The 57671-nt window shown below is 54.2% G+C and carries 53 protein-coding genes (2 of these 53 cut by a window edge); 26 read left to right on the top strand and 27 right to left on the bottom strand.

Annotation, left to right across the window (positions count from 1 at the left end; genetic code table 11):
* Window positions 1–27, top strand: the 3' end of a protein-coding gene (locus ABK821_RS14130) for an OFA family MFS transporter (RefSeq protein WP_343178399.1). Its footprint begins 1641 nt before the window's first position; 27 of the gene's 1668 nt are visible here — the last part of the coding sequence; its start codon lies off the left edge, out of view; the stop codon is at window positions 25–27.
* Window positions 28–113: 86 nt separating this feature from the next.
* On the opposite strand, the gene ABK821_RS14125 is transcribed toward ABK821_RS14130, so the two are convergent.
* Window positions 114–1526: a PLP-dependent aminotransferase family protein gene (locus ABK821_RS14125; RefSeq protein WP_138362227.1), complete on the bottom strand. Its 1413-nt coding sequence runs from the start codon at window positions 1524–1526 to the stop codon at window positions 114–116.
* A 162-nt stretch (window positions 1527–1688) separates the two neighbouring features.
* On the opposite strand from ABK821_RS14125, the gene ABK821_RS14120 reads away from it, so the two are divergent.
* From ABK821_RS14120 to ABK821_RS14100, 5 genes are all read left to right on the top strand, one after another.
* Window positions 1689–3086, top strand: a complete 1398-nt coding sequence (locus ABK821_RS14120; RefSeq protein WP_308563376.1) for a cytochrome ubiquinol oxidase subunit I — start codon at window positions 1689–1691, stop codon at window positions 3084–3086.
* Complete coding sequence (gene cydB, locus ABK821_RS14115) at window positions 3087–4097, top strand: cytochrome d ubiquinol oxidase subunit II (RefSeq protein ID WP_343178400.1); 1011 nt, start codon at window positions 3087–3089, stop codon at window positions 4095–4097. It abuts the gene before it with no gap.
* The gene (locus ABK821_RS14110; RefSeq protein ID WP_138362224.1) at window positions 4097–4222 is read left to right on the top strand and encodes a DUF2474 domain-containing protein; all 126 of its coding nucleotides are present in this window, start codon (window positions 4097–4099) and stop codon (window positions 4220–4222) included. The genes cydB and ABK821_RS14110 overlap by 1 nt, the downstream gene beginning before the upstream one ends.
* 97 nt (window positions 4223–4319) lie before the next feature.
* The gene (locus tag ABK821_RS14105; protein ID WP_343178401.1) at window positions 4320–4604 is read left to right on the top strand and encodes a hypothetical protein; all 285 of its coding nucleotides are present in this window, start codon (window positions 4320–4322) and stop codon (window positions 4602–4604) included.
* A gap of 156 nt (window positions 4605–4760) precedes the next feature.
* Entirely contained in the window at window positions 4761–4994 is a 234-nt protein-coding gene (locus ABK821_RS14100; protein ID WP_138362222.1) for a DUF2554 family protein, read from the top strand.
* Between the two features lie 13 nt (window positions 4995–5007).
* Here ABK821_RS14100 and ABK821_RS14095 read toward each other — a convergent pair whose 3' ends face one another.
* The 3 genes from ABK821_RS14095 to ABK821_RS14085 all read right to left on the bottom strand — a co-directional run bounded on the left by ABK821_RS14095 (window position 5008) and on the right by ABK821_RS14085 (window position 8886).
* Entirely contained in the window at window positions 5008–6969 is a 1962-nt protein-coding gene (locus ABK821_RS14095) for a U32 family peptidase (RefSeq protein ID WP_343178402.1), read from the bottom strand.
* A 207-nt stretch (window positions 6970–7176) separates the two neighbouring features.
* The gene (locus tag ABK821_RS14090) at window positions 7177–7737 is read right to left on the bottom strand and encodes a helix-turn-helix domain-containing protein (protein WP_138362220.1); all 561 of its coding nucleotides are present in this window, start codon (window positions 7735–7737) and stop codon (window positions 7177–7179) included.
* Window positions 7738–7872: 135 nt separating this feature from the next.
* The gene (locus tag ABK821_RS14085; RefSeq protein WP_343178403.1) at window positions 7873–8886 is read right to left on the bottom strand and encodes a LacI family DNA-binding transcriptional regulator; all 1014 of its coding nucleotides are present in this window, start codon (window positions 8884–8886) and stop codon (window positions 7873–7875) included.
* A 112-nt stretch (window positions 8887–8998) separates the two neighbouring features.
* Between ABK821_RS14085 and ABK821_RS14080 the strand changes: the two genes are divergently transcribed.
* The 4 genes from ABK821_RS14080 (at window position 8999) to ABK821_RS14065 (ending at window position 13074) form a co-directional block, all read left to right on the top strand.
* Window positions 8999–9829, top strand: coding sequence for an SDR family oxidoreductase (locus ABK821_RS14080; protein ID WP_142501903.1), 831 nt, complete (start codon window positions 8999–9001; stop codon window positions 9827–9829).
* Window positions 9830–9837: 8 nt separating this feature from the next.
* Entirely contained in the window at window positions 9838–10980 is a 1143-nt protein-coding gene (locus tag ABK821_RS14075; protein ID WP_142501902.1) for a phytanoyl-CoA dioxygenase family protein, read from the top strand.
* A 280-nt stretch (window positions 10981–11260) separates the two neighbouring features.
* Window positions 11261–11689, top strand: a complete 429-nt coding sequence (locus tag ABK821_RS14070; RefSeq protein WP_142501901.1) for a bifunctional diaminohydroxyphosphoribosylaminopyrimidine deaminase/5-amino-6-(5-phosphoribosylamino)uracil reductase RibD — start codon at window positions 11261–11263, stop codon at window positions 11687–11689.
* A gap of 218 nt (window positions 11690–11907) precedes the next feature.
* Window positions 11908–13074, top strand: coding sequence for a benzoate/H(+) symporter BenE family transporter (locus ABK821_RS14065; RefSeq protein ID WP_395033970.1), 1167 nt, complete (start codon window positions 11908–11910; stop codon window positions 13072–13074).
* Here ABK821_RS14065 and ABK821_RS14060 read toward each other — a convergent pair.
* Window positions 13054–13920 carry a helix-turn-helix domain-containing protein gene (locus tag ABK821_RS14060; protein ID WP_142501899.1) on the bottom strand — a complete coding sequence of 289 codons (867 nt, stop codon included), beginning with the start codon at window positions 13918–13920 and terminating at the stop codon, window positions 13054–13056. The genes ABK821_RS14065 and ABK821_RS14060 overlap by 21 nt on opposite strands.
* Window positions 13921–14101: 181 nt before the next feature.
* Here ABK821_RS14060 and ABK821_RS14055 point away from each other — a divergent pair, with 181 nt between their 5' ends.
* Entirely contained in the window at window positions 14102–14998 is an 897-nt protein-coding gene (locus tag ABK821_RS14055; RefSeq protein WP_138362216.1) for a DMT family transporter, read from the top strand.
* A 100-nt stretch (window positions 14999–15098) separates the two neighbouring features.
* Here the strand turns inward: ABK821_RS14055 and ABK821_RS14050 are convergent, their stop codons facing one another.
* Window positions 15099–16691: an ABC transporter substrate-binding protein gene (locus ABK821_RS14050; protein WP_142501897.1), complete on the bottom strand. Its 1593-nt coding sequence runs from the start codon at window positions 16689–16691 to the stop codon at window positions 15099–15101.
* 113 nt (window positions 16692–16804) lie between these two features.
* On the opposite strand from ABK821_RS14050, the gene pepT reads away from it, so the two are divergent.
* Window positions 16805–18034 carry a peptidase T gene (pepT, locus tag ABK821_RS14045; protein ID WP_142501896.1) on the top strand — a complete coding sequence of 410 codons (1230 nt, stop codon included), beginning with the start codon at window positions 16805–16807 and terminating at the stop codon, window positions 18032–18034.
* Here pepT and tehB read toward each other — a convergent pair.
* Window positions 18031–18627, bottom strand: coding sequence for a tellurite resistance methyltransferase TehB (gene tehB / locus ABK821_RS14040; RefSeq protein WP_138362213.1), 597 nt, complete (start codon window positions 18625–18627; stop codon window positions 18031–18033). The genes pepT and tehB overlap by 4 nt on opposite strands.
* Before the next feature lie 228 nt (window positions 18628–18855).
* Between tehB and ydcK the strand changes: the two genes are divergently transcribed.
* Window positions 18856–19836, top strand: coding sequence for a YdcK family protein (ydcK, locus tag ABK821_RS14035; RefSeq protein WP_308563358.1), 981 nt, complete (start codon window positions 18856–18858; stop codon window positions 19834–19836).
* 53 nt (window positions 19837–19889) lie between these two features.
* Here the strand turns inward: ydcK and rimL are convergent, their stop codons facing one another.
* From rimL to ABK821_RS14015, 4 genes are all read right to left on the bottom strand, one after another.
* Complete coding sequence (gene rimL, locus ABK821_RS14030) at window positions 19890–20456, bottom strand: 50S ribosomal protein L7/L12-serine acetyltransferase (RefSeq protein ID WP_138362211.1); 567 nt, start codon at window positions 20454–20456, stop codon at window positions 19890–19892.
* 60 nt (window positions 20457–20516) lie between these two features.
* Complete coding sequence (locus ABK821_RS14025) at window positions 20517–22172, bottom strand: glucan biosynthesis protein D (RefSeq protein WP_138362210.1); 1656 nt, start codon at window positions 22170–22172, stop codon at window positions 20517–20519.
* Window positions 22173–22416: 244 nt separating this feature from the next.
* Window positions 22417–23925, bottom strand: a complete 1509-nt coding sequence (locus ABK821_RS14020; protein ID WP_343178405.1) for a carboxylesterase/lipase family protein — start codon at window positions 23923–23925, stop codon at window positions 22417–22419.
* Between the two features lie 46 nt (window positions 23926–23971).
* Complete coding sequence (locus ABK821_RS14015) at window positions 23972–25315, bottom strand: VOC family protein (protein ID WP_343178406.1); 1344 nt, start codon at window positions 25313–25315, stop codon at window positions 23972–23974.
* Window positions 25316–25552: 237 nt separating this feature from the next.
* Here ABK821_RS14015 and pcaH point away from each other — a divergent pair, with 237 nt between their 5' ends.
* The 4 genes from pcaH to ABK821_RS13995 all read left to right on the top strand — a co-directional run bounded on the left by pcaH (window position 25553) and on the right by ABK821_RS13995 (window position 30855).
* Window positions 25553–26293, top strand: coding sequence for a protocatechuate 3,4-dioxygenase subunit beta (gene pcaH, locus ABK821_RS14010; RefSeq protein ID WP_138362207.1), 741 nt, complete (start codon window positions 25553–25555; stop codon window positions 26291–26293).
* Entirely contained in the window at window positions 26290–26910 is a 621-nt protein-coding gene (gene pcaG / locus ABK821_RS14005; RefSeq protein WP_138362206.1) for a protocatechuate 3,4-dioxygenase subunit alpha, read from the top strand. The genes pcaH and pcaG overlap by 4 nt, the downstream gene beginning before the upstream one ends.
* Before the next feature lie 169 nt (window positions 26911–27079).
* On the top strand, window positions 27080–28003 hold the full coding sequence (locus ABK821_RS14000) for a LysR substrate-binding domain-containing protein (RefSeq protein WP_138362205.1): 924 nt from the start codon (window positions 27080–27082) through the stop codon (window positions 28001–28003).
* A 479-nt stretch (window positions 28004–28482) separates the two neighbouring features.
* Window positions 28483–30855 (top strand): glucose/quinate/shikimate family membrane-bound PQQ-dependent dehydrogenase, encoded by a 2373-nt coding sequence (locus ABK821_RS13995; protein WP_308563350.1) that lies wholly within the window; start codon window positions 28483–28485, stop codon window positions 30853–30855.
* Between the two features lie 50 nt (window positions 30856–30905).
* Here ABK821_RS13995 and ABK821_RS13990 read toward each other — a convergent pair whose 3' ends face one another.
* The 3 genes from ABK821_RS13990 to cybB form a co-directional block, all read right to left on the bottom strand.
* Window positions 30906–32024, bottom strand: a complete 1119-nt coding sequence (locus tag ABK821_RS13990; protein WP_343178407.1) for an S-(hydroxymethyl)glutathione dehydrogenase/class III alcohol dehydrogenase — start codon at window positions 32022–32024, stop codon at window positions 30906–30908.
* 22 nt (window positions 32025–32046) lie between these two features.
* Window positions 32047–32322, bottom strand: a complete 276-nt coding sequence (locus ABK821_RS13985; protein WP_138362202.1) for a metal/formaldehyde-sensitive transcriptional repressor — start codon at window positions 32320–32322, stop codon at window positions 32047–32049.
* 295 nt (window positions 32323–32617) lie between these two features.
* Complete coding sequence (cybB, locus tag ABK821_RS13980; protein WP_138362201.1) at window positions 32618–33145, bottom strand: cytochrome b561; 528 nt, start codon at window positions 33143–33145, stop codon at window positions 32618–32620.
* A gap of 322 nt (window positions 33146–33467) precedes the next feature.
* Between cybB and ydfZ the strand changes: the two genes are divergently transcribed.
* Window positions 33468–33671, top strand: coding sequence for a putative selenium delivery protein YdfZ (gene ydfZ / locus ABK821_RS13975; RefSeq protein WP_138362200.1), 204 nt, complete (start codon window positions 33468–33470; stop codon window positions 33669–33671).
* A gap of 140 nt (window positions 33672–33811) precedes the next feature.
* Here the strand turns inward: ydfZ and ABK821_RS13970 are convergent, their stop codons facing one another.
* From ABK821_RS13970 to ABK821_RS13960, 3 genes are all read right to left on the bottom strand, one after another.
* Window positions 33812–34843: a methionine synthase gene (locus tag ABK821_RS13970; protein ID WP_138362199.1), complete on the bottom strand. Its 1032-nt coding sequence runs from the start codon at window positions 34841–34843 to the stop codon at window positions 33812–33814.
* Window positions 34844–34870: 27 nt separating this feature from the next.
* Entirely contained in the window at window positions 34871–35854 is a 984-nt protein-coding gene (locus ABK821_RS13965; protein WP_138362198.1) for a DUF1852 domain-containing protein, read from the bottom strand.
* A 603-nt stretch (window positions 35855–36457) separates the two neighbouring features.
* A complete protein-coding gene (locus ABK821_RS13960; protein WP_343178408.1) occupies window positions 36458–37528 on the bottom strand; it encodes a LacI family DNA-binding transcriptional regulator in 1071 nt (356 codons plus the stop codon).
* 208 nt (window positions 37529–37736) lie between these two features.
* Between ABK821_RS13960 and ABK821_RS13955 the strand changes: the two genes are divergently transcribed.
* Together ABK821_RS13955 and ABK821_RS13950 are read left to right on the top strand one after the other, a co-directional pair.
* Window positions 37737–40844, top strand: coding sequence for a beta-galactosidase (locus ABK821_RS13955; protein ID WP_343178409.1), 3108 nt, complete (start codon window positions 37737–37739; stop codon window positions 40842–40844).
* Window positions 40845–41185: 341 nt separating this feature from the next.
* On the top strand, window positions 41186–42436 hold the full coding sequence (locus ABK821_RS13950) for an MFS transporter (protein ID WP_142501887.1): 1251 nt from the start codon (window positions 41186–41188) through the stop codon (window positions 42434–42436).
* Window positions 42437–42592: 156 nt separating this feature from the next.
* Here the strand turns inward: ABK821_RS13950 and ABK821_RS13945 are convergent, their stop codons facing one another.
* Together ABK821_RS13945 and ABK821_RS13940 are read right to left on the bottom strand one after the other, a co-directional pair.
* Entirely contained in the window at window positions 42593–42853 is a 261-nt protein-coding gene (locus ABK821_RS13945) for a hypothetical protein (RefSeq protein ID WP_171034922.1), read from the bottom strand.
* A gap of 28 nt (window positions 42854–42881) precedes the next feature.
* Complete coding sequence (locus ABK821_RS13940) at window positions 42882–43136, bottom strand: hypothetical protein (protein ID WP_138362194.1); 255 nt, start codon at window positions 43134–43136, stop codon at window positions 42882–42884.
* 437 nt (window positions 43137–43573) lie between these two features.
* On the opposite strand from ABK821_RS13940, the gene ABK821_RS13935 reads away from it, so the two are divergent.
* From ABK821_RS13935 to ABK821_RS13925, 3 genes are all read left to right on the top strand, one after another.
* Window positions 43574–43846 carry a YqjD family protein gene (locus ABK821_RS13935; RefSeq protein WP_138362193.1) on the top strand — a complete coding sequence of 91 codons (273 nt, stop codon included), beginning with the start codon at window positions 43574–43576 and terminating at the stop codon, window positions 43844–43846.
* Window positions 43847–44726: 880 nt separating this feature from the next.
* Window positions 44727–45266 (top strand): DUF2058 domain-containing protein, encoded by a 540-nt coding sequence (locus tag ABK821_RS13930; RefSeq protein WP_138362192.1) that lies wholly within the window; start codon window positions 44727–44729, stop codon window positions 45264–45266.
* A gap of 115 nt (window positions 45267–45381) precedes the next feature.
* Window positions 45382–45864, top strand: coding sequence for a cold shock domain-containing protein (locus ABK821_RS13925; protein ID WP_343178754.1), 483 nt, complete (start codon window positions 45382–45384; stop codon window positions 45862–45864).
* Between the two features lie 53 nt (window positions 45865–45917).
* Here ABK821_RS13925 and ABK821_RS13920 read toward each other — a convergent pair whose 3' ends face one another.
* Together ABK821_RS13920 and tctD are read right to left on the bottom strand one after the other, a co-directional pair.
* On the bottom strand, window positions 45918–47387 hold the full coding sequence (locus ABK821_RS13920) for a sensor histidine kinase (protein ID WP_138362191.1): 1470 nt from the start codon (window positions 47385–47387) through the stop codon (window positions 45918–45920).
* Window positions 47374–48048, bottom strand: a complete 675-nt coding sequence (gene tctD / locus ABK821_RS13915; RefSeq protein ID WP_138362190.1) for a transcriptional regulator TctD — start codon at window positions 48046–48048, stop codon at window positions 47374–47376. The genes ABK821_RS13920 and tctD overlap by 14 nt, the downstream gene beginning before the upstream one ends.
* A gap of 152 nt (window positions 48049–48200) precedes the next feature.
* On the opposite strand from tctD, the gene ABK821_RS13910 reads away from it, so the two are divergent.
* The 3 genes from ABK821_RS13910 to ABK821_RS13900 are packed head-to-tail and all read left to right on the top strand — an operon-like array spanning window position 48201 to window position 51149.
* The gene (locus ABK821_RS13910; protein WP_138362189.1) at window positions 48201–49178 is read left to right on the top strand and encodes a tripartite tricarboxylate transporter substrate binding protein; all 978 of its coding nucleotides are present in this window, start codon (window positions 48201–48203) and stop codon (window positions 49176–49178) included.
* A gap of 14 nt (window positions 49179–49192) precedes the next feature.
* Window positions 49193–49624 carry a tripartite tricarboxylate transporter TctB family protein gene (locus tag ABK821_RS13905; protein WP_142501322.1) on the top strand — a complete coding sequence of 144 codons (432 nt, stop codon included), beginning with the start codon at window positions 49193–49195 and terminating at the stop codon, window positions 49622–49624.
* A gap of 10 nt (window positions 49625–49634) precedes the next feature.
* Complete coding sequence (locus ABK821_RS13900; protein ID WP_138362187.1) at window positions 49635–51149, top strand: tripartite tricarboxylate transporter permease; 1515 nt, start codon at window positions 49635–49637, stop codon at window positions 51147–51149.
* A gap of 205 nt (window positions 51150–51354) precedes the next feature.
* On the opposite strand, the gene xdhC is transcribed toward ABK821_RS13900, so the two are convergent.
* The 6 genes in view from xdhC to ABK821_RS13870 are tightly spaced (at most 29 nt apart) and all read right to left on the bottom strand, a layout consistent with a single transcriptional unit that may run on beyond the window.
* Window positions 51355–52365 (bottom strand): xanthine dehydrogenase accessory protein XdhC, encoded by a 1011-nt coding sequence (gene xdhC / locus ABK821_RS13895; RefSeq protein WP_395033969.1) that lies wholly within the window; start codon window positions 52363–52365, stop codon window positions 51355–51357.
* A gap of 29 nt (window positions 52366–52394) precedes the next feature.
* On the bottom strand, window positions 52395–53468 hold the full coding sequence (locus ABK821_RS13890; RefSeq protein WP_138362185.1) for a histidine phosphatase family protein: 1074 nt from the start codon (window positions 53466–53468) through the stop codon (window positions 52395–52397).
* A 10-nt stretch (window positions 53469–53478) separates the two neighbouring features.
* Window positions 53479–54327 carry a TylF/MycF/NovP-related O-methyltransferase gene (locus tag ABK821_RS13885; protein ID WP_343178738.1) on the bottom strand — a complete coding sequence of 283 codons (849 nt, stop codon included), beginning with the start codon at window positions 54325–54327 and terminating at the stop codon, window positions 53479–53481.
* Window positions 54324–54995: a nucleotidyltransferase family protein gene (locus ABK821_RS13880; RefSeq protein WP_343178739.1), complete on the bottom strand. Its 672-nt coding sequence runs from the start codon at window positions 54993–54995 to the stop codon at window positions 54324–54326. The genes ABK821_RS13885 and ABK821_RS13880 overlap by 4 nt, the downstream gene beginning before the upstream one ends.
* Before the next feature lie 26 nt (window positions 54996–55021).
* Window positions 55022–57412 carry an FAD-dependent oxidoreductase gene (locus ABK821_RS13875; RefSeq protein ID WP_343178740.1) on the bottom strand — a complete coding sequence of 797 codons (2391 nt, stop codon included), beginning with the start codon at window positions 57410–57412 and terminating at the stop codon, window positions 55022–55024.
* Between the two features lie 9 nt (window positions 57413–57421).
* Window positions 57422–57671 carry the final stretch of a xanthine dehydrogenase family protein molybdopterin-binding subunit gene (locus ABK821_RS13870; RefSeq protein ID WP_343178741.1) on the bottom strand. It continues 2066 nt past the right edge of the window, so only the last 250 of its 2316 coding nucleotides appear in the window; the start codon falls outside the window, past its right edge; its stop codon occupies window positions 57422–57424.

The raw sequence follows: 57671 nt of genomic DNA, 5'->3' as shown, positions 1-57671 counted from the left end.
CAACAGACGGCCGCATTGTTCCATTAGAGGCGTTTTTAACGAAAATGGCTCTGTTGCGGATACAGCGCCATTTTTATGTTTATCGTCAGATAAACGTCCGGGAAAAGACAACGCTACACCAGCATCTCGCGGATCAATTCACCCAATCGTTTCACTCCCTGCTCTTCTCTTTCGCCCCAGCCCCATGCGGTATTAAAGCGGAAAAATGAGGTCCAGCTTGCGGTGGTGGAAAACATTTTACCCGGCGCGATGCTGATGTTATGAGTCAGTGCGCGGGCGCTAAGTTCTCCAGCATCGACGCCAGCCGGGAGCTCAAGCCAGAGGAAATAGCCGCTATCGCTATGATGAATTTTCACCTCCGCAGGGAGATGACGCAACAATGCCTGCCAGGCCTGCTGTTTGCGTTCGGCGAGCTGACGACGTAAACGCCGCAAATGCGCGTCGTAACGCTTGGTGGCAAGATAGTCCACCAGCGCCAGTTGCATTGGCGAACTGGTGGAAAGCGTGCTCATCAACTGTAGCTGCTGGATTCGCCGGGCGTGCCTGCCCGCCGCCACCCAGCCGATGCGAAACCCTGGCACCAGACACTTGGAGAAAGAGCTACAGTGTAGCGTCATGTCATCGCGATCCCAGAACTTCGCTGGTAACGGTTTTTCGCGGCCAAAATAGAGCTCGCTATAGACATCATCTTCAATCAGCATCACGTTGTAGCGTGCCAGCAGCGCCACCAGCCGGGATTTTTTCTCTGCGCTAAGGGTAAAGCCGAGCGGATTTTGCCCGTTGGTCATCAGCCAGCAGGCTTTGACCGGGTAGTTCTGTAACGCCTGTTCCAGCGCGGCAAGGTCGATCCCCTCTCTGACATCCGTCGCCACCGACAAGGCCTTGAGACGCAGCCTTTCCAGCGCCTGTAGCGCCCCGTAGAAGCAGGGATTTTCCACCACGACCCAGTCGCCGGGTTCAGTGACCGCCTGCAGGCTAAGGTTGAGCGCTTCCAGCGCTCCGGCGGTAATAACGATATCGTCCGGGGAGATATTCATCCCCTGAAGCGCATAGCGTCGGGCAATCGCATGCCGCAATTTATCGCTGCCCGGCGGCAGGTTTTCAATCACGCTCATGGCCGTCGCGGTTTTGCTCACCTGCGCCAGCGAGCGGTTGAGTTGCGGTAAGGGAAACAGACGCGGATCGGGGAAAGCGGAGGCAAACGGCAGCATCGACGCCTGACGACTGGCCTGCAGCACCTCAAAAATGTAGGTATTAATGTCAACCGATTCATCGCGGGTCACCTGCGCGGGCGGCTCAGCCTGGCGCTGTTTGCTCGGTTGCGGGGCAACATAATAGCCCGACTGTGGACGCGCGATAACCCGTCCCTGACTTTCCAGCAGTTGATAGGCGTGGCTGACGGTCATAAAGCTCATCCCGCTGCTTACCACTTGTTCACGCAGTGAGGGTAGCCGATCCCCGGGTAGCCACACCCCAAGCGTAATCTGTTCGCTAATCTGCTGCGCCAACTGCTGATACTTTTTCATTACGCATTCCGCTTCGCCATTCTCAGGAACAATAATATATCAGATGAAAAATAATAGTCGGTTATAAAAACTGTTATAGGAAAAAACCCCTTTTCTGTTCCTGCAACGCATTTATAACCCGGCTTAGAATTGCGCTGAATCAATTTTATTGCGGAGTTTTGCATGTTCGGCCTCGACGCATTCCACCTGGCGCGGATCCAGTTCGCCTTCACCGTGTCATTTCATATTATCTTCCCCGCCATCACCATCGGGTTAGCCAGCTACCTGGCCGTGCTGGAAGGCTTATGGTTAAAAACCCAAAATCCGACCTGGCGCTCGCTTTACCACTTCTGGTCGAAAATCTTCGCCGTCAACTTTGGTATGGGCGTGGTTTCCGGACTGGTGATGGCCTGGCAGTTCGGAACAAACTGGAGCGGATTCTCCGGGTTCGCCGGGAGCATTACCGGCCCTCTGCTGACCTATGAAGTCCTGAGCGCCTTCTTCCTTGAAGCCGGATTCCTCGGGGTGATGTTGTTTGGCTGGAATCGTGTCGGCCCCGGCCTTCACTTCTTTGCCACCTGTATGGTGGCGCTGGGGACGATTATCTCCACGTTCTGGATCCTCGCCTCCAATAGCTGGATGCAAACGCCGCAGGGGTTTGAGATCGTCAACGGCCAGGTGGTGCCGGTGGACTGGTTCGCGGTTATTTTTAATCCATCGTTCCCTTACCGTCTGCTGCATATGTCGCTGGCGGCCTTTCTCAGCAGCGCGCTATTCGTCGGCGCCTCAGCGGCATGGCACCTGTTGCGCGGCAACAATACCCCCGCCGTTCGTGCGATGTTCTCCATGGCGCTATGGATGACGCTGATTGTCGCCCCTATTCAGGCAACGATCGGCGATATGCACGGGCTGAATACGCTCAAGTACCAGCCCGCCAAGATCGCCGCCATTGAAGGCCACTGGGAGAATATCCCCGGAGAACCCACCCCGCTGCTGCTATTCGGCTGGCCGGATATGCAACGGGAACGTACTCGCTATGGTCTGGAAATTCCTGCCCTCGGTAGCCTGATTCTCACCCATAGTCTGGATAAACAGGTTCCCGCGCTGAAGGCGTTCGCCCCGCAAGATCGTCCTGATTCCACCATCGTTTTCTGGTCTTTCCGCCTGATGGCCGGGCTAGGCATGCTGATGCTCCTGCTCGGCGCGCTGGGCCTGTGGCTGCGTTATCGCGGCCGACTGTATCATTGCCGCCCCTTTTTACGCTTTGCGCTGTGGATGGGCCCCTCGGGGCTGATTGCCATCCTTGCGGGCTGGGTCACGACAGAAGTGGGCCGTCAGCCCTGGGTCGTTTACGGCGTACTGCGTACCGCTGATGCCGTTTCCGCGCACGGTACCCTGCATATGTCGATCAGTCTTTTGACCTTTATTGTGGTCTATAGCGCGGTATTCGGTATCGGCTATAGCTACATGCTACGTCTGATTCGTAAAGGACCACAGGAAGCGCAGCCAGCGACCTCAGGCACGCCAGCACGCCCACTCTCTGCCGCAATGGACGATTTTAAATCTAAGGAGTCTCGTTAAATGGGTATCGACTTATCCGTCATTTGGTTTGTCATTATCGTTTTCGCCATCCTGATGTATATCGTGATGGATGGCTTCGATCTGGGCATTGGCATGTTATTCAGCGTCACGCGGGATGTCGCCGATCGTGACGTCATGGTGAATAGCGTCGCCCCGGTCTGGGACGGCAACGAAACCTGGCTGGTGCTTGGCGGTGCTGGCCTGTTTGGCGCGTTTCCGTTGGCCTACGCGGTGATTATTGATGCCCTCACGATCCCACTCACTCTGATGCTGATCGGCCTTATTTTTCGCGGCGTCGCTTTTGAATTTCGTTTTAACGCTACCCCATCACACCGCCCGTTTTGGGATATCGCCTTTATGGGGGGCTCGATTCTCGCGACGTTCACCCAGGGAATGGTGGTTGGCGCGGTAATCAACGGCTTCGCGGTAAGCGACCGCCATTTTAGCGGCGAAATGTTTGACTGGCTCACGCCGTTTACTCTGTTCTGCGGTTTGGGGTTGTGTATTGCCTATGCACTGCTGGGCGCCAGTTGGCTGGTGATGAAAAGCGAAAATTCGCTACACAGAAATATGCGAGTCATCGCACGCGGTTTGCTGCTGGCTCTGCTGATCGTTATTGCCGGCATCAGCATCTGGACTCCGTTAACCCAACCGGCCATTGCCGAACGCTGGTTCAGTTTGCCTGACCTCTTCTTCCTGCTACCGGTACCGTTGCTGGTCGCGTCCCTAAGCGCCTGGTTATGGCGCACGCTGCATAACAGCACCAGCCACCTGCTGCCTTTTGTCCTCACGCTGGGACTGATCTTTCTCGGTTTTGGCGGTCTGGGCATCAGTATATGGCCGCATATTATTCCACCGGGCATTACTCTCTGGCAGGCTGCCGCGCCCCCGCAAAGTCAGGGTTTTATGCTGGTCGGCGCGTTGCTTATTTTGCCGGTAATCCTCGGCTACACCTTCTGGAGTTACTACGTATTTCGCGGCAAAGTTCAACATGGAGAGGGATACCACTGATGCAACAATTATGGCTCAAGAGAATATTATGGATGCTCGCCCTGTGGGGAGCCAGCGTACTCGCGCTGGCGGCAATAAGTCTGGGATTCAGGCTATTAATGACCGCGGCAGGACTAAAGGCCTAAGACATCCTGCGGCAATGAAACTGATTGCCGTATCTCCATCTTGTCTCCATTTTTATTTGCTGAAATCGCTAAGCACATAAAAATAAAGGATGTCGTGATGAAAAAGATTTTTTTGTTATCCGCAGTGATGACGCTTGGGCTGTCGTCGTTCGTTTTTGCAGCAGATAACCCGCCCCCGCCGCCAGAAAAAACTTCCGCGACGCAGCACAATAACGATCGCCAGCAGAAAGCGCGTCAGCACGACGGCAGGCAAGCGGCGAAAGGCAAGAAGCATGACGGTAAACACCAGCCGAAAGGTGTGCGCAAGGATGGCAAACAGTCGCCAAAAGGTGAGCATAAAGACGGTAAGCAGAACAATAAGCCGTTACCGCCGAAAAACTAAATTGCCCCTCCGCCCGATAGCGAACCTGTCGGGCTTTTTTTCGCCCTCTGTCAGGCGACGCTGACAAAGGATTTTCCCTTCTTTGATAACCGCAGAAATAAGCTCAACAAATCCCTGGCATAGTGAGCCACAGTTAGCGACAGAACGGAAAAAAGTATGTTTAAGAGATACATCGCGACGTTACTGCTAATGTGTGCGCTGTTTTCCGGGCACGTGCTGGCCCGCAAACAAGGGCACGATTTCTTCCCGATTCAAAGTCTCGAACAACAATTGCGACATGAAGCAGACAGCGATGAACTGCGCAGTCGGAGCGAGGAAGCCGCATCCGACCTGCGCGAACATCATCACTGGCAGAATGCACGGAAACCCAAAATGCATGACGACCGGTAGCAACTCTCGGCGCTCAGATGCCCTTACGTTTCGGCAGCGTTTTCAACAGATCATCCGGACTGACAGAAGCCACGATACTGCCAGGCAGCGGCATTTTCAGGATATGGTTTTTTATCTTGCCGATCACATGCATTTCGCAAGGACGGCAATCAAATTTCAGCGTGAGCACTTCATCGCCATGAATCAGCTGCATTGGCGTGGCTTTCCAGCTCTTAATAGAGCCTTTCGCCTGTTTTGGGCACAGATTAAAGGCAAAGCGCAGGCAGTGCTTAGTGATCATTACCGGCACGTCTCCCTTCTCTTCATGTGCTTCATAGGCGGCATCAATTAACTGCACGCCGTAACGCTGATAAAACTCGCGCGCCTTATGGTTATAAACGTTCGCCAGAAACGACAGATGGGTTTCCGGATAAACAGGCGGCGGTACGCAAACCGGTTTACGGCGGCCGCGCACTACTGCCCTGAGACGCGCATCGTCCAGTATTTCAGCCGTTTCACGGCGCAACTGGTTTAACAGGCTATTGGGTACGAACAGCGCCGGGAGCGTAATCTGTACATCACGCGCGTAGTAAATTGTCTGGCCTAACCTGGCCACGCCGTCACGTAAGCTGGCCCTCGCTTTCTCCGCCTGGGTCGCCTCGACAAACTCACCGTCCAGAGTATGCGTAACGCTCACCCCCTCTTCGCTGGTCATGGTCAGAACCAGTTGTTCCTGCCATCCGCTTAGTTCGATATCTACTGCGATTCGACGCTCGCTGGACGTTTTCAACAGCGCCTGCTGCCAGTTATGATCGAGGTTACGGTTTAACGGCTGATGCGGTCGCGCTTTATATAAATCGGCAGGCATTTCGTTTGGCCAGACGCGATAACGGTTTTCGCCGGTTTTTTCTACCGTGTTGGCGCGAAAGCCGACAATTTCACGTTTAATCATTACGTTAAGCCCGTCACCGTTGGCCAGCGCTTCGCTCACTTCAACATCAAGAAAATCTTTGCCGACTTTCAGAACCTCCCCCACCGGCAGGCCAATAAACTTCGGCGAGTCAAACGCGCCAATGTCGCCCTTGCGCGCATGAACAAAATAGTCGGTGCTGCCGCGATGAAAAGTTTTATCCGTGGATGGGACAAAGAAATGTTCGGTCCGGCCCGCAGAGGAACGGGCAAGGTCGCCGCGATCGTCGATGATCGCGTCGAGCATCTGGCGATAATGCGCGGTGATATTCTTCACGTAGCTCATATCCTTATACCGGCCTTCGATCTTAAACGAGCGTACGCCCGCATCAATCAGCGCGGCCAGGTTGGCGGTCTGATCGTTATCTTTCATCGACAGCAGGTGTTTTTCGTAGGCCACCACGCGCCCCTGATCGTCTTTCAGGGTATAAGGGAGACGACAAGCCTGGGAGCAGTCGCCGCGATTGGCGCTGCGGCCGGTCTGCGCGTGAGAAATATTGCACTGCCCGGAATAGGCCACGCATAAAGCGCCATGAATAAAGAATTCAATGGTCGCATCGGTGTTATCGTAAATCGCTTTGATCTGCTGCAGATTCAGCTCACGCGCCAGAACGATCTGGCTGAAACCGACATCGGAGAGGAATTTTGCTTTCTCAACGCTGCGAATGTCGCACTGGGTGCTGGCATGCAGCTCAATTGGCGGAATGTCCAGCTCCATGACCCCCATATCCTGGACAATCAGCGCATCCACGCCGGTTTCATACAGGTCAGTAATCAGGCGCCGGGCGGGTTCCAGTTCATCATCATGCAGAATGGTATTCAGGGTCACAAACACTTTGGCGCCGTAGCGATGGGCAAACGGTACCAGATTTGCGATATCGCTCAGGCTGTTGCTGGCATTGTGGCGCGCGCCAAATCCCGGTCCGCCGATATAGACCGCGTCCGCGCCGTGCAAAATCGCTTCACGGGCAATCCCGGCATCGCGGGCAGGACTCAGTAGTTCAAGATGATGGTTTTGCAGGCGCATACGTTCGTCGTTATCCATTATAGGGGGCGAAATGGCGGCTATTGTAGTCAGAACGCCACGCAGACCAAAATGTTTTCCGCTACCGCCGCAGCGGGAATTTTTACTTTTCAGCAACGCATTGAAGAAAAATGTGTTTCTCTGGAAAAATGTCCGCGGATACCGTTATCACGTATTGCGGATTTTCCACGTCATGGTGTGATTATTATCTTAGTCATTTGCCAGGCCGCGGCTTTTGTTTTCTTTCGGATAATGAATCAGCGAATGGAAATGGGCTGTCTGCACGCCGTTATTGCGATAGGCATGGGCGACATCACCGGCGAAACGTCGCCCTTCGCCGGGCCGTAGTGACTGCCATTCCCCCTGCAAACAGAGTTCCAGTTCACCGCTAATCACCACCACATGCTCGATAACGCCTTTCTCATGGGGTGCGGATTCGCTCAGCGCGCCGGGAGCCAGCGTAACGGATAAATGATCGAATCGCAGCACCGGATCCCAGGGAAAAATGGGCGTCACCACCATGGCCTGCTGCTGGGGATCAAACACCGTCGGCCCGGCGGCGTTATCGGCAACGATAAAGGCAGAAAACGGCACGTTGAGGCCGGTGGCGATTTTCCACAGCGTGGCAACCGTCGGGCTGGATTCGTTACGTTCAATCTGGCCAAGCATCGCTTTCGATACGCTGGTTTCTTCCGCCAGTCGCGACAGGCTCCAGCCACGCTGTTGACGTAGTGTTTTTAACGTTGTCGACAGATGTTGCGCAATATTCATTCCACCTCCCGTTATATCTGAAGGAATTATACGCATATTCAATGGATTCCACAGAACGTTTAGCGGTAAACGCGATTGCGCACCGTGTCAGCCTGACGCAATAGCGCAGGAGCGGGCATCTATACATAAAATATTTTAGATATTATAAGGCGTTACAACAATTGCGCGTGATAACGCTATTTCATCCGTTGTTTCCGGCAAAAAGCCATGGAAACGCAGGATTGAGCTAAACGCTGAACGCGCGTCTTCATTCAGGTCATGATCGATCACCGCATCCAATTTTTCAGCCGCCAGCAGCCTACGGTTCTCCTCATCCAGATCGTGGCCAATAAAGACGTTTATGTCTCGTTTCATCGCTGAAAAAGCCTGCAAAATCGCGCTATTTCCCCCGCCCACGCTGTAAACAGACCGGATTGAATGGTCCTGTTCCAGCGCCTTGCACATCTGCGTAAAAGTCAGTGAATCTATACCATATCCTTCACTAACAGCGATGGTTTTCAAATACGGAGTCCGTTGATTTAGCGCCTCAACGAAGCCTGCCATACGCTGTTCTTCTCCGCGAAAATCAGTACTGCTGATCACGACCGCGACCGTCTGCTCCGCCTTCTGAAGCCACCGCGACAGGAGCCATGCAGCTGTTCGCCCCGCCCCGGCATTGTCCATACCCACATAGCGAATACGCCTGCTGTGCGGCAGGTCAGTGACCAGCGTGACCACCGGCACCTTGAGCGCCGCCAGTTCCGCAATAGTGCCCTCAAGCAACGGATTGTCGCTGGCTTTTAGCAATACGCCGTAACTGTCATTGCCGCAGCGACGCAGCTCGTGTTGCAACTCCTCAGGCGTGACCTCTTCAAAAATGTGGCAGCGTAGCGTCAGCCGGAAAGGCGCAAAGTTTTTAATTTGGCCGAGCAGCGCCACCACCGTTAATGAGCTGAAGCGTTCCGGCGCATGCATTACCAGGTCGATCGGCAACGTGCGGCCGCTTGCAAGGCTGGCGCGCTGTTGTAATTCCAAATCGCGGATGGCCTGAGCAACGCGACGAGCAGTACGCGGACTCACACTGCCGCGCTGGTGCAACGCTCTGTCTACCGTGGCTTTACTGACGCCAGACTGAGCCGCGATTTGTTTAATGGAGAATGACCTTGCCATAAGTTGAGGTCTTTTTGAGGTTATGTAGACGTATTGTTAATCGAATGTAATTGCTAAGGTCAGAGTAAGCAAGCGGATAAACCTGACTCTACTCAATAAGAAAGGACAACATATGAATCTCAGTGAAAGCGGTAGTTTTAACAATAAAGTGTTCGTCGTTACCGGCGGAACCCAGGGATTAGGCGCAGCTGTTGCCCATCTGCTGGTAAAACGTGGGGCGCGGGGTATTGTGATTTGCGGGCGTAACGCAAAAGCCGGCCGCGAACAGGCCAAAACCCTCAGCCACACCGGGTGTGAAGTGATATTTGTTGAAGCGGATATCAGTTCGCCAGAAGCCTGCGGAAAAGTGGTTGACGCAGCAGAATCGGCGTTTGGCACACTGCACGGACTGGTGAACTGTGCAGGTATGTCCGACCGCGGCACCATCCTTGACACTTCTCCGGAATTATTTGACGCAATTATGGCAGTCAACATTCGCGCGCCTTTTTTTCTGATGCAGGCGGCGATCAAACTGATGATTGCCAGAGGCGTAGAAGGCAGCATCGTCAATATCATCACCATGACTTCCCACGGCGGCCAGAGCTTTCTGAGCGCATACGCTGCATCAAAAGGCGCACTGGTCACGCTAACCAAAAACGTGGCCTTCAGCGCCATGCGCAATCGTATCAGGGTAAACGGCCTGAACATTGGCTGGATGGACACGCCGCATGAGCACGACATTCAACGGCAATATCATGGTGCTGAGGAAAACTGGCTGAGTAGCGCTGAGCAGGCACAACCTTTTGGCCGTCTGCTGAAGCCCGCGGAGGTTGCGCGTGGCGTCGCGTTTCTCCTGTCCGGGGAGTCGGGAATGATGACCGGTGCGGTGATCGATTTTGATCAAAGTGTGGTGGGTTGTGGGGACAATGGTGGCTTTCAGCCATCGCATGCTCTGACTCTGTGAGGTAAAAAATGAAGACTCTCTATATTGATGATAGCCATATTTCTCTCGATCAGTTCGCAACGCTATGCGCGCAAAGGTTGCGTAAAGAAGACTTCCCGCTGGCGCGTTCCGCCGATAAAAATGTCCTGTTCTATCATCATGATGATCTGATGGCAGCAGCCAAAACAGATCGTCAAACCCTGCTGGGTGAACTGCATCATGCATTGTCTGGCGGACCAGGCGTGTTCGTGGTTCAGGGCTTATACAGCGATGTCTCCGCCATAGATAGCAGCAATAAAGTGTTTGAGGATATTCTCGCCAGTGAAGCGGCAAACGGCTGCGGCGGCGACCATTTTGCCAAAGCTGGCAGCAATGGCCGTATCTGGAATGCGCTGCAAAAAGTCGCGGAGCGTGATGCCAGTGTCTTCGTCGAATACTACAGTAATCCTTTGCTGGCACTGATTTGCGAAGCGTGGGTCGGCCCCGGCTATGAAATTACGGCTCAGGTGAATCAGGTCCGTCCGGGCGGCAAAGCACAACAGCCGCATCGGGATTATCATCTTGGTTTTCAGCCTAATGAGGTCGTCGCCTGCTTCCCGCTGCCGCTGCAGATTCTGTCACAATACCTGACGCTTCAGGGGGCGGTCGCGCACAGCGATATGCCGATAGAATCAGGGCCGACGCAACTTTTACCGTGGTCGCAGCAATATGCAGCGGGATATCTGGCCTGGCGCGATTCGCGTTTTATAGAATTTTTCCAGCACCATGCCATTCAGTTGCCACTGAAAAAAGGCGACGGGCTGTTCTTCAATCCGGCGCTGTTTCATGCCGCGGGAAATAACGTCACACAGGATCATGTGCGCACGGCTAATTTGCTGCAGGTCTCATCCGCCTTTGGCAAAACAATGGAAAAAGTTAATCACGTCAAAGTAATGGAGGCGATTTACCCCACTCTGCTAAGTAAGCCATTGAGCGATGAGCAGTTACTGGCAATTGTGGCAGCAAGCGGTGAAGGCTATTCCTTCCCGACGAATCTTGATACCGATCCGCCGCTAAATGGACTTGTGCCAGAAACTCAACAGCATCTGTTGCTTGCGGCATTAAAACAGGGTTGTTCGCCTGAAGAGTTTATCCGGCTACTGGCAAATCACGAGAACAAGAGAAAAGCATAGCTATATGTATGTGAGCATGGCATAGCTCACTGACATGGAGGGTGTCATGCCGATGGAACCAGGCGTCGCTTTATTGCTTTAATGTCTGCTGTTCGCTCGGAGTAGATATTCGCAGCGGTCAGTTAAGTGCCAGGGACGGACGTTTCTAATGTCAATCCGTATTAATCAACGTTGGAGTGGCTGATAGTTGTTATGTAGTTCATTTTAATTATAGACATTCATGCCATATGCCTTAAAAATCGTAAACCTATAACCTGCAAACTCAGGCAGAAAATAAAAGATGAGAGAAAAACTGGACTTCATGCTGTTAGCGCTTGAATACTCACGTCAGGCATTGCCCGAATGCAAACCAAATCCACCGGTAGGATGCGTGATCGTCCATAAGGGTAATGTGGTTTCCAAAGGTTTCACACAATCTCCAGGCTATCACCACGCAGAGATTGACGCTATTTCAAAACTTGCGTTTCCTATTGGTGAATGTGAAATTTTTGTCACGCTTGAACCCTGTTCGTATCAAGGCAGAACTCCATCTTGTGCTTTAACACTTGCTGAATTGCAGCCGCGGCATATCTATGTAGCTATGGAAGACCCGCATCCTAGAAACAGGGGAGAAGGACTCAAAATTTTAAAAACTGCAGGAATCAGCTTAACCCTGGGGCTCGGAAGACAAGAAGTAGAAAATTTTCTGTCACCTTATTTAGTCAAGTAATCTTAGGCAGCGTAGGAAAAATGTCTTCCTGACCCGTAAGCGTATACTCTGGATCACCTAATAGCGTAATTTTCAGGGGATGAAAGTCTCTATCTCGCTTATAGCGCCCCTCCCTCTTCGGTCCGCCTCGTGCCATCAGGCGACGTTAATAAGTTTATTGTACGCTATAACGTACAATGTTAAAGTGCAACGACCGTTATAACGCACAAGGTGTTATCATGCGCGCTTTCTCTCTTCCTTTCCCGACGCTACTCGCCGGCTTTGTCGCCGTACTGGTAGGCTACGCCAGTTCCGCCGCCATTATCTGGCAGGCCGCCGCCGCTGCGGGCGCGGATGCTACGCAAATCGCCGGCTGGATGACGGCGTTAGGTCTCGGGATGGGCGTCAGCACGCTGGCGTTAACGTTATGGCGCAAGGCGCCTGTTCTCACCGCCTGGTCAACGCCAGGCGCTGCGCTACTGGTCAGCGGCCTGCAAGGTGTCACCCTGGCACAGGCGGTAGGTGTCTTTATTTTTGCCAACGTCTTAATCGTGCTTTGCGGTCTCACCGGTATATTCGCGCGGTTGATGAAAATCATTCCCCATTCGCTGGCGGCGGCTATGCTGGCAGGCATTCTGCTGCGTTTCGGTATGCAGGCTTTCGCCGCTCTGCAGAGCAATCTGCTGCTGTGCGGCAGTATGTTAGCCGCATGGCTGCTATGTAAAGCCTGGTTTCCCCGCTTTGCCGTAGTGGCCGCCCTGCTGGTCGGCGGCATGGTTGCCGGATTAAACGGAGAGGTGACGGCGTCACAAATAGACTTTGATTTTGTCGCGCCTGCGTATATTGCCCCTGTTTTTTCCCCGACGCTGCTGCTCAGCGTCGGTTTGCCCTTTTTCCTTGTCACGATGGCTTCGCAAAACGCTCCCGGCTTCGCCACCCTTCAGGCCTCCGGCTACCGCGTTCCCGCCTCACCGTTAATCGTTGCGACCGGGGGGCTGGCGCTGCTGCTGTCGCCGTTTGGCGTCTACTCCATCTGTATCGCGGCAATTACCGCCGCCATTTGCCAAAGCCCGGAAGCCCACCCGGAACCACAAAAGCGCTGGCTTGCGGCTGCGGCGGCTGGCGTTTTTTATCTTCTGGCGGGAATTTTCGGCGGTTCGATCACCGCTCTGATGTCGGCGTTACCCATCGCCTGGATACAGATGCTTGCCGGGCTGGCGCTCCTCAGTACCATTGGCGGCAGTCTGTTTCAGGCGCTGAATCATGAGAATGAGCGTGATGCGGCAGTAATCACGTTTCTGATCACCGCCAGCGGCGTCACGCTGGCAGGTATTGGTTCCGCATTCTGGGGGCTGGTGCTGGGCGGCGTCAGCTATACTCTGCTGTCAACGCTGCGCCGCGCGTAGCTGTGATGGCGTCAGACCCGTGGCGCTCTTGACCCGGTTGCTAAAGTGGCTGGCGGAACTAAAACCACAGGCGATGGCGATATCGGTTAACGGCAACGAGCTATGACAAATCAGCGCCTGCGCTTTAACCATCCGGCGCTGCATCACGTACTGATGTGGGGCCATTTTCATCGATTGACGAAACATGCGCGCGAAATGGTACTCGCTCAGCGCCGCTTCCTGGGCGAGGGAGGCCAGCGTTAGCGGCTGGTCCAGATTCTCTTCAATCAACGCCACAATATTACGCAATACGTGGGGCGCCAGCCCGCCGGTGACCGTCGGTAAACGCCACTGGACGTTCGCGTAATGCTGGATCAGGTGCGTCAGCAACAACGTGCTGGCAGAACTGAGCGTGAGCTGGTTCGCTTTCTGTTGCCAGTCGTTACTCAGGAGAAACTGGCGATAAACAGCAGTGATCCTGTCATCGCTGGCAAAGGTTTTCACCTGCAATGTCAACGATGCCGGGCTACGGTCCCAGATCTGTTCACCAATTCGACGCAAATGTTCATCGGTACAGTACAAATGCACAAACGACAGATCGCCGCGAATATCCCAGGTGCTCTCATCGCCTTTCGGCATCAGACAGAAACGATCCGGCCCGCCGCCGTTTTTCCAGCCGTGAGGTGTTTTTTGATAGCTTTCATAGCCATCGGCAATATACAAACTCAGCGTGTGATGACCGCTTTGTACCGTTATGGTATCGAGATTGTTATACCAGGCTGCCAGCTGAATACCTGAGTTAAGCTTCACCGTCTCCCGCAGTACGGCATTCTTTCGCCGCAATGTTTCGAAAGTCTCGTAAACCATAGCCTTCACATTGTCGATTTCGCAGATATCCAGTCTATGAAGAGCCGCCGACAGATACCAGTATTCACTGCCGATAAAGCAAAATATGCGCAAGATTTTGCAAGTCGGCAACAAGCCGATGACAGCGCCCCTCTCTCCGCCAGCGCAAAATAGTCGCGACCACACTCACAGGAGAGACATTGTGAACGCTTTACTCTATGGCTTAGTTGTCGTCATCTGGGGGACGACCTGGATCGCGATTTTTTTACAGCAGGGCCCGGTTGCCGCGCCGGTGTCCATTTTCTGGCGTTTTGCCGTCGCCAGCGCCGCAATGTTGACCATTCTGCGGGTCACCCGTCGTCTGGGATCGTTGAGCAGACGCGACCATTTTTTCTGCCTGCTGCAGGGTTGTTGCGTGTTTTGCTTCAATTTCTGGTGCTTCTATACCGCGGCCGCGTATATCAATACCGGTCTGGAATCGGTGATCTTTTCCATGGCGGTGCTGTTTAACGCGATTAACAGCTTTCTTTTTTTCCGCCAGCCGCCTCCGGGTCGCTTCTGGCTGGCGGCCGCACTGGGCCTCGCGGGGATCGTCACGCTATTCTGGGATGATTTATGGGCCAGCGGCCTCAATGCATCGATCCTGTTGGGTATCGCCCTGAGCGCGGCAGGAACCTACGGGTTTTCTTTGGGAAATATGCTCAGTATTCGCCACCAGCGCCGTGGCCTGGACACATTAAGTACCAATAGCTGGGCGATGCTCTATGGCACGCTGGTGATGGGGGCGATTGCCCTGGTGCGCGGCGATGATTTTTCGCCTCAGTGGACGCTGAGCTATATGGGCGCGCTGCTGTATCTGGCGTTGTTCGGTTCGGTTATCGCTTTCGCCGCCTACTTCACCTTGCTGGGGAGAATCGGTGCGAGCAAAGCCGCTTACAGTACCCTGCTGTTCCCGCTGGTAGCGCTGTCGATTTCCACGATTTATGAAGGATATGTCTGGCATCACAATGCCGTGATTGGGCTGGTGCTGATACTGGTCGGAAATCTGGTGATGTTCGCCCGTCCTGAACAGTGGCATTTGCGGCGTAAACCCGCCTGATTCACTTTCGCTGGATAACATACCAGAGAGAGTGTTCGGCATTGCTGCCGGGTGGCGGCTAACGCCTGACCCGGCCTGCAAATCCTGTGATATCAATATATTATTTGATATCCACCTGGTAAAAAATATGTTTGCCAAAAGGATCGATTTCGTAGCCGGAAACGTTTTTACGTACCGGTTCAAAAATCGTCGAATGGGCAATCATCACCGCCGGCATCTGGTCGTGCATCATCTGCTGGGCCTGAATATATAGCGCTTCACGTTTTTGGCGATCGGTTATCGATTTTGCCTCAGCGATGATCTTATCAAATGGCTGATAGCACCATTTTGCCGAGTTAGATCCCCCGTTTGCCGACTGACAGGTAAATAACGGACCGAAGAAGTTATCCGGATCGCCGGTGGCGGTGGTCCAGCCCATCAGCGCCGCCTGATGCTCGCCATCTTTTACCCGCTTCAGGTATTCCCCCCACTCATAAGTGGTGATTTTGGTCTGCACGCCAATTTTCGCCCAGTCGGCCTGTATCATCTCAGCCATACGTTTGGCATTTGGGTTATAGGGTCGCTGCACCGGCATCGCCCACAGGTCGATGGTAATCGGGCCGGTCACGCCTGATTCCTGCAGCAAAGCTTTGGCCTTCTGCGGATCGTAATCATAATCCTTCAGGGTACTGTCCGCGCTCCACACTCCCGGGGGCAGTAAATTTTTTGCCACCGTGCCCGTACCGTGGAATATGGCGTCGATAATGGCCGGTTTATTAATGGCCATCGCTAAGGCCTGGCGGACCTTAACGTTATCGAGCGGCGCTTTTTGGGTATTGAAGGCCAGGAAACCGGTATTGAGGCCCGCTTTGCTCATCAGATTAATGTCTTTATTCGCCTTCATTCGCGGCAAATCCGCCGGGTTCGGGAACGGCATCACCTGACACTCATTTTTTTCCAGTTTGGCATAGCGCACTGAAGCATCCGGGGTGATGCTGAAAATCAGACGGTCAATATGCGCTTTCCCCTGCCAGTATTCAGGGAACGCGGTGAAAAGAATGCGGGAGTCCTTTTGATATTGCGCGAGTTTAAAAGGCCCGGTACCAATCGGATCCATATCCACGCGTTCCGGCGTCCCGGCTTTGAGCATCGCATCCGCATATTCCGCCGATAAAATAGAGGCGAAATACCAGGCCAGGTCCGCCACAAACGGCGCTTCCGGATGCGCTAAAGTAAACCGCACCGTATATTCATCCGGTTTATCAATATGGGTAATAAGCTGCCCAAATTCGAGGCTTTCGAAATTAGAATAGTTCCCATTGGAAACATTATGATAGGGATTGTGCGGATCTTTTTGCCGCATAAATGAGAAGATAACATCATCAGCATTAAAATCACGGGTCGGTTTAAAATATTTATTACTCTGGAATTTCACCCCTTTGCGCAAATGGAAAGTATAGACTTTGCCATCGTCGCTGACCTCCCAGCTTTCCGCCAGGCTTGGCTGCAATTCAGTGGTCCCGGCTTTAAAATCGACCAGCCGGTTATAAACCGGCACCGCGCTGGCGTCTACGCTGGTCCCGGAGGTGTAGAGCTGTGGGTTAAAGTTTTCCGGCGATCCTTCGGAACAGTAGACCAGCGTTTTTGCGCTAACCGCAGAACTGGCAGTCAGAACCGCGAATGCCAGAGCAAGCCTGATAAATTTGCGTTGCATATGCTTTCCTTTTTAATTTGTCAGCGAATGAATCGCTTGTTGTTTTCCCTTCCATACATAACACTAAAGCATGATTGCAAACACCTAATAACACGAATAAAGAAGGAATCACTATGTCATCAGCGTTAGCCAGTCAATTAACCCGACGCTTCTTTCGCTACCTGGCAATCAGCAGTCAGAGCGATCCGCGCGCCACCACACTCCCGACCACGGACGGGCAGCACGCAATGGCGCAGGCCCTTGCCGATGAGTTGCGGCAACTGGGGCTGGATGAGATCGTAATTGACGAACACGCGACCGTTACAGCGGTAAAAAGAGGTAACGTTCCAGGCGCGCCGCGGATTGGCTTTATTACCCATATCGATACCGTGGACGTCGGCCTGTCAGCGGATATTCATCCACAAATTCTGCGTTTTACAGGAGACGATCTCTGTCTGAACGCTGACAAAGACATCTGGCTGCGGGTGGCTGAACACCCGGAAATCCTCGCGTATCGCGATGAAGAGATTATTTTTAGCGATGGCACCAGCGTGCTCGGCGCCGATAACAAATCTGCGGTGACGGTAGTGATGACGGTACTGGAAAACCTGACGGCGGAACATCGTCATGGCGATATCGTCGTCGCGTTTGTACCGGATGAAGAAGTTGGCCTGCGCGGCGCGAAAGCGCTGGATCTCTCGCGCTTTGCCGTCGATTTTGCCTGGACTATCGACTGCTGCGAGCTGGGTGAAATCGTCTATGAAAACTTTAATGCCGCGGCGGCAGAGATCCGCTTTACCGGCGTCACGGCGCACCCGATGTCGTCAAAAGGCGTGCTGGTCAACCCGCTGCTGATGGCCACTGACTACATAAGCCATTTTGATCGCCTGCAAACGCCGGAACATACCGCCGGTCGGGAAGGCTACGTCTGGTTTAACGGCGTCAAGGGAGACCAGAACAGCACCTTGCTGCAGGCCAGTATTCGCGATTTCGACCTCGAAGGCTTTCAGCGCCGTAAACAACAGATTGGCGAGGTGGCGCAAAAAATCGCTGCGCAGTATCCCACCGGTAAAGTCGAATTTCAGGTCAGCGATACCTATAGCAATATCAGCAATGCAATCGGCGAGGACCGGCGGGCCATTGATTTAATGTTCGAGGCGATGGAAAGCCTGGGAATTACGCCGAAACCCACGCCGATGCGCGGCGGCACCGATGGCGCAGCACTCTCGGCAAAGGGCGTGTTAACGCCAAACTTCTTTACCGGCGCGCACAATTTCCACTCAAAATTTGAATTTTTGCCGCTGCGCGCCTTTGAAGCCTCTTATCAGACCGCGTTTCAGCTCTGCCTGTTGGCGGCCCGTTAAGCGGGTTTGCGCGCCAGCATGGTGGCAAAACGCAGTTTGATCCGGTTACCGTTGGCGTCGGTGCGGTGCAGTTCACCGACGTCTTCGTTGTACTTGAGTCGTGCCCAGTCCGCATAGTAATGACGCAGTTCTTCCGGTTTAAAAGTGAACGGAAAGTCGACGGTACACGGATAATCCTCGCTATCCATCGCCGCTACAATCAGGTTATAGCCGCCAGGCCTGGTGCAGCGCTGCATATTGGCAATAAGGCCAGGGATAGTCTTCGCGTCAAGGAACATCATCACCACGGTGGAGAGAATAAAGTCATACTGGCCGTCAAAACTCAGCGTATTAAGGTCCTTAATCGACGTTTCCAGCCTTTCCAGTCCTTCCGCCTGACGAATGCTTTCAAGATTCCCGATACTCGCCGGGTTTTTATCCCACGCGGTTACCTCAAAACCGTTGGCCGCCAGATACAGACTATTGCGCCCGTTACCGCAGCCCAGATCCAGCGCCTTGCCTGGCGCAATCAGCGTCGCGGCATACACCACTTCTGAGTGCGTGCGTGTCAGCCCGTATTTATCGGTGAAGTAATTTTCATCACGAAGCGTCATGATTAATCCTTATTTTTGTGTGCAACATGAACCCACAGCGGGCAGAAGGCGCTGGCATAACGGTGAGCGTAATCACGCCCTGAACCAGCGCCAAATAACCTGGCGGTCACTCCCGTCTCGCGTCGGATTCTGGCTTTAAACTTAAGTTGCATTTTAAAAGAACCTTAAAAAACGCGCTACGGTGTTTTTTGCTATGTTTATGTTATGCGTAAGTAGTGAGATAGACAGATGCGTAAATATCGTCTCAGCGACAACGTTCGCCCGTTTCACTATCATATAGACGGGATCAAACATAGCGTGAATTTACGGCAAATTGTCGCCTTGCGTGATTTCGCCGACGTGAAAAGCGGGAGCGAAGGCGGCTGGCTGGACGATGAAGCCGCGCTGAGCCAGAACGGCGCGTGCTGGGTTTATGATACCAATAGCGCCATTTTCGCCGGCGCGAGGATTAAAGGCGATGCGCGCTTAACCGGCGAGTGCATAATCAGCCATGGCGCGATTATCAGCGATAGCGTTCACCTGGATAATGTCTGCGTCAGTCATCATGCGCAGATAAGTGACAACGTCACCGTTGCGTGTTCGCAGATCCGCGGTGCATGTCAGGTGGCGGACAATGCGCGGATCCTCCCCCATTCTCTGATTATCGCCGCCCAGGGGTTAACCGCGGATCATGATAAAATCCTGCGTATCCATCAACAGGCTATCGTGAGTGCATCGCAAATTGTTCATCAGGCGCAGATATACGGTAACGCCTTTGTGGAATACGCGTTTATTGAGCACCGGGCGGAAATCTTCGACCACGCACGCCTGGAAGGCAATGCAGAAAACACTATCTGGGTCTGTGATAACGCCAGAGTATACGGCAACGCGCGAATTATCGCCGGGCACGAAGAGGACGCCATTCCAACCCTGCGCTACAGTTCGCAGGTGGCAGAACACGCGATCGTGGAAGGAAACTGCCTGCTAAAGCATCGGGTGACGGTCGGTGGACATGCGCAGCTACGCGGCGGGCCGATTCTGCTTGACGACAACGTGCGGGTCGAAGGCCATGCGGTTATCTGTGGCGATGTGGTGATTGAGCATCAGGTGACCATCTGCGATGACGTGCGGATAACGGCGGCCCCCGGCGCTGCCATTCATCTTCGCGGCGCGAAAGTGATTAACGGCGACGAGCATGTTACCCGCACACCCATAGTGGGTTTCCTGTAGCCTCGGCGCCCACTGACGCGCCTGTCCAGCGGGCGCCTGAGCGCCCCTTTAGGTTATTGCCGCGAAAAATCAATAATTCGCCCGTAGATGTTCTGGTCATCATACGATCCATTAAGGAATTCAGCCTGCTTCAGACACCCTTCAAGGCTGAAACCGTTGCGTAGCGCCACCTGATTGCTCCTGAGGTTCGATACCCGGCATTTAATCACAAAGCGCCGGACCGTACCGTTACGGGCAAAATAGTCCATAAACGCCTGCAACGCCTGAGAAAGCAGCCCCTGCCCCTGGTGGCGTTCATCAATCCAGTACCCGATATATGCGGCCTTATTGATCGGTTCAATCTGGTTAAACGACAGCACGCCGATTATCTTCTCATCCAGAAAGAGTAAAAACATTTTGGCATAGCCACGCTGGTGCAGCATCATGTTGCTCTGCACATGGCGGCGGGTTTCGTCTTCGTGACTGACATCCGCGGGCCAGTTCAATGACTGCTGAAGCCAAACCCGGTTTTTAATCACCAGTTGGTGCAGTTCCGTCACGTAACGCTCATCAACCGCGCGCAGGAAAAGCGATTCAGTGACAGGAATTTGTTCTATCGCAGGGGTATTTTCATCAGGCATAGCACACTCCGGGCAAAAAAAGAAACGCCCACAAAGTCACCTCTGCGGGCAGAACAGCAATTACTTCATCACCCGGTCATCAACATAGTTGCGTTTATCCGGCGCTGGCGGGAAATACTGATACAGCCAAGTTTCGCTGATCGCATCCCCCTGGCAACGCAGGAACATACGCATCTCAACCGGGTCGGTCGAATCAGAGGTTGGATACCAGTCAAACTGGATGCGATAGCCATCGAATGGTTCAACATAGAGAATTTCTATTTGTTTTGCTTCGCCGCTGGACAAGGTAATCACCGGTTCAATCCCTTTAGGCGCGGCAGCTTTCAGATCGCCGCCGATAAAATCGATGGCAAAACGGCGCGCCCATTTATCCGGATAATGTTCACCCGGCGCCCAGCCTTCCGGGAAGCCGCCCATTCCGGTACGCGTCGCCATGACCCGCGCCAGCGGTGAGCGGACCGGCGGCTGCGCGCTCCAGTAAAGGCGATAGCGGAAATCCAGCGCATCCCCGGCTTTTACCGGTTTCGCTGGCTGCCAGAAGCAGACGATATTATCCAGCGTTTCACCGGTCGTCGGGATCTCCATCAGGCTGACCGCCCCTTTCCCCCACTGATTACGCGGTTCGACCCACAGGCTCGGACGCTTGTTATACCAGCCCATAACATCCTGATAGTGAGAGAAGTCGCGATCCATCTGCAACAGCCCAAAACCCCGCGGGTTCTTGTCCTGGAAAGCGTTAAACTGCAGTTTTTGTGGGTTATTGAGCGGGCGGCAAATCCATTCGCCGTTCCCCAGCCACATCGACAGCCGGTCGGAATCGTGGATCTGTGGATGAATAGTGTCGCACACCCGCCGCTCGTTGGTGCCACAGCTGAACATACTGGTCATCGGCGCAATACCCAGCTGTTTGATATCTTTGCGCGCATAGATATGGTTCTCCACATCCATGATCACCTGTGTTTCCTGGCAGTTGACAACAAATTTATAGGCGCCGGTCACGCTTGGGCTGTCGAGCAACGCATAGACGGTAAATACCGTTGCGCCCGGCTTAACGGTCTCGAACCAGAAGGAGGTGAAGTCCGGGAACTCTTCCGGCGTATCGCTGAAGGTATCGATAGCCAGACCGCGCGCAGAGAGCCCGTATTGATACGTACTGTCCACCGCGCGGAAGTAGCTGGCGCCAAGAAAGGAGACAATATCGCGTCTCGCCAGCTCCGGCGCCTTAAAGACGCGGAATCCGGCAAAACCGAGATCGCTCTGGCCTTCCAGTTGGCGGGTATCAACACCGGCATCGTTGTATTTAAACAATTCAGGACGAAAGTGGATTTCCCGTGCCTGCTGCGTTTGCGCATCCAGGGAGAACATCCGTACCCGACGGCGAAAGCCCATACCCACGTGGAAAAACTGGATGTCCAGCTTGCGTTCGTCAATGTTATTCCACAGGGAGTGCGCCGCGTCATACTGAATGCTGTTGTAGGCCTGCGGCGTCAGGTTTGCCAGCGTCGGCGGCAGCGCGCGAGGTGCGCCGCCCCAGGGTTGACGGGCAAGATCGTGGGCCATCGACTGTAGCACCGCGTAGTCAAAGCGACGCGTCTGTCCGTCGGCAATTGCCGAATCTTCGGCAAATGCGGCTTTCGTAAATAGAGAGGCTACTCCTGACGTTCCGCATACAGCGGCAACAGCCATGGAAGATTTGAGAAAACGTCTGCGGTTCATGCCTGAGAAAGCATCCTTCTTCATATGTGAATTGAGACGCGACGTAACAAACCCATGCGTCGTGGATGTCGCTCACTCTAGACAAAAACGGTTGATAATCCAATTGTCGACGACAGAAAACCTGTGAAAAAAATATGTCTACCAGACCAGACCGAATATCGCCGAGGCGACGCTGAATCCCTTTGGTGTACAGCGACAAAGGGATCTGCCCGCCAGGCATCCGCATGCAATCGCTCAGAAGACGTTAATCCAGCGTGACATGATGTTTCATCACCCGGCGAAACAGCGCCAGACGCGCGCGCATAAAACGGTTTTCCACTTTGAAACCGGCCTGCTTGCGCAAACCCATGCGTAACAGCCGGTCCCGCCCGCGCACGCAGGCTGGCCAGCGTAGCGGCCCGGCGAGTTCATGACAGTCGTTACCGGCTAAACGGGCGAAGTTAGCCCAATAGTCGGCGACCTGTGCGGCAAATGCCCGATCGTTATCATTCGCATAATGGCGTACCGGCTCGGCAAGGTCGAGATTATCAAAAACATATGCCACTTCATTACCGTGCCATGCCCCATGGGGATAGGTCTGGTGCTCCGCTTCAGCAACATAGTCAAACCAGTAGCGCCAGCACGGTTGCCCTACCCGCTGCTGCGCCTGCATCACGACGTAGCCCAGGGTGGTAAAGGCCATGTCGCGGCACACTTCACGCCCCAGCGCTTCATCACCCTTCACGCCAGGGTAAAGCAGCTTAATTAAGCCAAGCCCGAACCGGCGTTCCCGGCGCAGTTTCGCGATTTGTCCGGCGATATCGACGCCAAATACCGTCATAACGCTGGCCTCATCACTGTTAGAGCCAATCATGACCGGCAGCGGATGTTGACGCCCGCGAAAAAAAGTCTCCAGCATCGGCTGCGGCAGGACGACGTCGCCAACGATTGGCGCCGGGCCGAGCGTGAGCGGCGCGGTTAACGGCCAGAACGCCTCCGCCGGAATTGCTCGTAGTTGTTCGGCGCTGGCCTGCGGCAAGGCGAAGTGTTCTGCGATCAGTTGCCCCTTTGCCAGCGCTTTTTCCCGCGGCAGATCCGGCAAGGTATAGCCGCTCTGGATTATCGCCTTGTGGAATAGCCCCCTGGATTTTGGCGAGACCATTAACGACAGCACGCTGCGGGCGCCTGCGGACTCGCCAAACAGCGTTACATTGGCGGCATCGCCGCCAAACGCATGAATATTCTCCTGAACCCACTGCAGGGCGACGATCTGGTCAAGCAGCGCAAAATTATATATGCGCTCGCCCTCTTCCTCCTCCAGCGCCGGATGGGCAAAAAAGCCCAGGTGTCCGAGACGGTAGTTGACCGTTACCAGCACGACATCACGGGAAGCCAGCGCTTTGCCATCATACGGCGGCAGGCTCCCGGCGCCGATGGTATAACCGCCGCCATGCAGCCAGACCATCACCGGCAGCGGCTGCGCGCGTGACGCGGGCGACCAGACGTTGAGATAAAGACAATCCTCAGAAAAGCGCCCCGGATCGCCACCGCCAAGTTCACGGCAATATTCAATATCCTGCCAGCTGGCGGCGGAAAAGGTATCCGCCCGACGCACGCCCTGCCAGCGTGCGGCAGGCTGCGGCGCGCGCCAGCGAAGATCGCCGACCGGCGGCGCCGCATAGGGAATGCCGCGCCAGATATGCATGTTATCTTCAGCGGTACCGGATAATATGCCCTGCCGGGTTTTCACCAGCGGAGTGGACGAATTTTGCATGACCTGCTTGCTTCCTTTAACAACTCATGCCAGCAGAGTACTGATTTTACAGCAGACCGCAACGTCGTTTGCTGCGTTCTTCCGCCTGTTGATACAGAACAAACTCGTCGTACACCTGGCAACCCAACGCCGCCTCAAAAGTCTCGCGACTGGCGTTACCGTGACTGCGGGGCTGGCTGTCGCTGCCGAGATTCGACTGAAAAATACCGGCGGCGCTCACGGGTAAAAAGTCTTCATAAATAATCGGTTGCGCAATAACCCAGCCGCGTTCGATCAACGGCTGCGGATCATCGCCCGGACGAAACGCCTGACGATGCGCTTCACCGATCGGGGTCAGGCGGTAGCGGAACCATGCCAGACCTTGCTGGCGCAGCAGAAATTCACTATCCGGGAATTGACTGAACGCTTCCTGCAGATGGCGCTGATGGTTTAGATTATCTTTACCCACCCCCGCCTCGCTAAGCAGCCGGTCATACAGCGCGCGCCCTTTTGGCGTCAGCGCAATACCGCGCTGCTCAATTTCGCCAAAGCGGGCGGTATGCGTACCGCTATGCTCTCCGGCAAACATTACCGGCTCATCAAGGGCTTTAAAACTGGTCTGGCGCAATAAAATCGGTACATCGCGGCGCGGCGGTCCTTCAATCAGCGCTTTCGGGGCGATGCCCCTCTCAGGCATCAACGCCTGCACCCGGTCAATGTCCAGCGTGCGTGGCGTCAGATGATTAATGTGACAACCGGGGAAACAGACCACATCGGCAATCAGACGGTGCTCGGCGTGCAGGGCGCGATAGGTCTCTTCATCAACGGTGGCATGGCGATGCCAGCGAAAGGTTTCCAGCGCCTGTTCAACAAATTCATGCGCCTCCGCGACGCTGAACGCCCCCTTCTGCTCGTGAAGCGCGATCAGCTCACGACAACGAGGCGTAAAAATATCCCGACCTGCGAGGATTTGCGCCGCCCGGTTGCGCAGGGAGACGTTCGCGATTAACTCTAACCGCAGAAGCGAGGTAAAAAGGCGAAACGGATTGCGCACCAGCGCCTCATCGTCTATCGGACGGAACGCGGTGGCGTGAACCGGGACTCCCGCCTGTGACAGATCGTAATAGCTAACGGGATACATCCCCATAATGGCAAACATACGGCGCAAGGTCGCCAGTTCCGCTGCCGTACCGACGCGGATCGCGCCATGACGTTCAACATTAAGGCGCGCCAGTTCATCGGCATTCGCCAGTTGTTCATGCAGCTTCGGGTTATTTTCCAGTACCGCAAGATTCACATCGGCAACCAGCTCCACTAACGTCCCGTACTGAGGAACTTCCTGCTGATACATCGCCGACATCGCCCGTGAAAAGCACTCCCGAATCTCATCAGCCGTGATGGTGTTCGCCATGATGTTATACCTCCAGTGAATTCTCCCTGGAGTGTAGAAAAGGTCCCCGCAATGAGTGGGAAGAATTTACAAACTGTGATGTCGATAGCTGACGGCCACTGCTGATCGGAATAATTCATAACCACTGGTTATGTTAAACACCCATTAATTTCACTTTAAATTAACAATATATTTACACACACTGCGTGTGGCGATATGACAACAACATGCCTCTCTACCGATAAGACGGAGTACCCTATGAACGAGAAATGGTCACCGCGCGAGGTTGTACATCGCGACTATAGCAGCCATCCCCCGGCTTACGCGCCGGGCTACAAAACCAGCGTTCTGCGCTCACCGCGCAATGCGCTGATCTCACTACAAAACTCACTCTCAGAAATCACCGGGCCGGTATTCAGCAGCGACGATCTCGGCGCGCTGGATAACGACCTGATCCTTAACTACGCCAAAGATGGCCTGCCCATTGGCGAACGTATTATCGTACACGGATACGTACAGGATGGTTTTGGCCGCCCACTGAAGAACACGCTGGTTGAAGTCTGGCAGGCCAACGCGGGTGGACGCTATCGGCATAAAAAAGATCAGTATCTGGCGCCTATCGATCCTAACTTTGGCGGCTGTGGCCGGGTGCTGACCGATGAAAACGGCTACTACTGTTTTCGCACTATCAAGCCAGGCCCTTATCCCTGGCGTAATCAGGTGAGCGACTGGCGTCCGGCGCATATTCACTTCTCGCTTTCCGGGGACGCCTGGGCGCAGCGGTTAATTACCCAAATGTATTTCGAAGGCGATCCGCTGATTAAACAGTGCCCCATTGTCAAAACCATCAATAATGATGATGCCATTCGGACATTAATCGCCGCGCTGGACACCCATGCCGCCGTACCGCTGGATTGCCTGGCGTACCGTTTTGACCTCGTGCTGCGCGGTCATCGTGCGACGCTGTTTGAAAACCGCACTCAGGGGGCCGCCCGATGAAAAATTTTTTACCTGAAACCGCCTCGCAAACCGCAGGACCCTATGTACACATCGGTCTCGCACCGGAGGCCGCCGGGTTTCATATTTTTGAAAAGAACTTCGGCCCGATCCTCACCACGCCGGGGACCGAAGGCGAACATATTACCCTTGAAGGCCGGGTGATTGATGGCTCCGGGACGCCGGTGCGCGATGTGCTGCTGGAGATCTGGCAGGCCAACGCCGCCGGGCGCTATAACCATCCCGACGATCGCCAGCAGAGCAAGAAACTGGATACCGAATTCCGCGGCTGGGGACGCAGTTGTTCCGACTTCACCAGCGGTATCTGGCGCTTTGAAACCATTAAACCGGGCTCCGTTGTCGGGCGCGATGGTCGTCTCATGGCCCCGCACGTCAATCTATGGATAGTCGCACGGGGGATTAATATTGGTCTTAACACGCGGATGTACTTCTCCGACGAGGTCGATGCCAACCGGGCCGATCCGGTGCTGAATCTGATTGAATGGGAAGTGCGCCGTCAGACGTTAATCGCCCAGCGTGAGGTACGTGGCACTGAAATCGTTTATCGGTTCGATATTCATTTACAGGGGGAGAACGAAACCGTTTTCTTCGATATCTGAGTTTTCTCTTCCTTTGCCGCCCCTGCTGGCCGGGCGGCAATTTTACCCCGCTCAGCAAAATTCAGCTTGTAAAATAATAATATGAGATGTTAATAATACTTTGCTATTAAGTTAACAATTACAAACATTCGGACTTGCCACCGACACACCTCTGTTCTTAACATGAATTATGCAAAAAAATGGTCTTTTCAGTCAGCGCATTCGCTTGCGCCATTTACATACTTTCGTGGCCGTCGCTCAACAGGGAACCCTTGGGCGTGCGGCTGAAACCTTAAACCTTAGCCAACCGGCTTTATCCAAGACGTTGAATGAACTGGAGCAGTTGACCGGCACGCGTCTGTTTGAGCGCGGGCGGCTGGGCGCACAGCTCACGCTGGTTGGCGAACAGTTCCTCACCCATGCCGTTAAGGTGCTTGACGCCCTTAATAGCGCCGGGCAGGCGCTCAATCGTAAAGAAGGCCTTAATAGCGACATTGTGCGCATCGGCGCGCTCCCCACCGCCGCGCTGGGTATTTTGCCCTCGGTCATTGGCCAGTTTCATCGGCAGCAAAAAGATATCACGCTGCAGGTCGCGACCATGAACAACACCATGTTGCTGGCTGGGCTGAAATCGGGAGAAATCGATATTGGTATCGGACGGATGTCCGATCCGGAATTAATGAGTGGTTTGAACTACGAGCTGCTGTTTCTCGAATCACTGAAACTGGTAGTCCGCCCCGGACACCCACTACTGCAAGAAACCGTGACATTAAGCCGGGTCATGGAGTGGCCGGTAGTGGTGTCGCCAAAAGGCACATTGCCTCGCCAGAACGCCGAAACGCTACTGCAAAGCCAGGGATGTAAAATCCCTGCTGGCTGTATCGAAACACTGTCAGCCTCCCTGTCGCGCCAACTGACGGTCGACTATGATTACGTGTGGTTTGTCCCCTCTGGTGCGGTTAAGGACGATCTTCGCCGTGGCCTGTTGGCTGCGCTGCCGATCCCCACGCAGGGAACCGGCGAACCTATCGGTATTTTGACCCGCGTAGACGCGACACTTACCGCAGGCACTCAAACCTTACTTAGCGCCATTCGTAAATCAATGCCCGTCTGATGCGTCTTTTTCCGGTGCGCCAGATACACCTGGCGCGGCGCACACCACACCAGGTTTTCAGCGCAATGCCAGAGAAACCGTCCTCTGGCCGTTCACTGGCGAGAAAAATGACAAATACCCTCGTCTGACGGTGAACAGAACGACCGCTGAATCACAGGGGTGAAAACAAATGATGCGCCATTTTCACGAAAACCCGCCCAAAAGCGAACAGACTCCCCTTACGTTTTGCCGCTTTTTTTATGGCCGCAGCCCATGCCATTTACCTCGATAATCAATTAGTGCGGAATAATTCATTAACAATTGCGTAAATTTATTTAACAGATCTATCATATTCTCGATTTCACCAAATGATTCATTTGAAATCAATAATAGCAAAAATACCTGCTTTTATGACGGTTATTATGCCTTCATTCAAAGATCTTACTTCAAAAATTGATCCATATGGTTCATGCCTGTTCCGGCATGGTTAAGGAGAAAAAATGGCAACTGACAATGCGCCACGTGGGCTCCCTCGGATCCTGCAGTGGATTCTTGCCGGGCTGATGCTCATCATTGGCCTGGCAATCGGTATTCTCGGCGCAAAACTCATCGCTGTCGGCGGCACTTTCTATTTCGCGATAATGGGCCTGGCGATGGTTATCGCCTCGGTACTCATTTTCCGTCACCGCCGCAGCGGTCTCATACTCTATGCAATTGCGTTTATTGCATCGATCATCTGGGCGATCGGTGACGCTGGCTGGACCTACTGGCCGCTGTTCTCGCGCCTGTTTACCTTTGGCGTACTGGCCTGTCTTTCAGCGCTGCTCTGGCCGTTCCTTTCAGCCACGCCAGCGAAAAAAGGTCCGGCATTTAGCCTCGCGGCGGTGATCGCTATTGTGCTGTTGGCCAGCTTCGGCTGGATGTTCAAATCCCAGCCGCTGGTCAGCGCCACTGAAGCGGTACCGGTAAAACCTGTCGCCGCTGGCGAAGAACAAAAAAACTGGGAGAACTGGGGCAACACCACCCACGGTGACCGTTTCGCCGCGCTTGACCAGATCAACAAACAGAACGTTAACCAGTTGAAGGTCGCGTGGATTGCCCATACCGGCGATATTCCACAGAGCAATGGCGCTGGGGCGGAGGATCAGAATACACCGCTACAGATTGGCGATACGCTTTACGTCTGCACCCCTTACAGTAAAGTACTGGCGCTGGACGTGGATAGCGGTAAAGAGAAATGGCGCTACGATTCAAAAGCCAGTTCTCCTAACTGGCAGCGCTGCCGTGGTTTAGGTTATTACGAAGATAGCCAGGCCCGGACGACGCCAGTCACCGACGCGCAACCTGCCGCCTGTACCCGTCGTCTGTTTCTGCCAACCATTGATGCCCGTCTGATCGCCATTAATGCCGACAATGGCCAACTATGCGACGACTTTGGCAACCACGGTACTGTCGATCTCAGCGTCGGTATGGGAGAAATCAAACCGGGTTACTATCAGCAAACCTCAACACCGCTGGTTGCAGGCCACTTAGTGGTGGTGGGCGGTCGCGTGGCGGATAACTTCTCCACCGGCGAGCCTCCGGGCGTCGTTCGCGCTTATGATGTACATACCGGTAAGCTGGCGTGGGCATGGGATCCGGGTAACCCGAATCTGACTGGCGAACCGCCAGCAGGCCAGACATATACTCGCGGGACACCTAACGTCTGGTCGGCGATGTCTTATGACGCGAAACTGAATCTGATTTATCTACCAACTGGTAACGCTACACCGGATTTCTTTGGCGGCGAACGTACCCCGCTCGACGATAAATACAGTTCATCTATCGTTGCCGTTGATGCGACCACTGGTCAGGTACGCTGGCATTACCAAACCACTCATCACGATCTGTGGGACTTCGACCTGCCGTCTCAACCTTTGCTGTACGATCTGCCTGACGGTAAAGGCGGCACGACGCCGGTGCTGGTTCAAACCAGCAAGCAGGGCATGATCTTTATGCTCAACCGGGTAACCGGTCAGCCCGTCGCGAAAGTGGAAGAACGTCCGGTTCCGGCTGGCAACATCAAAGGCGAACGCTACTCCCCGACCCAGCCCTACTCCGTCGGAATGCCAATGATCGGTAACGAAACGCTGACAGAATCGGATATGTGGGGCGCAACGCCAGTCGATCTGTTGCTGTGCCGTATTGAGTTTAAAGAAATGCGCCACCAGGGCATCTTTACGCCGCCGGGCGAAGATCGTTCTTTGCAGTATCCGGGCTCTTTAGGCGGCATGAACTGGGGAAGCGTGTCCGTTGACCCGAATAACAGCCTGATGTTCGTTAACGATATGCGCCTCGGTCTCGCCAACTATATGGTGCCACGCGCAAAAGTAGCGAAAAACGCCAGCGGTATTGAGATGGGTATTGTGCCAATGGACGGTACACCGTTCGGCGCGATGCGCCAGCGTTTCCTGTCGCCGTTGGGTATTCCTTGCCAGAAACCGCCCTTCGGCACCCTGTCGGCTGTCGATCTGAAAACCGGCAAACTGGTATGGCAGGTTCCGGTGGGCACCGTCGAAGACACTGGCCCGCTGGGGATCCGCATGCATATGCCCATCCCTATCGGTATGCCGACCCTGGGCGCGTCATTGTCAACCCAGTCCGGCCTGCTGTTCTTTGCTGGCACTCAGGATTTCTATCTGCGGGCATTTGATACCGCTAACGGGAAAGAGATCTGGAAAGCTCGTCTGCCGGTGGGAAGCCAGTCCGGGCCGATGACCTATGTGTCGCCAAAAACCGGCAAGCAGTATATCGTCATCAACGCCGGCGGCGCTCGCCAGTCACCGGATCGTGGCGATTACATCATCGCCTACGCGCTGCCGGATCGGAAGTAATACGGTTGAATAACCCGGGTATGCCCGGGTTATTGTTAGCGTCAGAAAGATCAATTCTCGCCGAAATGAATAACGGTACGAATTGATTTCCCCTGATGCATCAGGTCGAAGGCCTCATTGATTTGGTCCAGCGGCATGCGGTGGGTAATAAACGGATCAAGACGAATTTTGCCCGCCATTGCCTCTTCCACCATCCCCGGTAACTGGGTACGCCCTTTAACGCCGCCGAACGCCGAACCACGCCAGACGCGCCCGGTCACCAGCTGGAACGGACGGGTTTTGATCTCCTGCCCGGCGCCAGCCACACCGATAATCACGCTTTCCCCCCAACCTTTATGGCAGCACTCAAGCGCCGCGCGCATCACGTTAACGTTACCAATGCATTCAAAGCTGAAGTCCACGCCGCCATCGGTCAGTTCAACAATCACGTCCTGAACCGGCTTATCGTAGTCGTTGGGGTTGATAAAGTCGGTCGCCCCCATCTCTTTAGCGAGAGTGAATTTTTCCGGGTTGGTATCGATCGCCAGAATACGTCCGGCTTTCGCCTGCACCGCGCCCTGGATCACCGCGAGGCCGATCCCGCCGAGGCCGAAGACCGCCACGGTGTCGCCCTCTTTCACTTTCGCCGTATTGTGTACCGCGCCGATACCGGTGGTCACGCCGCAGCCCAGCAGACACACTTTATCCAGCGGCGCCTGTGGGTTCACTTTCGCCAGGGAAATTTCCGCACAGACGGTATATTCACTAAAGGTGCTGGTGCCCATATAGTGATAAATCGGCTCGCCGTTATAAGAGAAACGGGTGGTGCCGTCCGGCATCAGGCCTTTACCCTGAGTGGCGCGGATCGCCTGACAGAGGTTGGTTTTACCTGATTTGCAGAACTTGCACTCGCGACATTCGGCGGTATACAAAGGAATAACGTGGTCGCCTGCTTTCAGGCTGGTCACGCCCTCACCGACTTCAACCACAATACCGCCGCCTTCATGGCCGAGAACCGCCGGGAAAACGCCTTCGGGATCGTCGCCTGAAAGGGTGAAGGCATCGGTATGACAAACGCCAGTGTGGGTGATTTTGACCAGCACTTCGCCTTTTTTCGGCGGCGCGACGTCAATCTCAACAATTTTCAGCGGCTGGCCCGGGCCAAACGCGACGGCTGCACGTGATTTCATATCTCTCTTCCTCATGGTGATTTTATTTTAAATAGGATCGTAGCAGATGGCCGACTTCCGCCATTCTGGCGGCCCGCTGATCGGGCGTTGTTTCACCGCTGACCAGTTCATCTTTCAGGTGAATTTCAACCATTTCTCCCATCAGACCATTAGCCGCGCCGCGAATAGAGGCAATCTGTTGCAGAATGGTCATACAGGGTTCTCCGGACGCCAGCGCCCGTTCGAGCGCTTCGACCTGGCCGCGGATGCGCCGTACCCGGCTGAGGGCGCGCTTTTTATCTTCAGGTGAATGTGGCATGGTTACGCCCTCCATATTATATAGGGGGGTATACTATATTGATTCGTATAAAGAGGCAAATTAACTCGCCGTTTTAACCGTAGCATAGCGATGAGAATTTGCGTTTAACTGAGGTGAAGGATCATCGATTCGCAGCGTAAATCTGCTCAGCCAGACGAAACAAAATGTCCCGGAGCAATTTTGAACAGCGCTTGTGCTGGCCCTGGAAGGGCGAGTCCCTCACCACGAGTCGCGCCCGCTCCGCCAGATGACGCGGGAGTCGAGCGGACTGCGCAGCGGCAGGTTTTCAGCGCAATTAGCGTTTGCGGGGCATCATCCGCAGCAGCGTGTTGTCTTTCCATAAATAGTGGTGCATCAGCGCTGCCAGCGCATGCAGGCCAATAATAAAGTAACCTGTATTGGCCAGCAGCTCATGCCACCCTTTCAGCGTATCCACCAGCTCAAAGTCGCTTTCCGCCGCATGCGGCATAGTCAGACCAAAAGCAAACCAGGGATGACCGCGATAATACATCATCACCATGCCAATCACCGGCAGCCCAATGAACAGCAGATAGATAATCAGATGACCGAGGTGAGCAAAGCCCGTCATCATTGGTGACGGTTTGGGTACAATCGGCGGTGCCGGAAATTTCAGTCGCACTAACAAGCGCGCCACCATCAGAACAAAGATAGCGATCCCGCATGAGACATGAAGCATATTAATGGCTGGCCGTGCGCTACGTGGAAAAAAGCCCCGCAGTTCCATCGCGGCATAAGCAACGATCACGAATAGAAAGACCAGCCAGTGGATACCAATCTGTATGCCGGAGTATTTATCGCGCATGGAAAAACCCTTTAAAGACGCTGTGATGCCGTCAACATAGCCACCTTTTATTAAAAAATCATTAACGTTTACGTACTTATAAAAAACAATACCCCATAGACACCTCTGCCGGGGCGTACTGGCGTTATCGGCGAAAGCAATTAACCGTCCGACCACTCGCAGGTAAATCGTCCTTTACATACGACAAAAAAGTGTGATGTTGATCAAACACAAAAAAATAACCGACGCAGAGGAGTATTTGTATTACGTCCGTTACCGGGGTATGCCCTGAGTGTTATTGCGCGGATTTTTCGATACCAAAGCATTAAGAGGAGAAGTAACCATGGTCACTTACGATCGTAACCGCAATCCCATTACCAACGGAAGCCAGGTGATGATTAATGGGACAGGTAAGACAGGTAGAATTATTGCCATACATTCCAATGGGTTAACTCCAGCCCAATTACGTCGCAACAAAACTGTTGAAGTCGAAGGCAATGAAGGCAAGTTCGAACCTGTCGAACTGATCCGCCTGGGGTTCCACTAAGAACGTGAATATTGCTGCGGCGCCGACTGACAACACTCTGGAAAATCAGAGGTTCGGCAAACGGCGCCGGGAAGGCGCTCTCCTGTAACGAACAGGAGAATAATGCGCAAAAACGGGTCAATTTCAGCCAGTTGGCCCGATTATTTAGCCTGCAATTCTCTGCGGATAATTTCTGCGCCGGCCGTTAACGCATCGAGCTTACCTCTGGCTACCCGACGAGATAACGGAGCCATTCCGCAGTTAGTTGAAGGATAGAGCTTATCGGCATCAACAAACTGAAGTGCTTTACGTAACGTCGCGGCGACCTCTTCCGCTGTTTCTATGGTATTGGTTGCCACGTCAATGGCCCCAACCATCACTTTTTTGCCACGAATCAGTTCAAGCAGGTCCATTGGCACATGCGAGTTATGGCACTCCAGTGAAATGATATCGATCGCGGAGGTTTGCAGTTTAGGAAACGCTTCTTCATATTGTCGCCACTCCGATCCCAACGTTTTTTTCCAGTCGGTATTGGCCTTAATGCCATAGCCATAACAGATATGAACGGCGGTTTCGCATTTAAGCCCTTCGATGGCTTTTTCTAACGCGGCGATTCCCCACTCATTCACTTCATCAAAAAAAACATTAAAGGCAGGCTCATCAAACTGAATAATATCGACGCCGGCAGCTTCCAGTTCTTTCGCTTCCTGGTTGAGAATTTTTGCGAATTCCCAGGCCAGTTTTTCACGGCTTTTATAGTGGCTATCATAGAGCGTATCGACCATCGTCATTGGTCCCGGCAGCGCCCACTTAATCGGCTTTTTAGTGAGCTGCCGTAGAAACCTGGCGTCTTCAACAAAAACAGGTTTCTGGCGCTCAACGGCCCCCACCACCGTCGGTACGCTCGCATCATAGCGATCGCGAATTTTAACCACCTGACGTTTCTCAAAATCGACACCGCTGAGGTGCTCAATAAAGGTTGTGACAAAGTGCTGACGCGTTTGTTCGCCATCGCTGACGATATCAATTCCGGCACGGAGTTGATCGTACAGGGCCAGACTCAGCGCATCTTTTTTCCCCTCAACTAACTCTTCGTTTTGTAATTTCCAGGGGGACCAGAGCGTCTCAGGTTGTGCAAGCCAGGAAGGCTTCGGTAAACTACCGGCAGTCGAAGTGGGTAACAACGTTTTCATCGTAAATCGCCTTATTTGTTCGGTTAATTAAAGAGCATAGTGAGCAAACCATTGCTCAAACATATTTTTATACGGCTTGATAAAGTGCTCTTCAGTAAACTTACCCTGTTCAATAGCTAACTGAGTACGCTCTTCCCGGTCATAAACAATTTTTGTTAATGAGTGATCCTGATGATTCAGATCAGGTTGATAGCATTGTCCCGCGGCAGAATTCGCATTATAAATTTCAGGCCGGTAGATTTTCTGGAATGTCTCCATCGTGCTGATAGTACTGATAAGTTCAAGATCAGTGTAATCAGTCAGTAAATCGGCATCAGCGGCAAAATAAAATGCCAGGGGCGCAACGCTGTTTTTGGGCATAAAATAACGCACCCGCAGACCCATTTTATTGAAGTACTGTTCGGTCAAAGACGAACCATCTGGCTGATATTCAATACCGAGCACAGGATGCTCATTCCCCGTCCGTTGATAAACATCTTTGCTTGATACGCTAAGGCAAATCACCGGCTGTTTTTGGAAATTATCTTTGTACTCTTTCGAGTTAACAAAATGCTTGAAGATATTTCCGTGTACGTCGCCAAAGTTATCCGGGATGCTAAAGCTGGATTGGTTTTTATTATGCTGCAATAATAATACGCTAAAATCGTAATCCCGGACATACGAAGAGAAGTTATTCCCGACAATGCCTGCAATACGTTTATCGGTCTTGTGGTCAACAATAGCGGTTTCCAGTATTTCAATTACTGGAAAAGTATCACCGTTAGCTGCAATCTGCATATCAACAGAAATGATTTCCAGCGCGATGGAATAACGGTCGGCTTTGGGGTTATCCCAGTACGCCAGCGTATTGAAGCGATTGTTCATCATCACTAATGTGTTGCGCAGGTTCTGTTGACGATTGTCACCTCTGGCCAAATTCGCAAAGTTGGTCGTAATACGCGTATTCGCCGAAGGGTTATAGTTTTCATCGAAAAGTGTGCGCTTAACAGTAAATGTAAAATCTTGATTCATCGCGAACTTGCATCCTGAGTTCTGTTATGAAAACTGCGTTTTTTGTTGATTTCCCAGCACTAACTGGTTACGCATACCGCAGCTTTCATGTTGCCAGTAAGTTAATATTGCATATTTTATGCCAGAACCAGCGGCTGAGTGAAAGCGAGTTAATTTCATTACAACATGAGCCATATTCATGATCGAAGAGACGGCCGGGTCATGCGCTATTGTCTCCCCTCTTGTTCATCCGGAACTGGGCGAAATCCCCGGATCTGCTGCGGGTCTGTCCGGAAGAGGACAGGAATATCATGATTACGTTACATGCGCACTACCGGGAAACGGGCAAAAAAAACCGCCATATATCTGGCGGTAAATGAATGCTTGCATGGATATACCCGTCATACTTCAAGTTGCATGTGCGTAGGCTTTCCTCGTTTACCCCAGTCACGTACTGGAGTACGCTCCCGGGGATTCACTGCGTCGCCGCCTTCCTGCAACTCAAATAATTTAGGGTATAGATCGTATTATGCATTTTTATAGTCAGGGTGTAAGGCACCCTGCTTACGTCTCTTCGTCACGCTACCACAAACGACTTCAATGAAAGCTAAACAGCGCTGGTGCTCAAAGTTTCTCTGCCAGCGCTTTAAGCTGCGCAATTAACGCTTTTTTTTCCCCGTCGTCGCCTGACGTATGAGGCCAGGTTGACTGGCGGATAATCAAGCGCGCGGGCAACAATTCACGAATTTTCATCTGCGGCGCGGCCATTAGCTGAATCAGTAACTCAACCGCCCGTTTACCCAACAGGTTAAAATCCTGAGCGACGGTGGTTAACGGCGGCTGGAAGTACAGGCTGTCGGCCGTATCGTCATAGCCAGTGACTGAAATCGCCTGGCTTCCGGTGCGATTAATCTGCGCCAGGGCACTAAGTACACCGAGCGCCATCTGGTCATTAGCCACTACGATCGCCGTAATCCGCGGGTGCCGATGCAGCAGCTCAAAGGTCTTATTCCAGCCGCTGGCGGCGCTCCAGTCGCCAAATACCGTCACCGCATTGCTGACTCCCAGCCGGTGCAGCGCCTCGCGCCAGCTGCTTAACCGCATGCGCGCGGAGACGGAACTCTCCGGCCCTGCAAGCAGGCCGAACTCACGGTGCCCCGCGTCCCAAAGATGGCGCACGCAGGCGCCGCAACCGTCGCGGTGATCGAAACGTACACAGCACACATCGGTCTCCGGCGACACATCCAGAAACAGGCAGGCAATGTCGGGATTCTCCTCCACAAGTTGCTCCGCAAGCGTACTTTCTAATGGCAAACTGATAATCGCCCCGCGAATATTCTGGGCGCGAAACTCATTTAGCCTGGCCTGCAGGGAGGGAGCGTTGACCTGCGCTGGCATCGCGATAGAGACCTCCAGTTGGTGCGCACCGGCATGACTTTTTACCGCCGCCGCAATTTGTGAAGGCGCATGCAGCGTTAGCGAGGCAGTAATCAGCCCAATTGATGACGCGGATTTGCCAGCCAGTAATTGTGCTGAACGGTTCGGCACATAGTGCAGCGCCTGCATGGCGCGCATCACTTTATCGCGAGTACGCTCGGAAACCACGTCCGGATTATTCAGTACCCGGGAAACCGTCTGCTGAGAAACACCCGCCTCGCGGGCCACATCTTCTAACCTTGCCAAACGCCGCGGCATCATACGCTCCTTCTGTCAGAAAACCTCAATGTCTTACGCTAACATTTTATGTTTAGAAAACGACAAAAATCCGCCATTTTACTCACGTTTCGTGATCGAAAGTGGGTTTCATTTTCACCAATATTGCGGGAAAAAGGAAAATACCTGATAACCGGATCATCATTGTCTAGCGAACGACATTTTTATCAAAAATTCGTCAGGTATACGTATGCAACAACTCGATTCCATCTCCGCTACGAGCGCAAAGTTTCATCAAGTGCTCGCCCGGGAAGACTGGCAAAACCAGACTATCACTCATCTTAATCGCCTGCCGGCCCACCCGACCTTTTCCAGCTGGCGCGATACCGGCGCGGCACGGGAAAACCAGCCTTCGCTCAATCGCCGCCAGCTTGATGGTCAGTGGCAGTTTTCTTACGCCCGCAGCCCGTTTGACGTCGATGCCTGCTGGCTGGAAAGGGATTTGCCGGACAGCCGCAGTACGCCGGTCCCGTCTAACTGGCAAATGGAAGGCTATGACGCCCCTATCTATACCAATGTCCGTTACCCTATCGACACAACGCCGCCGCGCGTGCCAGAGGAGAACCCGACCGGCTGCTATTCGCTGATATTTCGCGTCGACGAAGGCTGGCGGACCGACGGCCAGACGCAAATTATCTTCGACGGCGTCAACTCCGCGTTCCACCTGTGGTGTAACGGCGAATGGGTCGGTTACTCGCAGGACAGTCGTCTGCCTGCGGCCTTCGATCTCACGCCATACCTTCAGGCAGGCGATAACCGCCTCTGTGTAATGGTGATGCGCTGGAGCGCGGGAAGCTGGCTGGAAGATCAGGATATGTGGCGTATGAGCGGGATCTTCCGGTCGGTCTGGCTGTTGAATAAACCGTCGTTACATCTCAGCGATGTGCAGCTCACGCCACGCCTGGATGCACTCTATCGCGATGCCGATCTGCTGGTGAATGTAAGCGTCGCCGCACCGGCATCGCAACTGGACGAACTGACGGTGAAAGTAGATCTCTGGGATAACGCGCACCGTGTCGCCAGTCACCAGCAGACACCAGGATCGCCGATAATTGATGAGCGTGGAAACTATGCTGAACGCGCGACGATTCACCTGCCGGTAGAACGCCCGGCGCTGTGGAGCGCGGAAACGCCGAACTGCTACCGCGCGGTTGTGTCCCTGTGGCGTGGAGATCATCTGCTTGAAGCCGAAGCCTGGGATATCGGTTTTCGCCGGGTGGAAATCAAAGACGGCCTGCTGCTGCTGAACGGTAAACCGCTGCTGATCCGCGGCGTCAACCGCCACGAACATCACCACCAGCGCGGGCAGGTGGTGAATGAAGAGGATATGGTGCAGGACATTCTGCTGATGAAGCAGAACAACTTCAATGCGGTGCGCTGCTCCCACTACCCTAACGCCTCGCGCTGGTACGAACTGTGCGACCATTACGGGCTGTATGTCGTTGACGAGGCCAATATTGAAACCCACGGCATGGTGCCAATGAATCGTCTTTCCGACGATCCCGCCTGGCTACCGGCCTTCAGCGCGCGCGTCAGCCGGATGCTGCAAAGCAACCGCAACCATCCGTCGATTATTATCTGGTCGCTGGGAAATGAGTCCGGTGGCGGCGGCAACCATGAAGCGATGTATCACTGGCTGAAGCGCAACGATCCCTCCCGTCCGGTGCAGTATGAAGGCGGCGGCGCCGACAGCACGACAACCGATATTATCTGCCCAATGTACGCCCGCGTCGAACGCGACCAGCGCATTCCCGAAGTGCCGAAATGGGGGATCAAGAAGTGGATCGGTTTGCCAGGCGAGCAGCGCCCGCTGATCCTCTGCGAATATGCCCATGCGATGGGGAACAGCCTGGGCAACTTTGCAGATTACTGGCAGGCGTTTCGCGACTATCCGCGCCTGCAGGGCGGTTTTATCTGGGACTGGGCCGATCAGGCCATCAGTAAAACGTTTGATGACGGCCGCGTTGGCTGGGCCTACGGCGGTGATTTTGGCGATAAACCCAACGATCGCCAGTTCTGCATGAACGGGCTGGTTTTCCCCGATCGCCGCCCGCACCCATCATTAATTGAAACCAAACACGCACAGCAGTTTTTCCAGTTCTCCCTGCTGGCGCAAAGTCCACTGCGTATCAGCATCTGCAGCGAATATCTGTTCCGCGCCACCGATAACGAACTGCTGCGCTGGCAGGTGCAAGCAGCGGGCGAAACCTTTGCGCAGGGGAGCGTCAGGCTTGCGCTTGCGCCGGAAGGACGCAACGAACTGACGCTGTGCGAGAATTTGCCGCTACCCGCCGGTGCTGAACAGGTGTGGCTGACGCTGGAAGTTATCCAGCCGCAGGCCACCGCCTGGTCCGCTGCCGGGCATCGCGTCGCCTGGCAGCAATTTCCGCTCGCCGCTCCGTTAGTTGTTCACGCACCGGCTCCCGCCGGTACTGCGCCCGCGCTGGAATGTAGCGATAACGCCTGGACCGTACGCTGCGGCGCGCAGCACTGGGTTATCGACAAACAAAGCGGTTTGTTAACCCACTGGCGGGTGGACGGTGTGCAACAACTGCTGACGCCATTGCGCGACCAGTTTGTGCGCGCGCCGCTGGATAATGATATTGGCGTCAGCGAAGTGGAACGTATCGATCCTGATGCCTGGGTGGAACGCTGGAAAAGCGCGGGTCTCTACAACCTTAGCCCGCGCTGCGTGCAGTGTGAGGCTCAGCGCCTGAACCATGAGGTGGTGATTGATTGCCGCTGGCACTATCTACGCGGCGACGAGGTGGCGATCGTCAGCCACTGGCGGATGACGTTCGATGCCGCGGGTAAGCTGCACCTGGCGATCGAGGGCGAACGCGCCGGAACCCTGCCGCCGCTGCCGCGCATCGGACTCAATTTCCAGGTTCCTGATCAGCGTAAACCGGTCTCCTGGCTTGGCTACGGCCCGCACGAAAACTACCCGGACCGCCGCAGCAGCGCCTGTTTCTCCCGCTGGGAGTTGCCGCTGGAGGAGATGACCACGCCCTATATTTTCCCGACGGAAAATGGCCTGCGCTGTGACAACAAAGCGCTGGACTGGGGACACTGGCACGTGGCGGGTAATTTCCACTTCTCTGTACAACCCTACAGCACCCGGCAGCTAATGGACACTGACCACTGGCACTGGATGAAACCGGAAAACGGCGTCTGGATCACTCTTGATGGCCAGCATATGGGTATCGGCGGCGATGACTCCTGGACTCCCAGCGTACTCCCGCAATGGCTGCTGCTGGAGACGCACTGGCACTATCAGCTAACGATTTATTTCCAATAATAAGCGGGGAATATAAGAGCCTATCCCACCAGGCGTTATTGGCGCAGACAGTTTGAACACGGCCAGCGCGGATGAACCGGAGCGTACACGCAGTACGTGAGGATTCTGAGCACTGCCCAGGTTCAAAATGACAAGCAAAATAGCCTTAATGGGATAGGCTATAAATCCCTATAATAAACAGATACATAATGTCACTCGGCTCTCATCGCGGCCGCGGGCGAATCAAAAGACGCCGTTTACAACGGTGCCGTAGGGATAAGGTCCAGGGATGGGCCGGTAATTGGCGTAGCCAATGAAGAGACAACCTGAATGACAACGTATCATAATATGGACTATTCACAATGAAACTCTCTGAACTCGCACCACGGGAACGGCATAACTTTATCTATTTTATGCTGTTCTTTTTCTTCTACTATTTCATTATGTCGGCCTACTTCCCCTTCTTTCCGGTGTGGCTGGCGGAAGTGAACCACTTAACCAAAACTGAAACGGGGATTGTTTTTTCCTCTATTTCGTTATTCGCTATCATCTTCCAGCCTATTTTTGGTCTGGTTTCCGATAAGCTTGGGCTGCGCAAGCATCTGTTGTGGACTATCACCATTTTATTAATGCTGTTTGCCCCTTTCTTTATTTTTGTCTTCTCGCCGCTATTGCAGATCAATATTATTGCAGGTGCCCTGGTGGGCGGGATCTATCTGGGAATTGTCTTCTCCAGCGGTTCCGGGGCTGTAGAAGCCTATATCGAACGCGTCAGTCGCGCTAACCGCTTTGAATATGGCAAAGTCCGTGTCTCCGGCTGTGTCGGCTGGGCCCTGTGCGCCTCGATCACCGGTATTCTGTTTGGGATTGACCCCAATATCACCTTCTGGATCGCCTCCGGTTTTGCCCTGATCCTCGGCGTACTGCTGTGGGTATCGAAGCCGGAGAGCAGCAATAGCGCTGAAGTTATCGATGCGCTTGGCGCTAACCGCAAGGCTTTTTCGATGCGCACCGCCGCTGAACTGCTGCGCATGCCGCGTTTCTGGGGCTTTATCATTTACGTGGTCGGCGTTGCCAGCGTGTATGACGTTTTCGACCAGCAGTTCGCTAATTTTTTCAAAGGATTCTTTTCCAGCCCGCAACGTGGAACCGAAGTTTTTGGCTTCGTCACCACTGGCGGAGAATTGCTCAATGCGCTGATTATGTTCTGCGCCCCGGCTATCGTTAACCGAATCGGCGCCAAGAACGCCCTGCTGACCGCAGGATTAATTATGTCCGTGCGTATTCTGGGGTCGTCTTTTGCCAGCTCGGCGGTGGAAGTGGTTATCCTGAAAATGCTGCATATGTTTGAAGTACCGTTCCTGCTGGTCGGCACCTTTAAGTATATCGCCTCTGCGTTTAATCCAAAGCTTTCGGCGACGCTATTCCTGATTGGTTTTAATTTGTCGAAACAGCTTTCGGGGGTTGTGCTCTCGGCATGGGTTGGACGGATGTATGATACCGTCGGTTTCCATCAGGCTTATCTGATTCTGGGCTGTATTACGCTGAGCTTTACCATTATTTCACTGTTTACCCTAAAAGGGAGCAAAACGCTGCTTCCGGCAACAGCGTAAAATAATACCGCCGCGGGCAGTTGCCTGCGGCTTTTCACATTTGCAGGCTGACAAAGATGATAAGGTGTGCAGGCATGCAGCGCCGACCCAGCCTGAAGAATATCGGGCCATCTGTTTTTTTATGATCTTTTCTGCCAGATATTTCGCCAATACGGCTTAACAGAAGAATTTTTTCATGCCACGAGTCAATGCCACTCTTTTAAGCTTATCCGTGTTCTCATGACTCTCGTTGAAAACGCCAAAGAAATAGCGTTCATTGTCAATGGTTTGCGACACGATCCTGTAGTTTAGCGGCTGACCGGACTTCGCGCCGTATTGCGCGGGGGTAACAGAAACCTCTGTCGCGTTATCGGCAACGCTGACCATCAGGCCGTCGCCTTTTCCACCTACCAGCATCACCTTAATTAGCGAGTGCACCATGTCCCTCCCGGGTTGAGGTCAATGATTAATTTTTGATGGCCGCAGGCTGGCAGTTGACTGTTGCGCCACCGTAGCCGGACGTGTCATGCGCAGGGAGCCGATGGGTGCTTTCGCCTTCCACTATCGGCGGTAGTGGAACACCGTCTTTATCCACTACAGGCGACGCTTTCTGACAGGTCGACGTTTTCGTTACCTCTGCGGCCCTGGCTGAGGTTTGCAGAATCAGGAGCGCCACGGGAGCAAACAGAAACGCAGTCTTCAGTACATTCTTATAGTTCATACCGGCCTTGAGTAAAAAAATTTAATTCTTATGCTGAGCGACACGTTGATTATTAGGCATAAAATCTGGCAAATGATGAAGGAAAAATGAGAAATTGTGAATCTCATTACCCCTTATTTACCTGTTATGGCCGTTAATCCGCACACAGGCGCAGAATTCTATAACCCGGAATTATCTTAATCAATTGAAATCACCGCGGCACGACAGTCCTCTGGATAAACCATCAACCCGCGCGACATCATCAGCAAACACATCGCTGATATTCGCAATAACAAATACAGGCTATTCACCAGACGCATGGCATCACTCTGGTCGCGGGGGTCTGGCCGCATAAACGAGCCGCCTGCCCCCTCTGGATTAATCCTGGAGTGTCTCACACATTTGAACTTCTCTTGTCAGCCACTAGACTTAAACAAGTCAACCAAAAGGAGAGTCCTATGTCATCGCAAGATTATGAAAACGACGCGCAAGATCTGGTGGACAAAGTCGACAATAAAGTCAATGAATTTGCCGGGGAAGCCCAACAACAATTTGGTCATGTCGTAGATTCGCCCAGGCATCAGCTCAAAGGCGCGGCCCGTAAATACGCCGCCCAGGCTTCGGATGCGGTTTCAGAAGTCTCAGAACGCGTAAAGGAAAATCCGCTGACCGGGCTACTGGCAGCCGGTGCCATCGGGCTGGTGATTGGTTTACTGGTCGGTCGGAAATAATCTCAGGCCGTCGGGCCAATGCCGTTCACTTAAGCAAATCATCGGTGTTGTCTTTTGTTTTATTTGCCTGTGGCAATCGTATTATCGGTGGTTCTGGCGAGCATGACGCGTTTTTCGTTTTCGCCTATTCAGATTCCGTGGTCTGTTCCGTTCACGATAAATTCGCGGATAGTCGTTATATCCACAGCGTGTGAACGGGCAGGGGGACGTTTCGCCCGTCCCCCTGCACCCCCGGCATGGCGCTGAAAACCTGCCGCTCCGCGGTCCGCTCCACTCCGGCTTCATCTGGCGGACCGGGCGGGACTCGACGTCCCTGTCTCGACCCGCCCTCTGGCCGCCGTCCTGGCGGCCAGTCCTGGATGCGCGCCTGCGTTCTCGCCAGGTTTCCTTGATGCGCCCAACCCCCATGCGGTGAGTCCGTTATTCGTCAGTGGCTTTTCAGAGGCTGAAAATCATAAAAAAAGTTATATCCTTTATATTTCAGCCCGTATCAGCTCAGTTAGTGAATCAACCGAATCAGATTTTCGTTTAAACCACCGATTGACAGAACCGCTCAGCCAGCCATAAACGCAACTGACAGCCCTTAACTGACAAGCATTAGGCCTCCGGGCCTGCAGATTGCTGACAACGCGCGTTTTTCAGAAATAGTCCGGCGATGCTTCGCTTGCACGGGCCGATAAAAAGCAGATAACATAATGATATTATTGTTTTTTCAAGCCAGAAAAGGCGGTAATCACCACCCGGCGAAAATGCGGACACAATATCTCAAACAGAGTTGTCATCAGCCTCAAGGCCCTACAGGTCGCAACACGCCGCCTGGTACATTCGCTAAATTTACCGCTATAATGCCCCACAATATTCAGCAGATTCAGACACCCGTATGACAAAACTCACCTTACAAGAGCAGATGCTCAAAGCCGGATTAGTAACCAGCAAAAAAATGGCCAAGGTCCAGAGAACCGCTAAAAAGTCGCGCGTTCAGGCTCGCGAAGCCAGAGAAGCCGTGGAAGAGAATAAGAGAGCGCAACTTGAGCGAGATAAGCAGCTAAGCGAGCAGCAAAAACAAGCGGCGCTGGCCAAAGAATATCAAGCTCAGATCAAGCAGCTTATTGAAATGAACAAAATCGACATTGCAAAAGGCGATATTGATTTTAACTTTACGGATAATAATTTTATTAAGAAAATGACCGTAGACAAGCTGACGCAGGCCCAGTTGATTAGCGGTCGTCTGGCTATTGTCCGCCTGGCTGTTGATCATAACGGCGAGAATAAATACGCAATCATCCCCGGGAGCGTAGCCGATAAAATCGCCCAGCGGGACGCAAGCTGCATTGTCTTAAACAGCGCGCTGAGTGAGCAGACACAGGATGAAGACGATCCTTATGCTGATTTTAAAGTGCCCGATGATTTAATGTGGTAAGCAGCGCTCGCGGAGCAGAGATCCATCGGTCACACTAAAGGCGTAGTCTGCGCGGGCATTATGCTTTACACTGCGCGCGGCAAAAATTAGGTAATGAATGATTAATCAGGCGGTAATGGCAATGAACGGAACGATCACGACATGGTTTAAAGATAAAGGCTTTGGATTTATCAAAGATGAAAACGGTGATAATCGCTATTTTCACGTGATTAAGGTTGCCAACCCTGATTTGCTTAAAAAAAACGCGGCGGTAACGTTCGAGCCCACGACAAATAACAAGGGCTTGTCATCGTATGCCGTGAAGGTCATCCCTGAAAGCAAATACATCTACATCGCAGGCGAGCGTCTTAAACTTACCTCAATCAAATCGTGGCTGGTATACAGTGAAGAGGTTTCTGCCGATACCCGCATCGATAAAGAAAATGCGGTGCTGTCTGTCGGTTTGCTGATGGGCAATATCAAGCCAAAATCAGCCGCTAAGCCCGGCGAAATGCGTTCACTGAAAAAACTGGCGATCACCACCTTCCAGGGAACGACGCTTATCTTCTCGGAAGATGAGATAGATATAGAAGCCACAGTGAAAATGCTGAAGGTGTAATCATTCCGGCCCGATCTGGCAGCCAGCGATTATTTATACCGATATCTGTCAGATTATATCTTGCTGAAATGCTGCTCAGCCCGCTTGTTTTCATCATATCGCGTTTCCCCGGGGGAACGAATAGCCAGGAACCGCACCCGCACCATTAATCCACCTGACGTTTCGCTGCGTAAAAGCCGGGGATGTGTGTGGTGCAAACGCGCAATATCGTTAACCAGCGCCAGCCCGATCCCCGCCCCCGCCTCGGTCCCCGCATTGTCAAGTCGCTGAAACGGCTGCAACGCCTGATAGATCTGCTCATCCTCAATGCCCGGACCGCTATCCTCTACCTCCAGAATGACCGCATCGTCATCACGCAGAAGCCTCGCGGTGACGGTGCCCGGTGATGGGGTATATTTCAACGCATTATCCAGCAGATTCGCACACAGTTCGCCAAGTAAAACCTCATCGCCTTCGATCCACTGCGCCGTCTGCTCGCCTTCATATCCCAGATCGATCGCTTTGCTACGGGCCTGCGCCAGACGGCTAAAACAGCTCATCTGCACCACATCATACAGATTAACCGGCAAGAACTGTCGCTCCCCCTGCTCTTTACGTTTCACCGCCGAAAGCTGTAGCAATCTCTCCGTCAACTGAATGGTATTATCCAGCGTGGCGCTCATCGCCCGCAAACTTTCGTGCCACTGCTGCGGCTGTTGACTGGCTAACGCCACCGCCGCCTGGGTTTTCAGTACCGCCAGCGGCGTTTTTAACTGATGGGACGCATCGGCGCTAAAGCGCTCCTGACGGGAGATCAGCGCGCGCAGGCGATCGATGTAGCGGTTAAAGGCGACGATCAGCAGCCGGGTCTCTGACCAGGGCAGCAGTTCCGGCAAGGGCGTCAGCAGGCCCGGTTCGCGCCGCACCATCAGCGAAGAGAGCTGACGTATCGGTCTTAATATCCGCCGCAGCAACCAGCCCACAAGCACTAACGTCAGCAGCACCAGCAGACCTTGCGATACCCAGGATGAAAACAACAAATGCCCGGCCAGATAGCGCCGGGATTGCAACGTTTCGGCAACGTAAATCTCCGCCATGCCGAAAATCGCCCCTTCGTTTACCGGCTGTAATAGCCGCGCCACGCGGATCGCTTCCCCGCGATATTGAGTATGATAAAACCATGCCAGCGCCGGATAGAGCCGGGTTCGCGAGGTCGCTGGCGGCATCGCAGGCAGATCGTCATACCCGGAAATAACCTTTCCATCCGGATCCACCACTTTGTAATAGAGCCGATCGTTCATGTTCAGTTCGAAGCTGTCGAGCACCACCCAGGGCACATTCACTTCCAGTTTATCGTCGCGCACCACCAGCCGTTCCGCCACCGTTCTGGCAGAAGAGAGCAGCGTCCTGTCGTAGGCCTGGGTTGCAGCCTGTAGCGCGCTAACGTAGCTGTTAAAGGCGGAAAGCGCCCATAGCAGCACCAGCGGCAATCCGAGGAATAGCAGCAGTTGCAGATACAGCGACTGGGGTTTAGCCCACCTCATCGCCGCACTCCAGCACGTAACCCAGCCCACGCAGGGTGGTGATCCGCACGTTACTGCCCTGTAATTTTTTGCGCAGACGATGGATATAGAGTTCGATGCTCTCCGGGCTGACCTCATCGCTCAGGCTGAAGACCTGTTCAAACAGCTGCTGGCGCGACACCGGTCGCGTTCTGCGGTACATCAATACCGTCAGCAACGCCTGCTCACGCGGGGTCAGCGCCAGCGGCTGCGCCTGAAGCAAAAAGTAACCTTCATCGTGAAACGCCAGATCGCCAAGCTGCTGTAACTCCTGCACCTGGCCCGCGCTGCGCCGCAGTAATGCCCGTAATCGCGCATCCAGCTCTTCGATTTCAAACGGTTTTGGCAGATAGTCATCCGCCCCGACATTCAGCCCTTTCACCCGATCCGCCACCGCGCTGCGCGCCGTCAGCAGCAGCACCGGCAGCGTTTGTCCACGCTTGCGCAGGCGTTGCACCACATCCAGCCCGTCCAGTCCAGGCATATTGATGTCCAGCACCGCCAGCGCGTAGCTTTCACTGTGCAGAAGATGATCGGCCGCCAGGCCATCGAATACGCAGTCCACGGCAAAACCGTTTTGCGCCAGCGCTTTCTCCAGCCAGTGAGCCAGCTCACGGTTATCTTCCGCTAATAAGAGACGCATATCACATCCTGTAAAGTTTCTGCCCCATTGAAAGGGAATTGAAAGGTTATTGTTTTAACAATCACGCAACCGTACTGCTACATGTCGGTTCACATAATCACAAAAATCTTCTTCCGTACCTGAAAATTCGGACATCCGCGTGAGGATAAACAATGAAAAAACAATTACTTCGCACCCTTACTGCAAGCATTTTACTGATGAGTACCGCTGTACTGGCGCAGGACGCACCGTCGCGCACCGAATGCATCGCCCCGGCCAAACCCGGCGGCGGATTCGACCTTACCTGTAAGCTGATTCAGGTGAGCATGATGGAAACCGGCGCAATCGATAAACCGATGCGCGTCACTTATATGCCGGGCGGCGTCGGCGCGGTGGCCTATAACGCGATTGTCGCCCAGCGTCCTGGCGAACCGGGAACGCTGGTCGCCTTCTCCGGTGGATCGCTGCTCAATTTGTCGCAGGGGAAATTTGGTCGTTACGGTGTGGATGATGTGCGCTGGCTGGCGAGTGTGGGGACCGACTACGGGATGATCGCCGTGCGCGCCGACTCCCCGTGGAAGTCGCTGAAGGATCTGCTGAGCGCCATGGAAAAAAAACCTGAGAGCGTGGTCATTGGCGCAGGCGCGTCAATCGGCAGCCAGGACTGGATGAAGGCGGCGCTACTGGCGCAGAAGGCCAATGTTGATCCGCACAAGATGCGCTACGTGGCGTTTGAAGGCGGCGGCGAACCGGTTACGGCGCTGATGGGCAACCATGTGCAGGTGGTTTCCGGCGACCTCAGTGAAATGGTGCCTTACCTGAGCGGCGATAAAATTCGCGTGCTGGCGGTATTTGCTGAACAACGCCTGCCGGGTCAGTTAGCCAACGTCCCGACCGCCAAAGAGCAAGGATACGACCTGGTCTGGCCGATCATTCGTGGCTTTTACGTGGGGCCGAAAGTCAGCGATGCCGACTACCAGTGGTGGGTGGAGACCTTCAAAAAACTCCAGCAGACCGACGAGTTTAAAAAGCAGCGCGATCTGCGCGGTCTGTTTGCATTCGATATGACCGGCAAACAGCTTGACGACTACGTCAAAAAACAGGTCACCGATTACCGCGAACAGGCGAAAGCCTTCGGCCTCGCGAAATAGCTCAGGAGGCACTCATGAGCGATCGTATTTTTGCCGGGATCTGGCTGTTGCTCTGCATTGCCGGGCTGTTTATCGCCTGGCAGATTCACAGTGAATACAGCTACGAACCGGTGGGCCCTCGCCCGTTTCCGCTGGGTATTCTCGGTCTGATGGCGTTCTGCGCGCTGGCGCTGTTATTGCGCCATCCCGATACCGTTAACTGGCCTCACCGCCATGTGTTGCAAAAGCTGCTGACGATGGTCATCGTCCTGCTGATGTATGCCTGGGGTTTTGAATGGCTGGGCTTTCCGATTGCCACCGCCATTCTCACCCTGGTCATCGGCATTCTGTTCGGCGCAACGATCCCGGCAGCGGGTATTTCCGGCGCGGTTCTCGGCACCCTGCTGTGGTATGCCTTCGACCGCCTGCTTGATGTCACCTTACCTCTCGGCGCCTGGCTGAGTTAACGGAGAAACGATGGATACCTGGATATATCTTTCTCAGGGTTTTGCGGTGGCCATGACGCCGGAGAATCTGATAATTGCCCTGATCGGCTGCTTCGTCGGCACCATTGTCGGCCTGCTGCCGGGGCTTGGGCCGATTAACGGCGTGGCGATTTTACTGCCGCTGGCTTTCGCCCTGCATCTGCCTGCGGAATCCGCGCTGATCCTGCTGGCGACGGTTTATATCGGCTGTGAATATGGTGGGCGTATTTCGTCGATTCTGCTCAACGTGCCCGGCGATGCGGCGGCGATCATGACCGCGCTCGACGGGTATCCGATGGCGCAACAGGGTCGAGGCGGTATCGCCCTCTCCATCTCAGCGGTCAGCTCGTTTTTTGGTTCGATCATTGCCATCGGCGGGATCATCCTGTTCGCACCGCTGCTGGCGCAATGGTCGCTGGCGTTTGGTCCGGCGGAATACTTTGCGCTAATGGTCTTTGCCATCGCCTGCCTCGGCAGCATGATGGCGCAAAACCCGCTGAAATCATTTCTGGCCGCGCTGATCGGTCTGGGTCTGGCGACCGTCGGCGTGGACGCCAACACCGGGGTTTATCGCTTTACCTTTGACAGCGTTCATCTCTCCGACGGTGTGCAGTTCATCGTGGTGGTGATCGGCTTGTTCTCGGTCTCAGAAATACTCTTAATGCTCGAACATACCAGCAGCGGCCAGAAGCTGGTACGCAAAACCGGGCGTATGTTGTTTAACGCCAGAGAAGGGGCGCAGTGCGTGGGCGCGACGTTACGCTCATCGGTGATCGGCTTCTTCGTCGGCGTGCTGCCGGGCGCAGGCGCCACCATCGCCAGCGCCATCACCTACATGACCGAGAAAAAGCTCAGCGGCAACAGCGACAGCTTCGGCAAAGGCGATATCCGTGGCGTGGCGGCACCGGAAGCCGCCAACAACGCCTCAGCCTGCGGCTCGTTTATCCCGATGCTGACCCTTGGCGTGCCAGGTTCCGGCACCACGGCGGTAATGATGGGCGCGCTGACGCTGTATAACATCACGCCAGGACCGGCGATGTTCACCGAACAACCGGATATCGTCTGGGGGCTGATCGCCGCGCTGCTGATCGCCAACGTGATGCTGCTGGTGATGAACATCCCGCTGATTGGCCTGTTCACCCGCATGCTGACCATCCCGCTGTGGTTCCTTGTCCCGGCGATTGCCGCCGTGTCCGCGGTCGGCGTGTACGCGGTACACAGCACCACGTTCGATCTGGTGCTGATGGTGGCGCTCGGCATACTGGGCTACATTCTGCGTAAAATGCATTTCCCCATGTCGCCGCTGATCCTCGGCTTTGTGCTTGGCGAGATGCTGGAGCAAAACCTGCGCCGGGCGCTCTCTATCAGCAACGGCAATATGGCGATTCTGTGGGAGAGCGGCGTGACGAAAGCGCTGCTGACGATGGCGATAGCGGTAATTGTCATCCCGCCGCTGCTGCGCCTTATTCGCAAACGCAACAATAAGCCACAGGTGGATATCGGTTAATGGATTGCCGGATGGCATTACGCCATCCGGCGGAAATAGCGGCACAATAACTTACTCTGCATAACACAAAACAATTGCCCGGCGGCGCATCCGCTTGCACGGGCCTACAGGTGATGTATAACCTGTTGATATTGTAGAAAATTAAGGCAAAATAAGGCGCGGCCGTCATCAGCCAGAAATCCTGCCCCATATCTAAACAGATTCGTCAGTATATTTTACTCCTGCTTGTGTACAGGGCCCGTTGCTCAATCAACTGCGCCGCGATGCTGACGGCAATTTCGGCCGGAGTTTCGCTTTTAATCTTAATCCCGATTGGCGCGGTAATCCGCGCGATATCATGCTCATTAAACCCGTCTGCTTTTATGGCGGCGGTGAGCGTCGCAATTTTTGTCCGGCTACCGGCAACGCCGATATAGTAAGCCGATGTTCTTAATGCGAACCGCAAAACTTCGTAATCACACTTGTGTCCGCGCGTAATGATAACGATACAATCCTGCGGCTGGATCGTAATCTCGTCAGCAAGGTTAACATAATCCAATGTATGCACCTCTTCGGCACAGGGGAAAAGCTCACGGGTGGAGTATTCCGCTCTGTCGTCGGTCACGGTGCAACGAAAATTCAACTGTTCGAGTAAAGGAATAAGCGCCTGAGCAATATGCCCGCCGCCAAAGACATAAATACGGCCCGAATTCATCAGCTTTTGTATATAGCACGTTCCTGCTGGCGTTTCTGTCTTGCCCGCCGGGTAGTCTTGCTCGCCCCTCCGTTCAGGAACGAATACCGGGGAGAGGCCGAAAAGTCCCTCTTCGCGACTGTAAAACCCAAATTCAACACCGGTATAAGGAAGCATAAGCCATCCTGTTTTATGCTTTTCCGAATGGTCACAGGCGACCGTCAGGGTCGATTGATTCACCTCGGAGGGGTAAATATACGTGAAAAGCAGATCCACGTTGCCCCCGCAAACCATGCCGATCCGGGTCAGCTGATACTTTCTTAACCCTCCCTGCCCGGTAGCCAGAAGGCTTTGCGCCGACTGAACTGCGCTATACTCCAGCACACCGCCGCCAATAGTACCGCCCAGTCGGCCATCTTCGCCAACAACCATGCTGGCGCCTGCGTGGCGCGGGGCGCTGCCCATTTCCGCTACCACCGTGACAAGCTGGGTCGCTTGCCCCCTCTTGCAGCGTTCCAGCAAGAGTGCGAAAAGTGTTTTCATCGTCCGTTCCTTCAGCAAAGATATAATGCTCACTTAACTCTGTTAGTGATTGCCTTTTCGATAGCCAAAGCCTGTTGCCATCTGTCGTCATGGGCCAACACCGCGTCTTTCGTCAGACATTTCCCCATACTGGCGGTAAAGCGTTCCTGAAGAGTGACCTTTTTCGTGCCGTACATCCTTTTATCAGCGAGAAAAAGCACATGCGCTTCGCTAATGGGCTCGCTCAAAGTTATGTCGTGGTGCAGTTCAACAATACGGGCAACCTGCAAATACCCCCTCGCCCTCAGTATTGCTGCGGCTTTGTGCGGATGGCTTTTCCCTTCTCGCCGGGCCATATCATGAAGAAGCGCGGCGGCCCGTAACCGCCCGGGGGATAAAATTATCCCGTCACGCTGCAAACTCGTGCTAATCCTGAGCGCCTCTTCGCAGACGGCCAGGCTGTGCGCGCGCACGGGTTCCGGCGTTGCGCATAAACGCCAGAGTTCCCGAATCTCTTCATCTGACGGGATATCGTCAGGACTTTTACCTGTGGCCGTCACGGCAAATGCGCCGTTGGCATAGCGCAAAACCGTAATACTGCCGTAGGGCAGACGTATTAGCGCATCATGTCGGGGGTCGAGATGCATAAGCTTCCACAACAGTGCGCGAATAGCGCCCTCGTGGGTTATCGCCACAATATCGGAGCCCTCTCTTTCCGCGATCTCCCTGAGCGTCGTTTCCATACGCGTCGCCCCGCTATCCAGGCTTTCGCCGCCGGGAGGCATCAGCGCCCAGTTCCGCCCCCGCCTGGCATACAGCTCAGGATATCTGGCGCGTATCGCCTCAAAACGCATCCCTTCCCACTCGCCGACGGCAATTTCATCCAGGCCCGACGATACGGATATTTTCCGTTTCCCTGTAGCAAGCCGCTCAGCCGTTTCGCGACTGCGCCTGAGACGGCTGCAATACAGCGCGTATTCCATCCCGGAGAAACACGGGATCAACGCCGAGGATTGCGTGAGGCCTTCAGGCGCCAGGGGAAAATCACTCCCGTTTCCCAGACAATAACGCCTGTTGTCCGGCGTTTGCGGACGGCCGTGACGGACGAGAAAAATGCCGGGCATAAAAATCGCCTCAATTCCTGACGATCAACACGCTACCGTGCAGATCGCAAAGTGGGACCAGACAAAGCCGACCGGCCTGGTTTTCAAAATCAGACATCGCCTGTTTCACCCCCGGAAAACGCGCGTTGTGGTAATCATGCAGCAGGATGCAGCCATTTGGGACAAGCCGGGGATAGAACCATTCAAGGCCGCTCAGCGTCGGCGCGTATAGGTCAGCGTCCAGACTCACAAAGGCGAAGCGTTCTTCAATACCGGTTGCCGTGCCCGGGAAATGACCTTCCCGAATGATCACCCGCGCCTGATGGGGCATCCTCGCCATCACCGCCTCCACGCTGGTGGCACAGAACTCATCCCGGCGCACCGGCGGAAAACCGTGCGCCTTTTCTGTATCTATGTCTGATTCAGCAAACCCACGGAACGTATCAAACAGGTACAGCGATTTGTCCGGGAAAACCGCGTTCAGAAGACGGGCGAAATTGCCCTGGTAGACGCCAAGTTCGGCTACTACGCCTTCGGTGTGAAGCTCATTGAGCCGTCCGGCAATCCTCCTGGTCATCGCGCCGCGTATATCGATCGCCGGTTGTAAAGTATCCAGCCGGAAGATTGGCCCGTGGTAGCCTGCCGCTCTGGCCTGTTGTTCCAGTTCCAGCCCGCGTTCTTTTGCCGCAACGCTGACAAAAACAACGTCAGGCCGGAGCGCAAGCGCTGCAGCAACCGACAGCACAGGCGGATAATGCGCCGTTGACTGCCGCGTCGCCGCGTTGTCGCCAAAGGCCAGGAGTTGCAACGCCTGTTCATTAAGCAACAACGCAGCATTTCTGCCCATCTGTCCCGCGCCCAGCAATACCACGGTTTTCATAATCCCCTTCCCGTCTGGTTCATACCTGGCGCGCCCTGGGCATATAGCCGGGCGGCGCGATCACATACGATAGTGAAGTCGTCATCCGTATCCATATCCAGAAGGATCGCGCTGTCCCCGACAGCCACCGGCCTGCGCGGCAACGTCATCAGGGCGCCCCGCAGGCCATCCCGCCCCGCCATCGCACATATACCAGCAAAGTAAGCTGCCGGGATCACCGGCGGGTGTCCCTGCCTATTTTCAAACTCAGGAATGAGTACATCCCCCGGATGATGCCGCGCGGCCGCAAGCAGAAGGCGCACCGTATCCTGCTGTACCAGGGGAATATCCACGGGATGTACGAAACATCCCGAACAGGCTGGCGCAAGCGCGATAAGATGCTGCAGGCCGATACGGACCGTGGAAAACATGCCCCGCCGCGCATCGGGATTTTGCACGTAATTCAGCCCGAGACGTTGCGCTTCGGCAGCCAGCGCCGCCTGATTGACCTGCCCGCCAACCAGCAGAACCGGCGAAACGTCCGCCGCCGAATATATCCAGGCCAGGTTTTCGAGCGCGCTGCGGCTGCCATCCATAAAAGGAATGGACAGCAGCGGTTTAAAGCCCTGACGCATGCGTGTAGAAAATCCTGCCGCCAGGATGAGCGAGGCATACTTTCCGGCGAACATGTCAACCTCCGCGTTTACACGTAGACCTACTCGCGCGCGTTCTGCAGCCGCAGTACCGCAGTTTTGATAAGACTCTTTATCTCATTGATTTTATATCTGTTTTTATCAAGCGGAATCGCGCCATTTACGGCCAGTTCCGCGACGGCTTTCGCAATCTGCGCATCAGGCTTTTTGTTCAGCAGATAGCGCTCCCCCGCGTGACAGCGTAACGGAACCGGCGCAACGCCCCCCATGACTAACCGGGCTTTGGTAATTTTGCCGTCCTGAACGGTAAAAAGGCTGGCCAGGCTGACAATGGCGAAGTCTATGGCGTCGCGCAGACGAAACTTGTCATAATGGCCGATACTTTCCTTCGGCAAAGGGATCTCGATACTTTCGACAAGCTCTCCGGGCGCAAGACAATCCGTTACTTTCAGCGTCGATCCGCAAAATTCATCTGCCGGGACAATGCGCTGCGTCGTGTGGATACGCGCGTCCAGGACCATTAATACCGGTGCCAAATCAGAAGGGTTGACCGCATAGCAGCCGCAATTCAGACAGCGCGCCGCTTCCGCGAGCGCCTGGTCCATCGGCAGGCTGAAGGCGTCCTCTTTTTTGATATTACGCGCAGCCACGGGCAACTCTGTGAGTCTGGCTTGCTGGTATTTTTTAATGCCTGAAGGATCAAGAGAGAGGAACTGAACGCCTGTGGCCTCGTTCGCTTTATCGACATTTCCCTCATAGTTTTCCTGGCAACCCAGATACCTGTTTATGCTGCGGCTCGCGTTATGCCCCGTTGCAACCGCATTGATGACCGTGGACGGCCCGGTAACGATGTCGCCTCCCGCGAATACGCCGCGACGGCTGGTCATCTGCGAACCAACATCTACGCCTATCAGGCCTCTGCGCGTCAGTTGCATGTCATACTTCTCGTCAAGGAAAGAGAGGTCGCCCGCCTGTCCGACGGCCATCAGGATATTGTCGGCTGCAATGTCCTTTTTCTCGCTGTCATCATAGTGCGGGTTGAAAGCGCCTTTCGCATCGCGAACCGCAACGCAGCGTTTGAGCCGCATGCCCGTGACGACGCCGTTATCGGCCAGGACTTTATCGAGCCCCCATTGCGGCATAATGATGATGCCTTCTTCTCTGGCACGGGCCACCTCGTCGCGGCCCGCAGGCATCTCTTCTTCGGATTCAAGACAGGCGAGAATTACCGTCTGCGCGCCCAGGCGTCGGGCGGTGATCGCGACGTCCATCGCGACGTTGCCTCCCCCGGCCACGAGAACGCGGTTGCCGATCTTGCCTTCCATCCGGGTATTGATATCCACCAGAAAATCCAGACCGTACATAGTCAGTTCTTCGCCGGGAATACCGAGGGTGGGACGTTTCCAGGTTCCCGGCGCGTAATAGACGCTGTCGTACTGTTTTTCCAGATCGGCGGGAGTGACATCCTGACCAATTCTGGTGTCGAGGACAAAAGCAATCCCCATATGTTGCAGCAGTTCAGTGAATGTTCTGACAAGTTGTTTGGGCAAGCGGTAATTGGGAATGGCGTACATCAGCATTCCGCCCGCTTTCGGTCTGGCATCGTAAACCGTTACGCGATGCCCGGCTTTACGGAGGTAAAAAGCGGCGGCGAGGCCCGAAGGACCGGCCCCGACAATGGCAACTGACTTACCGGTGTCCCACTGTGGAGGGGCATAAAATTCACGGCCATTTTCCAGAATATAGTCGCCAACGCTGCGCTCCACCTCGCGTATCGCCACGCTGTCATCGGTATGCCCGCGGTTACAGCCAGACTGGCAAAAATGCGCGCAGACCCTGCTGGTCAGCATCGGCATCGGGTTAGCCTGCATAAGGATGCGCGCGGCGGCTTTTTTATTCCCTTTACGCAACTGCTCCATATAGGCAGGGATATCCGTGCTGGCGGGACAGTGCTGGCTACAGGGCGTGGCGTGGGTTTTCATGCCGCCAAAGATGGAATGATACCGGTTGTCTCCCTGGATAGCGTAGCAGGTGTCGCCCCCTTTTCTGGCGCATACCATCCGCCCGCCGCCCTCATGTGGGTAACGATAAAACCAACAGCGCACGTCCTGGCAGAGATTTCCCCCAATAGTGCCCCGGTTTCGAATGTTGGGAGACGCGACGGAATGGGCCGCTTCGGCGAGTATCGGGACCGCGTCAAGAATCGTCTTGTCTTCCGCGATATCGCTTAGTTTCGCTGTTGCGCCGATATACAGCCTATTCCCGTTGATGTAGATGCCATCGGCCCCCGGGATCCACAACAGGCTGACCAGTGAATCCGGGTATTCCGGTAAAATGGCTGTTTTCATGCCGCCCAGGAGATCGGTTCCCCCGGCAAGAGGACGTGAGCCATGTTTTACGTAATCGGCAGCGTCGGCAAAACTTTCGGCGCGATAATAGTAAAAATTTTTCATGGTGACCTCCTATGCGACTTTACCAAGGGCCTGCAAAATAACGTCCGGGGTTGCGGGATACTGAGCAACCTGAATGCCGATGGCGTTGGAAATGGCTTGCATGGTCGCGCTGGCCGCCGAAGCGCCTGCGATTTCCCCTACCCCGACGGCCTTAAACTGGAAGGTATCGAATTGCGACTGCAATATTGATGTTTCGTATACCGGGAACTCATTGAACGGACGCCATTTGTATTCAAGCATGTTAAATGTCAGCGTCCGG

Origin of the sequence: Klebsiella sp. KE9456, from assembly GCF_043832615.1 — a bacterium.
Lineage (GTDB): Bacteria > Pseudomonadota > Gammaproteobacteria > Enterobacterales > Enterobacteriaceae > Klebsiella > Klebsiella indica.
The sequence above is the reverse complement of the archived record's forward strand: the minus strand, read 5'-3'. Positions and strand labels throughout refer to the sequence as shown.

Excerpts from the sequence above, each read along its gene's own strand:
- ABK821_RS14085 (WP_343178403.1), bottom strand. The coding sequence starts at position 8,886 with ATGGCAAGGTCATTCTCCATTAAACAAATCGCGGCTCAGTCTGGCGTC.
- cybB (WP_138362201.1), bottom strand. The coding sequence starts at position 33,145 with ATGCGCGATAAATACTCCGGCATACAGATTGGTATCCACTGGCTGGTC.
- tctD (WP_138362190.1), bottom strand. The coding sequence starts at position 48,048 with ATGCGTCTCTTATTAGCGGAAGATAACCGTGAGCTGGCTCACTGGCTG.
- pcaG (WP_138362206.1), top strand. The coding sequence starts at position 26,290 with ATGAAAAATTTTTTACCTGAAACCGCCTCGCAAACCGCAGGACCCTAT.
- pepT (WP_142501896.1), top strand. The coding sequence starts at position 16,805 with ATGTCATCAGCGTTAGCCAGTCAATTAACCCGACGCTTCTTTCGCTAC.
- pcaH (WP_138362207.1), top strand. The coding sequence starts at position 25,553 with ATGAACGAGAAATGGTCACCGCGCGAGGTTGTACATCGCGACTATAGC.
- xdhC (WP_395033969.1), bottom strand. The coding sequence starts at position 52,365 with ATGAAAACACTTTTCGCACTCTTGCTGGAACGCTGCAAGAGGGGGCAA.
- ABK821_RS13965 (WP_138362198.1), bottom strand. The coding sequence starts at position 35,854 with ATGAATCAAGATTTTACATTTACTGTTAAGCGCACACTTTTCGATGAA.
- ABK821_RS14095 (WP_343178402.1), bottom strand. The coding sequence starts at position 6,969 with ATGCGCCTGCAAAACCATCATCTTGAACTACTGAGTCCTGCCCGCGAT.
- ABK821_RS14090 (WP_138362220.1), bottom strand. The coding sequence starts at position 7,737 with ATGAATATTGCGCAACATCTGTCGACAACGTTAAAAACACTACGTCAA.
- ABK821_RS14025 (WP_138362210.1), bottom strand. The coding sequence starts at position 22,172 with ATGAACCGCAGACGTTTTCTCAAATCTTCCATGGCTGTTGCCGCTGTA.
- ABK821_RS13955 (WP_343178409.1), top strand. The coding sequence starts at position 37,737 with ATGCAACAACTCGATTCCATCTCCGCTACGAGCGCAAAGTTTCATCAA.
- ABK821_RS14000 (WP_138362205.1), top strand. The coding sequence starts at position 27,080 with ATGCAAAAAAATGGTCTTTTCAGTCAGCGCATTCGCTTGCGCCATTTA.
- ABK821_RS13910 (WP_138362189.1), top strand. The coding sequence starts at position 48,201 with ATGAAAAAACAATTACTTCGCACCCTTACTGCAAGCATTTTACTGATG.
- ydfZ (WP_138362200.1), top strand. The coding sequence starts at position 33,468 with ATGGTCACTTACGATCGTAACCGCAATCCCATTACCAACGGAAGCCAG.
- ABK821_RS14105 (WP_343178401.1), top strand. The coding sequence starts at position 4,320 with ATGAAAAAGATTTTTTTGTTATCCGCAGTGATGACGCTTGGGCTGTCG.
- ABK821_RS13935 (WP_138362193.1), top strand. The coding sequence starts at position 43,574 with ATGTCATCGCAAGATTATGAAAACGACGCGCAAGATCTGGTGGACAAA.
- ABK821_RS14015 (WP_343178406.1), bottom strand. The coding sequence starts at position 25,315 with ATGGCGAACACCATCACGGCTGATGAGATTCGGGAGTGCTTTTCACGG.
- ABK821_RS14060 (WP_142501899.1), bottom strand. The coding sequence starts at position 13,920 with ATGGTTTACGAGACTTTCGAAACATTGCGGCGAAAGAATGCCGTACTG.
- tehB (WP_138362213.1), bottom strand. The coding sequence starts at position 18,627 with ATGACGCTTCGTGATGAAAATTACTTCACCGATAAATACGGGCTGACA.
- cydB (WP_343178400.1), top strand. The coding sequence starts at position 3,087 with ATGGGTATCGACTTATCCGTCATTTGGTTTGTCATTATCGTTTTCGCC.
- ABK821_RS13920 (WP_138362191.1), bottom strand. The coding sequence starts at position 47,387 with ATGAGGTGGGCTAAACCCCAGTCGCTGTATCTGCAACTGCTGCTATTC.
- ABK821_RS13970 (WP_138362199.1), bottom strand. The coding sequence starts at position 34,843 with ATGAAAACGTTGTTACCCACTTCGACTGCCGGTAGTTTACCGAAGCCT.
- ABK821_RS13905 (WP_142501322.1), top strand. The coding sequence starts at position 49,193 with ATGAGCGATCGTATTTTTGCCGGGATCTGGCTGTTGCTCTGCATTGCC.
- ABK821_RS13990 (WP_343178407.1), bottom strand. The coding sequence starts at position 32,024 with ATGAAATCACGTGCAGCCGTCGCGTTTGGCCCGGGCCAGCCGCTGAAA.
- ABK821_RS14125 (WP_138362227.1), bottom strand. The coding sequence starts at position 1,526 with ATGAAAAAGTATCAGCAGTTGGCGCAGCAGATTAGCGAACAGATTACG.
- ABK821_RS14020 (WP_343178405.1), bottom strand. The coding sequence starts at position 23,925 with ATGCAAAATTCGTCCACTCCGCTGGTGAAAACCCGGCAGGGCATATTA.
- ABK821_RS13940 (WP_138362194.1), bottom strand. The coding sequence starts at position 43,136 with ATGAACTATAAGAATGTACTGAAGACTGCGTTTCTGTTTGCTCCCGTG.
- ABK821_RS14075 (WP_142501902.1), top strand. The coding sequence starts at position 9,838 with ATGAAGACTCTCTATATTGATGATAGCCATATTTCTCTCGATCAGTTC.
- ABK821_RS13880 (WP_343178739.1), bottom strand. The coding sequence starts at position 54,995 with ATGTTCGCCGGAAAGTATGCCTCGCTCATCCTGGCGGCAGGATTTTCT.
- ABK821_RS14070 (WP_142501901.1), top strand. The coding sequence starts at position 11,261 with ATGAGAGAAAAACTGGACTTCATGCTGTTAGCGCTTGAATACTCACGT.
- ABK821_RS13950 (WP_142501887.1), top strand. The coding sequence starts at position 41,186 with ATGAAACTCTCTGAACTCGCACCACGGGAACGGCATAACTTTATCTAT.
- ydcK (WP_308563358.1), top strand. The coding sequence starts at position 18,856 with ATGCGTAAATATCGTCTCAGCGACAACGTTCGCCCGTTTCACTATCAT.
- ABK821_RS14050 (WP_142501897.1), bottom strand. The coding sequence starts at position 16,691 with ATGCAACGCAAATTTATCAGGCTTGCTCTGGCATTCGCGGTTCTGACT.
- ABK821_RS13985 (WP_138362202.1), bottom strand. The coding sequence starts at position 32,322 with ATGCCACATTCACCTGAAGATAAAAAGCGCGCCCTCAGCCGGGTACGG.
- ABK821_RS13875 (WP_343178740.1), bottom strand. The coding sequence starts at position 57,412 with ATGAAAAATTTTTACTATTATCGCGCCGAAAGTTTTGCCGACGCTGCC.
- ABK821_RS14100 (WP_138362222.1), top strand. The coding sequence starts at position 4,761 with ATGTTTAAGAGATACATCGCGACGTTACTGCTAATGTGTGCGCTGTTT.
- ABK821_RS13885 (WP_343178738.1), bottom strand. The coding sequence starts at position 54,327 with ATGAAAACCGTGGTATTGCTGGGCGCGGGACAGATGGGCAGAAATGCT.
- ABK821_RS13925 (WP_343178754.1), top strand. The coding sequence starts at position 45,382 with ATGGCAATGAACGGAACGATCACGACATGGTTTAAAGATAAAGGCTTT.
- ABK821_RS14120 (WP_308563376.1), top strand. The coding sequence starts at position 1,689 with ATGTTCGGCCTCGACGCATTCCACCTGGCGCGGATCCAGTTCGCCTTC.
- rimL (WP_138362211.1), bottom strand. The coding sequence starts at position 20,456 with ATGCCTGATGAAAATACCCCTGCGATAGAACAAATTCCTGTCACTGAA.
- ABK821_RS13930 (WP_138362192.1), top strand. The coding sequence starts at position 44,727 with ATGACAAAACTCACCTTACAAGAGCAGATGCTCAAAGCCGGATTAGTA.
- ABK821_RS13960 (WP_343178408.1), bottom strand. The coding sequence starts at position 37,528 with ATGCCGCGGCGTTTGGCAAGGTTAGAAGATGTGGCCCGCGAGGCGGGT.
- ABK821_RS13900 (WP_138362187.1), top strand. The coding sequence starts at position 49,635 with ATGGATACCTGGATATATCTTTCTCAGGGTTTTGCGGTGGCCATGACG.
- ABK821_RS13995 (WP_308563350.1), top strand. The coding sequence starts at position 28,483 with ATGGCAACTGACAATGCGCCACGTGGGCTCCCTCGGATCCTGCAGTGG.
- ABK821_RS13890 (WP_138362185.1), bottom strand. The coding sequence starts at position 53,468 with ATGCCCGGCATTTTTCTCGTCCGTCACGGCCGTCCGCAAACGCCGGAC.
- ABK821_RS14110 (WP_138362224.1), top strand. The coding sequence starts at position 4,097 with ATGCAACAATTATGGCTCAAGAGAATATTATGGATGCTCGCCCTGTGG.
- ABK821_RS14080 (WP_142501903.1), top strand. The coding sequence starts at position 8,999 with ATGAATCTCAGTGAAAGCGGTAGTTTTAACAATAAAGTGTTCGTCGTT.
- ABK821_RS14065 (WP_395033970.1), top strand. The coding sequence starts at position 11,908 with ATGCGCGCTTTCTCTCTTCCTTTCCCGACGCTACTCGCCGGCTTTGTC.